40 protein-coding genes and 4 pseudogenes are annotated in these 50,467 nt (G+C 35.7%); 24 read left to right on the forward strand and 20 right to left on the reverse strand.

Going from position 1 to position 50,467, the window contains the following annotated elements; all coding sequences use genetic code 11:
- The first annotated feature begins 404 nt into the window (after positions 1-404).
- A complete protein-coding gene (locus tag ACIQ0C_RS23765; protein WP_403064580.1) occupies positions 405-1,349 on the forward strand; it encodes a DUF4747 family protein in 945 nt (314 codons plus the stop codon).
- Positions 1,350-1,358: 9 nt separating this feature from the next.
- On the forward strand, positions 1,359-2,018 hold the full coding sequence (locus ACIQ0C_RS23770; protein ID WP_403064583.1) for a hypothetical protein: 660 nt from the start codon (positions 1,359-1,361) through the stop codon (positions 2,016-2,018).
- Between the two features lie 355 nt (positions 2,019-2,373).
- Here ACIQ0C_RS23770 and ACIQ0C_RS23775 read toward each other — a convergent pair whose 3' ends face one another.
- The 5 genes and pseudogenes from ACIQ0C_RS23775 to ACIQ0C_RS23795 all read right to left on the reverse strand — a co-directional run bounded on the left by ACIQ0C_RS23775 (position 2,374) and on the right by ACIQ0C_RS23795 (position 6,584).
- Positions 2,374-2,901, reverse strand: coding sequence for a hypothetical protein (locus ACIQ0C_RS23775; protein ID WP_403064586.1), 528 nt, complete (start codon positions 2,899-2,901; stop codon positions 2,374-2,376).
- A 159-nt stretch (positions 2,902-3,060) separates the two neighbouring features.
- Positions 3,061-3,819, reverse strand: coding sequence for a putative phage abortive infection protein (locus ACIQ0C_RS23780; RefSeq protein ID WP_403064589.1), 759 nt, complete (start codon positions 3,817-3,819; stop codon positions 3,061-3,063).
- A 410-nt stretch (positions 3,820-4,229) separates the two neighbouring features.
- Positions 4,230-4,433, reverse strand: a complete 204-nt coding sequence (locus tag ACIQ0C_RS23785) for a helix-turn-helix domain-containing protein (RefSeq protein WP_403064592.1) — start codon at positions 4,431-4,433, stop codon at positions 4,230-4,232.
- An 85-nt stretch (positions 4,434-4,518) separates the two neighbouring features.
- Positions 4,519-5,848: pseudogene (locus ACIQ0C_RS23790) on the reverse strand (relaxase/mobilization nuclease domain-containing protein).
- Between the two features lie 25 nt (positions 5,849-5,873).
- On the reverse strand, positions 5,874-6,584 hold the full coding sequence (locus ACIQ0C_RS23795) for a hypothetical protein (RefSeq protein WP_403064670.1): 711 nt from the start codon (positions 6,582-6,584) through the stop codon (positions 5,874-5,876).
- Between the two features lie 356 nt (positions 6,585-6,940).
- Between ACIQ0C_RS23795 and ACIQ0C_RS23800 the strand changes: the two genes are divergently transcribed.
- The 4 genes from ACIQ0C_RS23800 (at position 6,941) to ACIQ0C_RS23815 (ending at position 10,358) form a co-directional block, all read left to right on the forward strand.
- Positions 6,941-7,495 carry a hypothetical protein gene (locus tag ACIQ0C_RS23800; RefSeq protein ID WP_403064595.1) on the forward strand — a complete coding sequence of 185 codons (555 nt, stop codon included), beginning with the start codon at positions 6,941-6,943 and terminating at the stop codon, positions 7,493-7,495.
- 365 nt (positions 7,496-7,860) lie between these two features.
- The gene (locus tag ACIQ0C_RS23805) at positions 7,861-8,625 is read left to right on the forward strand and encodes a DeoR/GlpR family DNA-binding transcription regulator (RefSeq protein ID WP_402844234.1); all 765 of its coding nucleotides are present in this window, start codon (positions 7,861-7,863) and stop codon (positions 8,623-8,625) included.
- Between the two features lie 163 nt (positions 8,626-8,788).
- Positions 8,789-9,589 carry a Cof-type HAD-IIB family hydrolase gene (locus ACIQ0C_RS23810; protein WP_403064598.1) on the forward strand — a complete coding sequence of 267 codons (801 nt, stop codon included), beginning with the start codon at positions 8,789-8,791 and terminating at the stop codon, positions 9,587-9,589.
- Between the two features lie 94 nt (positions 9,590-9,683).
- A complete protein-coding gene (locus tag ACIQ0C_RS23815) occupies positions 9,684-10,358 on the forward strand; it encodes a LysR substrate-binding domain-containing protein (RefSeq protein WP_403064601.1) in 675 nt (224 codons plus the stop codon).
- 208 nt (positions 10,359-10,566) lie between these two features.
- Here the strand turns inward: ACIQ0C_RS23815 and ACIQ0C_RS23820 are convergent, their stop codons facing one another.
- The 3 genes and pseudogenes from ACIQ0C_RS23820 to ACIQ0C_RS23830 all read right to left on the reverse strand — a co-directional run bounded on the left by ACIQ0C_RS23820 (position 10,567) and on the right by ACIQ0C_RS23830 (position 14,777).
- Positions 10,567-11,688: a type II asparaginase gene (locus ACIQ0C_RS23820; protein ID WP_402844226.1), complete on the reverse strand. Its 1,122-nt coding sequence runs from the start codon at positions 11,686-11,688 to the stop codon at positions 10,567-10,569.
- 767 nt (positions 11,689-12,455) lie between these two features.
- Positions 12,456-14,261 carry a response regulator gene (locus ACIQ0C_RS23825; RefSeq protein WP_403064604.1) on the reverse strand — a complete coding sequence of 602 codons (1,806 nt, stop codon included), beginning with the start codon at positions 14,259-14,261 and terminating at the stop codon, positions 12,456-12,458.
- Positions 14,262-14,265: 4 nt separating this feature from the next.
- Positions 14,266-14,777: pseudogene (locus ACIQ0C_RS23830) on the reverse strand (sensor domain-containing protein).
- 283 nt (positions 14,778-15,060) lie between these two features.
- Between ACIQ0C_RS23830 and ACIQ0C_RS23835 the strand changes: the two are divergent.
- On the forward strand, positions 15,061-17,091 hold the full coding sequence (locus ACIQ0C_RS23835; protein ID WP_403064607.1) for a serine hydrolase domain-containing protein: 2,031 nt from the start codon (positions 15,061-15,063) through the stop codon (positions 17,089-17,091).
- Positions 17,092-17,185: 94 nt separating this feature from the next.
- Here the strand turns inward: ACIQ0C_RS23835 and ACIQ0C_RS23840 are convergent.
- A pseudogene (locus ACIQ0C_RS23840) lies at positions 17,186-17,308 on the reverse strand (recombinase family protein); the annotation flags it as partial.
- A 465-nt stretch (positions 17,309-17,773) separates the two neighbouring features.
- On the reverse strand, positions 17,774-19,567 hold the full coding sequence (locus ACIQ0C_RS23845; protein WP_403064610.1) for a response regulator: 1,794 nt from the start codon (positions 19,565-19,567) through the stop codon (positions 17,774-17,776).
- A gap of 292 nt (positions 19,568-19,859) precedes the next feature.
- Here ACIQ0C_RS23845 and ACIQ0C_RS23850 point away from each other — a divergent pair, with 292 nt between their 5' ends.
- The 5 genes from ACIQ0C_RS23850 to ACIQ0C_RS23870 all read left to right on the forward strand — a co-directional run bounded on the left by ACIQ0C_RS23850 (position 19,860) and on the right by ACIQ0C_RS23870 (position 25,929).
- Positions 19,860-22,019, forward strand: coding sequence for a serine hydrolase domain-containing protein (locus ACIQ0C_RS23850; protein ID WP_403064613.1), 2,160 nt, complete (start codon positions 19,860-19,862; stop codon positions 22,017-22,019).
- A 309-nt stretch (positions 22,020-22,328) separates the two neighbouring features.
- Entirely contained in the window at positions 22,329-22,808 is a 480-nt protein-coding gene (locus ACIQ0C_RS23855; protein ID WP_402844216.1) for an RNA polymerase sigma factor, read from the forward strand.
- A gap of 2 nt (positions 22,809-22,810) precedes the next feature.
- Positions 22,811-23,497 (forward strand): zf-HC2 domain-containing protein, encoded by a 687-nt coding sequence (locus tag ACIQ0C_RS23860; protein WP_402844213.1) that lies wholly within the window; start codon positions 22,811-22,813, stop codon positions 23,495-23,497.
- Between the two features lie 80 nt (positions 23,498-23,577).
- Positions 23,578-24,021, forward strand: coding sequence for a hypothetical protein (locus ACIQ0C_RS23865; RefSeq protein WP_403064616.1), 444 nt, complete (start codon positions 23,578-23,580; stop codon positions 24,019-24,021).
- Positions 24,022-24,699: 678 nt separating this feature from the next.
- On the forward strand, positions 24,700-25,929 hold the full coding sequence (locus tag ACIQ0C_RS23870; RefSeq protein ID WP_403064619.1) for an NAD(P)/FAD-dependent oxidoreductase: 1,230 nt from the start codon (positions 24,700-24,702) through the stop codon (positions 25,927-25,929).
- Positions 25,930-26,624: 695 nt separating this feature from the next.
- On the opposite strand, the gene ACIQ0C_RS23875 is transcribed toward ACIQ0C_RS23870, so the two are convergent.
- Both ACIQ0C_RS23875 and ACIQ0C_RS23880 read right to left on the reverse strand, forming a co-directional pair.
- Positions 26,625-27,446, reverse strand: a complete 822-nt coding sequence (locus tag ACIQ0C_RS23875; protein ID WP_403064622.1) for an STAS domain-containing protein — start codon at positions 27,444-27,446, stop codon at positions 26,625-26,627.
- 513 nt (positions 27,447-27,959) lie between these two features.
- Complete coding sequence (locus ACIQ0C_RS23880) at positions 27,960-29,051, reverse strand: GerAB/ArcD/ProY family transporter (protein WP_403064625.1); 1,092 nt, start codon at positions 29,049-29,051, stop codon at positions 27,960-27,962.
- Positions 29,052-29,329: 278 nt separating this feature from the next.
- Here ACIQ0C_RS23880 and ACIQ0C_RS23885 point away from each other — a divergent pair, with 278 nt between their 5' ends.
- The 3 genes from ACIQ0C_RS23885 (at position 29,330) to ACIQ0C_RS23895 (ending at position 30,694) form a co-directional block, all read left to right on the forward strand.
- On the forward strand, positions 29,330-29,476 hold the full coding sequence (locus ACIQ0C_RS23885) for a hypothetical protein (RefSeq protein ID WP_403064628.1): 147 nt from the start codon (positions 29,330-29,332) through the stop codon (positions 29,474-29,476).
- A 140-nt stretch (positions 29,477-29,616) separates the two neighbouring features.
- The gene (locus tag ACIQ0C_RS23890; RefSeq protein WP_403064631.1) at positions 29,617-30,243 is read left to right on the forward strand and encodes a GyrI-like domain-containing protein; all 627 of its coding nucleotides are present in this window, start codon (positions 29,617-29,619) and stop codon (positions 30,241-30,243) included.
- Between the two features lie 238 nt (positions 30,244-30,481).
- Positions 30,482-30,694: a hypothetical protein gene (locus ACIQ0C_RS23895; RefSeq protein WP_053534479.1), complete on the forward strand. Its 213-nt coding sequence runs from the start codon at positions 30,482-30,484 to the stop codon at positions 30,692-30,694.
- Between the two features lie 246 nt (positions 30,695-30,940).
- Here ACIQ0C_RS23895 and ACIQ0C_RS23900 read toward each other — a convergent pair whose 3' ends face one another.
- Both ACIQ0C_RS23900 and ACIQ0C_RS23905 read right to left on the reverse strand, forming a co-directional pair.
- Positions 30,941-31,552, reverse strand: coding sequence for an FMN-binding negative transcriptional regulator (locus tag ACIQ0C_RS23900; protein WP_403064634.1), 612 nt, complete (start codon positions 31,550-31,552; stop codon positions 30,941-30,943).
- A 123-nt stretch (positions 31,553-31,675) separates the two neighbouring features.
- Positions 31,676-32,578 (reverse strand): DMT family transporter, encoded by a 903-nt coding sequence (locus ACIQ0C_RS23905; protein ID WP_403064637.1) that lies wholly within the window; start codon positions 32,576-32,578, stop codon positions 31,676-31,678.
- Positions 32,579-32,738: 160 nt separating this feature from the next.
- Between ACIQ0C_RS23905 and ACIQ0C_RS23910 the strand changes: the two genes are divergently transcribed.
- Positions 32,739-34,115, forward strand: coding sequence for an aminotransferase-like domain-containing protein (locus ACIQ0C_RS23910; RefSeq protein WP_403064640.1), 1,377 nt, complete (start codon positions 32,739-32,741; stop codon positions 34,113-34,115).
- A 362-nt stretch (positions 34,116-34,477) separates the two neighbouring features.
- Positions 34,478-34,792, forward strand: coding sequence for an MTH1187 family thiamine-binding protein (locus ACIQ0C_RS23915; RefSeq protein ID WP_053534483.1), 315 nt, complete (start codon positions 34,478-34,480; stop codon positions 34,790-34,792).
- Positions 34,793-35,200: 408 nt separating this feature from the next.
- On the opposite strand, the gene ACIQ0C_RS23920 is transcribed toward ACIQ0C_RS23915, so the two are convergent.
- From ACIQ0C_RS23920 to ACIQ0C_RS23930, 3 genes and pseudogenes are all read right to left on the reverse strand, one after another.
- Positions 35,201-35,653 (reverse strand): hypothetical protein, encoded by a 453-nt coding sequence (locus ACIQ0C_RS23920; RefSeq protein WP_402842195.1) that lies wholly within the window; start codon positions 35,651-35,653, stop codon positions 35,201-35,203.
- A 210-nt stretch (positions 35,654-35,863) separates the two neighbouring features.
- Positions 35,864-36,334 carry a hypothetical protein gene (locus ACIQ0C_RS23925; protein WP_402842198.1) on the reverse strand — a complete coding sequence of 157 codons (471 nt, stop codon included), beginning with the start codon at positions 36,332-36,334 and terminating at the stop codon, positions 35,864-35,866.
- Positions 36,335-36,521: 187 nt separating this feature from the next.
- Positions 36,522-36,890 (reverse strand): annotated as a pseudogene (locus ACIQ0C_RS23930) (winged helix-turn-helix transcriptional regulator); the annotation flags it as partial.
- A 484-nt stretch (positions 36,891-37,374) separates the two neighbouring features.
- Between ACIQ0C_RS23930 and ACIQ0C_RS23935 the strand changes: the two are divergent.
- The 3 genes from ACIQ0C_RS23935 (at position 37,375) to ACIQ0C_RS23945 (ending at position 41,229) form a co-directional block, all read left to right on the forward strand.
- Positions 37,375-38,439, forward strand: a complete 1,065-nt coding sequence (locus ACIQ0C_RS23935; RefSeq protein WP_403064643.1) for a sulfite oxidase — start codon at positions 37,375-37,377, stop codon at positions 38,437-38,439.
- Positions 38,440-39,182: 743 nt separating this feature from the next.
- Positions 39,183-40,592: a processed acidic surface protein gene (locus ACIQ0C_RS23940; protein WP_403064646.1), complete on the forward strand. Its 1,410-nt coding sequence runs from the start codon at positions 39,183-39,185 to the stop codon at positions 40,590-40,592.
- Between the two features lies 1 nt (position 40,593).
- Positions 40,594-41,229: a class D sortase gene (locus ACIQ0C_RS23945; RefSeq protein ID WP_402842207.1), complete on the forward strand. Its 636-nt coding sequence runs from the start codon at positions 40,594-40,596 to the stop codon at positions 41,227-41,229.
- A gap of 106 nt (positions 41,230-41,335) precedes the next feature.
- Here ACIQ0C_RS23945 and ACIQ0C_RS23950 read toward each other — a convergent pair whose 3' ends face one another.
- Together ACIQ0C_RS23950 and xylR are read right to left on the reverse strand one after the other, a co-directional pair.
- Positions 41,336-41,743: a DoxX family protein gene (locus tag ACIQ0C_RS23950; RefSeq protein WP_403064649.1), complete on the reverse strand. Its 408-nt coding sequence runs from the start codon at positions 41,741-41,743 to the stop codon at positions 41,336-41,338.
- Between the two features lie 527 nt (positions 41,744-42,270).
- Positions 42,271-43,425: a transcriptional repressor XylR gene (xylR, locus tag ACIQ0C_RS23955; protein WP_403064673.1), complete on the reverse strand. Its 1,155-nt coding sequence runs from the start codon at positions 43,423-43,425 to the stop codon at positions 42,271-42,273.
- A 240-nt stretch (positions 43,426-43,665) separates the two neighbouring features.
- Here xylR and xylA point away from each other — a divergent pair, with 240 nt between their 5' ends.
- The 4 genes from xylA (at position 43,666) to xylE (ending at position 49,270) form a co-directional block, all read left to right on the forward strand.
- Positions 43,666-45,003, forward strand: a complete 1,338-nt coding sequence (xylA, locus tag ACIQ0C_RS23960; RefSeq protein ID WP_403064655.1) for a xylose isomerase — start codon at positions 43,666-43,668, stop codon at positions 45,001-45,003.
- 58 nt (positions 45,004-45,061) lie between these two features.
- Entirely contained in the window at positions 45,062-46,564 is a 1,503-nt protein-coding gene (gene xylB, locus ACIQ0C_RS23965) for a xylulokinase (protein WP_403064658.1), read from the forward strand.
- A 48-nt stretch (positions 46,565-46,612) separates the two neighbouring features.
- Positions 46,613-47,659 (forward strand): aldose epimerase family protein, encoded by a 1,047-nt coding sequence (locus tag ACIQ0C_RS23970; protein ID WP_403064661.1) that lies wholly within the window; start codon positions 46,613-46,615, stop codon positions 47,657-47,659.
- Positions 47,660-47,848: 189 nt separating this feature from the next.
- The gene (gene xylE, locus ACIQ0C_RS23975; RefSeq protein ID WP_403064664.1) at positions 47,849-49,270 is read left to right on the forward strand and encodes a D-xylose transporter XylE; all 1,422 of its coding nucleotides are present in this window, start codon (positions 47,849-47,851) and stop codon (positions 49,268-49,270) included.
- A gap of 220 nt (positions 49,271-49,490) precedes the next feature.
- Here xylE and ACIQ0C_RS23980 read toward each other — a convergent pair whose 3' ends face one another.
- Entirely contained in the window at positions 49,491-50,069 is a 579-nt protein-coding gene (locus ACIQ0C_RS23980; RefSeq protein WP_403064667.1) for a YitT family protein, read from the reverse strand.
- Positions 50,070-50,467: the final 398 nt, after the last annotated feature.

The following is a 50,467-nucleotide window of genomic DNA, read 5'->3' on the forward strand; positions in this document are numbered from 1 at the left end:
ATGCCAAGCTTACAATGATAATGGTTAATGATATGACTATGAAATCCGGTGAATTCTAGAGCAATCGTGAGATTGTGTTTAGTTTATTGAGGGAGTTTAGTTGAAGAAATAAAAAATCTGAAAACCCTTGATACTCATAGGTATACAGCTTTTGCTGTAATGTAACATAATATCATTGTGTTACATTATACGCTCTTATTTAAATGCCGTTGTTAGAGGAGGTTTAGGGAATTTGCTGTTCTTGTTTCCATATTCTATCCTATATTTATCAAGAAGAACGTGATTGGATTCATTTTTATAGGATGATTATAGATAAATTTAAAATTTCACTTAAAAATGTTGAAATTTGTTAAAATAAATATAATGTTTGAAACAATTTTGTTGAGAGAAAGAGGTTAGGGGATATGTCGGTTACATTATATTTCTCAAAGGTAAGTCTTAATTCTCATATATACGAGGTCTATGAGCAGAAACTTGATTTAAAAAATGTACTAAAAACTTTATATCTAAACATACGAGAAGGTATAGAGTATATTAATGAAGGTTTGAGAATTAAAGAAGATGGGGAAAGCTTTTTATACGATGCTTCTTACAGCTTCAATTTTATAGAGAAAGCAGATGGGGAATTAGTAGACACGGTTATAGGAAGTGTGATAAAAACAGCAAAGATATTTATTAACGATATCGATAAGAAAACTGGGAAAATGACCAAAAGAGCCATCGATAATAAGGAAGTAATCAATTTCTATTTTGATGTATATCAGGAAATAGTAGTATTCCATACTACTAATAGATTTGGTTATAAAGAATTTAATATGGCTTTCAAAGAGTTATTAAATAAATGTATGTTTAGTCAGGATGTTACATATAATTTTGAAGTGGGTCTTATTAAACAAGGCCTTAACGTTCAAGAAATTAAACAACAATTAAGGGACATTGGGAAACTAGAATATTTAAAAATAGAGGTTATTCCTCCTAATCCAGATGATGAACTCTTAAGGGGAATTCAAGAAAATGGGGAAGAATATCTAGGAGATATGCAAGCTGGGAATGTTACTGAAAAAAGCATATTGTTTACTTCATCAGCACCGGAAGGTCTTAATATTAATTCAAAGATAATTAATAAAGAAATTGAAGGAATCGATAATATTCATTCAAAACTATCTAGTAATGAAGCTACCAAGATGGATTATGTTAGTGTGGAGGCAAGGAATCAAAACGGAAGAGTTTATTCAACCAAGGATAGTCGTCCCGTAAAATATACGTTAGATGAGAAGCCCCTAAATTTGCTCGATTTTGCCAAGGTCTGCAAACGAAGGTTAGCGACTTTATTAAGTACCTTTCTATAGGAGAAACTTATGAAAGATTATGTCCTTATTAGACTTACAAGAAATAAGAGATGGTTTGACTTTGTAAATTTTAAAAATTTGGAATGTCAAGCAGCATTACTTTTTGCAATCGTACTTTTGGTAGTAATAAACTTATTACATGTACACGAAACATTTAGTTCTTTCTTAATTGCATTTCAAAATATAACTTTAGGTATAGCGCAAGCACTTATCGGTATGCTTGGATTTGTATTAGCTGGTATTGCAATAATTACTAGTACACTAAAAAAGGATGTTGTAAAAAAAATAGAACAGGTTAATGGAAAGGGGACAATTGAACAGATACTATCGAGTTTCGAATTCCTAGCCATTAATATAAGTATTTCTATTGTGTTGTTTTATGTAGTCTATTTAATGTTATACAGTCCAAGTAAGCTCATTGGTACAGGATTCTTTAATTGTATGGTATTCCTTATTAGTTACCTCTTTATATTTACTATATTTTATTCAGCTGCTTTAGTTAGTAATTGTGCCAAGCTCTTTCTGATTAATAATACATACGAAGAAATTGTTACTAATGAGAAAAAATTGATAGAGGTAGCAAATGAAGTAAGAATTGATTTTATGCTAAACGCACTATTTCAGGAGAACCAGATCTCAAAGGAAGAGTTTCTAATGAGATTGGACTAATTTGTTGAGCAGAGTAATGTTAAGGATAAAGAGAAAGTGAAAAATTATTTTAGGCATTATTATTCCTAAAAAAGTTAGAAAAGAGTAAAAAAGCCTATGATCCTTGAACAGCAAGGAACGTAGGCTTTTTTACATTTTCTTGCTGGGGTAGCGTCAGGAAAATGCGGATTTACCCTACTTAAAGGTAATTTGACCCTGTAAGAACTTCATATTCCTTATCTGAGAAAGGACGCAGAAAAATTATCGATACCCCATCTTTTACATCAATTTTAAAAAGCGTACGCAAGACTTCTCCCTCCTTTTTTTCAGAAAACTGCCACTCTTGTTTGATACCAATTATTTCAAAATCCCTAATCTATTTTTCTGGTGTGTAAGGTAGTAATAGATTAAATGATTCTTCAAGCTGTTCTTTAAATTCTTCTTCATATAACTCTAACGAAAAGTTAATGCTGTCATCAATATTAGCTGCTACCCATTCTTCATATAAAAAAGCCACTCTTCTGGCTATTTTCAGGTCAGGGGTAGGCTCTAAGAAACCTGGTACCCTATGAGCAGAGTACTTATTTCTCCAATCAGTTATTGACTCCCAATAGGAATCATAATCATGTAAGTCTAATTTATTTAATATTATAGATTTAAACTCTCCCTTTAAACCTAGTTTTCTCCAATGGGTTTCATTTTTGTTGGTACCAAAAATCATACACCAAAGATTAATTGCCTGAAAGTAATGAGCATTAATTGTGAAAACCCAAAACTCTTGAGAACCATATTTAATCAGATTATCAAGTTTTTTATGTATACAATTAAAGCTTGCGTAATGAAAAAGGAAATCTCTAAGGATATATAATTGTTGGGTCAATACTGTTTCATTATAATTACTCAAAAATATCCCCCTTATAAACGGAAATTTGATTAAAGATTAATTTGTTCCTGCTCTTGATTGTATATCTTGATTGTTATGTAAAGTCAAATTGGTTATTTCCAAATATATAAATATCCATATCACCATCATTAAGGAATAATTTTGAGTCATGGTTAGATATTAAATTATACTTTCGCATAATGGGCAATATTTTAATTCCATACTGCTTATTCCATGATATAACAATACTGTTGATTCTATAGAAGATAACTGCGATTTAATTATTTCCATATACTTCTCTTTATTTTCCTCTGAAATTTCAGAAGTATAGACAAACGTAATTAACGTACTTAAATTTCTAAAATATTGTCCATATATTGGCTCATTATCATGATATAATCCGCCATAAACGCTTTTTAATTTATCAGCAATTCCATTAATCCCATTCTCCTGCTGATGAGAGTAAGTATTATGTTTAGATCTAATTTTTTCTAAAAATACTTTGAAGGCTTCCCTTTCAGTCTTTTTATTACCCACGTCGTCTATCGCAGAAAGTGACTTAATTATTGTATTATGCAGGTTAATCATATTAAAAAAGGTGCTTTCAAAACGCTGAAGAGTCATTGTTTCCCCTTGTTCTACCATTACCTTTCTAGTCTCTTGTATCTCCATAATAGAATTTTTTAGCTCCTCATGTTGCATTTCTAATTGTCTCTGTTGCAATCTCAAAGTTAATATTACGCCTATAGCACTAACAAAAGTGAATAAGGGAACTGTGCTACCTGCTAAGAAATCTCCAAAAGGGCCTAAATCTTCAAAATTCCATTTAAAACCCACCACTAATATTGTTCCAAGTACAATTGGCATCCAACTCCAATTCAAAGTTCTAATTAATTTGCGCAAATGCTCTTCATACTGTCGTTTTTCTTCTTCTGTCATTTAACTTCTACCCCCATAATAAAAATAGCAAATTAATTATATACTGGGGTAGCGTTAGAAATATATGCTTAACGTTGTAAATCCGCATTTACCTGACGCTACCCCTTAATAAGTAAGGTTAATAAATTCCGAATCTGGTTTCAACAGCCTTTGACCTACCGCAATTCACAGAAATGATCAAACTTTTTTATAAAAGAATGAGTCAATTGAATATATTAAGAGCGTGTTTTGATCGATCTTTTTTCAAAACACACTCTTTCCTTTTGTTCATTTATCAAGGTTATTAGTATCAATTTGATCAAACTTTATTTAAAAGCAATGAGTAATTCACTTTACAAAAAATAAACAAGCGTACCATAAGTGTGTATATGGGTACGCTTGTAAGTGTAAGTGTGTATAGGTTATTATTGTTAAATCAATTTATGTGATCCCTCGTTTGCAATTAGCTTTAAATGTTCAAAACCTTGTCTTGTAATAAGGAGTGTACTTCCTTTCATTTGGACGCTGTCTTTCAGCAGCACATCAGATCCACGTCTCCAAAGAAGGTAAACATACTTAGGGTTTTTTCCAAGTTCAACGCTTGCTTCCCGAGCAGTCATAATGCTGTCCCACACCTTAATAATACGCACCTCCTGATTTAAAATATCCCTCCCCGTAATTAAATTTATACCACAAAGTATCTTGATTTACTCTTAATTTTCATCTTTCGTCCAAGCGTTTTCTTCGCTGCAATTCCCTTCTTTCTCGTTCTTGACGCTCCAATTCTCTTGCTCTTTCATTCCGTTTTCCAAGGCTGCCATAAAGTAAATTACGCTCATTTTTCATCAAAGACAACTTATAATGAAAACTCGATTCTTCATCAATCCCATAATGCTTTTTAAGAAAATGGATATTCCTTTTAGCCATATCATATTGCTTAAATTGATAATAGTTTTCTTGCTTAAATTTTGTTTTATCATCAGACTTTTTATAGTCTGTAATTAAAGGATAACTATTTTTATAAATGGAAAAACAGTCCTTCATTTTTTCAAAATCAAATATTTCATCATCAATGGCAGTTAGCTGTTTTTCAAAGTTATCTATAAGGTTTTCCGTTTTAATTTCAACCTCATTTAATTCTTCCAGTGAAATATTTTCTTTATAAAGCTTGCTGCTTATTTCATTTAAATAATTAATATTTTGCTTTGTAGCCCACTTATGCAATCCTTTATTATTTTTAAATTTCTCCTGCGATTTATCAATCCATTGTTTATCAATAATATTTTGTTTAATTGGCACAAACTCTTTATTTTCTATTCTGTAACGAATGGATGATTCAAAGTAATTTAACCCCAATGTTTTTGTTCTCATAAATTTGTTTGACTTTGGATTTTTAAAAGATAAATATTTACCTTTTTTATGTTCATATCCCTGTTGATCCATCAGCTCTAAAAAGTTTTCAAACGAGTGCGCCTTTTTAATATTTTCGTCAATAACTCCTTCAATTTTCCCTTTGAAAGATTGTTTTTTTGCTCTCGTTACATACTCATTAAAAGCTAAATATTTATCCTTTTTTCCTTCTTTTTCGATAATCGTTAGCCCATGTTCTTTTGAAACTTTGTCATTTTCCCTTCTTAGATCATAAAGGGTATGTTGTCTTTTAGTATCAAACATTTTTGAGTCTTCAAAATTAATGGAATTAAAAATAATATGGTTATGCAAATTTTCCGTTTCTATATGAGTAATAACCGCATACTGGTGCTTGCCTTTAAAATAATTATCTGCTAATTCAACACCATATTGATGTGCCTGTTCAGGCGTTAAATTATCATCACTGTTGAAGGATTGAATGATCATTCTTGCTGCCATATCTTTGTTGCTATTATTCTGTTCATTGTAATCAAATAGAATATCATTAAAATCTCTTTCCAATTGTTTCAACATTACACCCATAAGATGTTACTAATTCTTCGTTTGTTTTGTGATCTTGAAGGCTATATTTTATTACTGCTTTTAAATCTTTAACCTTTTGTATTTTCACGATTGACATTAAAAACAGCCCCAAACCTTTTTAATTAATAAACCTCATATTCATCTAATATATCTTTCAAATCAAACCAATCATCATCATCAAAAATATTATCTAATTTTAGCAATTTCATTTTTAATCTTTGCGTATATAAAAAGATTCTATCAGCAAATTCTATTAGTCGTTTTTCATCCAATTCAAATAGTGTATCACCATATAAATATTGCCAAAAATATTCCGCAATATCTTGATCCTGTTCGGGTGAATTTTCAACAGCTTGACCAATGTATATAAAGTCATCTTTTATTTGTTCATATATTTCTTCTAACAATACCTTTTTAGGAACTTCAATTTGATTTTCCTTCAATGCTTTTATCAGATTCTCTTTATCTTTTAGATTTAAAGATTCACTGGTAAAATTCATCTTTAAATCAAGTAAACGATCATACTCTTTATTCATTAAATCAATGATAAATTTTTGATTAGTTTTTAAAAAATCTATGTCATTATCTGAATAAGTACCCAATGTATTAACCTTGCGAATTAAGCTATTAATATTTTTTCCAATGTAATTTATTTCGCTTGTTAGTTTTCTATATACGCTCATATCAATATTTAAACGAAAGTAATTCCTTGCACTTTCAACTAGGAAAGCAGAAACAGATTTGTACCCCAATTCTTCTGCCTTATTTTTTATAAATAACAATAACTTTTTTATAAATAACAATAACCCAAAGATTATGTATTGTTTAATCATCAAGATTCACCTCATATTATTTTATCTACTCCTTATTCTTCACAATTTGTTATTCTTTATTAAACTAAACTAGAAACATATGAATGTAAGTAACGGTATTCAGGAAACACTTGAATAAAGAATGGTCAACCAGAAATATTTTCTGGATGACCTTATAATATGAAAGAGTGCGTTAGCTTCAATAAGAAGGCTGCCAATTATGTTATTCACTTAATGGATATAAAGAATAAAAAGGCTCTAAGATTGAATAAGAATATAAAGGGAGGACCTTATTAAAGATTTTTAAAACTTTGTACTTTTAGGTAATTTTTAAGACTAATAGGCTTCATTTCTTAAACGAGAAGGGAGAATGCCTTTTGAGCTTAAAATATGAGAAACAAATGAGGTCAGAAATAGCTGAAAAAACTTTTTTGAATAAAGGATGGGGCTATGTTGCAGCTCTTGCACTGTTGCCGTATGCAATTTTAAAATCGCTTTGGGCATGGGGATCAACGGTAGGACTTACAACAAAACAAGCTGTACAAAATGTAGCAGGGTTTGGTGATCCTTTAAAGGAAGGATCTGCTTTTCTATATACGTTATATACCATCGGAATAGACTTTACTGCTATCTTGGCGATACTGGCATCTTTATTTGCTTTAGCTCTCGTGACTTCCTGGGGGGAGAAATTACCAAAATGGTTATTAATCATATTAGGATGGTCAGTTGGGGTGTTGACAGTTCTAGTTAGCTTCTTGACAGCTCTTCAATTTTTAGGAGCGCTTCCAAAAGGATACGCCGAAGGATTAGCCATTTGGGTGTATGTGGTAACGTACGGAGGATTGTTCTTGTGGGGAGTAACTGTATTTATTGCGACTCTGTCGTTCCAGCATCGGATTAAAAACAAACAGTCTCGGTATTTTAGGCAATAATCTACTTCGAGTGCTTATCTTGAATATCCTTTCAGTGTTGTTGTTCCGGGACAATATTCAACAATCGGGGGCGATTTTTGAATATGGTAAAGCTTGTCTTAATAAACTAATGGGTGCTTTAGCTGAAGATCAGAGCTGTCTTTAAGGCAGCTTTTTCTTATGGCACTAACGGGGCAGGTTACTTGAAGAAGGCAAATGTTAAAAGTCCAACCATTTTTACTACGATGTGCCCAGGAAACTTTACTAGCATCAATCTATATTTAAAACTTAAAACAACTTATTATAAGTGATTTTTTAGATTTTTTACTTATAATTACTTTCGTTTTCACTTAAAATGGCTTATGATTAAGATGAGGAGGTTAAAAATGAATCAAGAAGAACGATTGATACGAATCCTTAACTATTTAGAAATCCACAAAACAATGAACATCAAACAGATGTGTGAAACATTTGATGTTTCACGTGATACTGCAAGAAGAGATATCGTGGAGCTTACGAACAAAAAAATGGTAGTTAGAACTCATGGTGGAGTTGCATTACCATCATTTCATAAAAAAATTGATGATTATCGGGATCGATTACACGCCGAATCAGAAACAAAGAAATTAATTGGAAAAAAAGCTGCAAGTATGATAACAGACAATGAGATGATTTATTTAGACGTTTCAACGACAGTCAATTTTATAGCTCAATTTTTAAAAGCAAGACAAGTTACCATTGTAACTAATTCAATTGACAGCGCTTATGTATTGGCTCAATCTGAAGATACAACTATACACTTTTTGGGAGGTACTCTCAATAAATCAACGCGGCATGTTACGGGATTTTCCGCCATAGAAAAACTAAAAGATTATCATTTCAATAAGGTGTTTATTGGAGCTGCAGGTATTATGGAAGATGGCATTTATTATGGGCTTGAAGAAGATATTTACTTTAAGCGAGAATTGATAAAGCATGCTGATCAAGTCATCTTATTGACAGACCACACAAAACACAATCATCGACAGAATTACAGAGGTTTGATATTTGAATCCATTGATACCATTATTACCAATAAATCAATGCCTAATAATTTATATAGATCTATAGAAGAACATGGTGTTGAAGTGCTAATTACAGATACAGAATAAGACTCGTTGATCGGGAGAATATTATTATGCTTAAATCCATTATTTTTTATGTAGATGGTACATTCACCACGATTATGACCAATTGCTTTCCCGATAATGAATTTAAAAGTGGTTTTAACCAATATAACATTAGATATTCACCACGAGAGGAGTTAAAAAGACGATGATTAAATTATTAGTCAGTGATTTAGATGGAACGTTAATTGATAAAAAGAATCAAGTGGCTTTACATGACATAAAAGCATTGAAAAAATTACGGGAACATAACGTAGACATCTGTCTTGCAACTGGAAGAATGGACAACGAAATTATGGAAGTAGCTAAAGTGGTTGGAGACCAATTCCATCGCGTAAGCCAAAACGGATCATTTGTCAGGACCAATGACCACGTTTCTCCTCACTCACAAACATTTGAGTATGGGCTCGCAAAAAAGCTGTATGAATCGGCATATTCAGATCGTAATATTACAATCGTTTGTTCAAATGACACCAACTTTGTAGCGCAAAAAAATGATGTCATTCACCAAATCGAAGAACGTTTTTTCTTTCCGATTGAAGAGCAAGATGACATGATAAATGCAATTGGTCACTCACTTACCCCTTCTAAAATTTCGGTATTGGGCCATCATGAGGAAATATTAGAAATGCAGCAATCTATTCAAGATGTTTTTCACGAAGAGGTGGATACATTCATTTCTGAAAAAGGCTGTCTTGACATTATGCCGAAAAACATCAGTAAAGGAAATGCCTTATTAATCCTTTTAAAACACTTGCAGCTCAAGCCCGAAGAAATCGCATGCGTAGGTGATTCTTTTAATGGCATCCCTATGTTTAAACTAACACCAAATAGTTTTGTGATTTCTCATGCCCATGAAGATGTCAAAAAAGAAGCAACCTACGTCGTTGAGACAGTCAGTGAAGCAGTGAAGATGATTCTTGAAAAAATACCCGTGAACAAAATATGATTCACTCATAAGGGTTCTGGAACATGAGCTAGGGGTTTCTTTATTTCACCGAAATGGAAGAGGGGTTGTTTTAAATTCAAACGGTAAAATATTATTGGAACAAGCTCAACAAATCTTAAGTTTGGTTGAACAATCTGTCAAACTGGTACAGATTAATGAGTCTATTCCGGTTGGTACGGTTACAATTGGATCCATCAACTCAACTGATGCAGTTCGGTTGCCTCCCATTCTAAAGCAATATTATATTCTGTATCCCCAGGTAGACCTGGTAGTAGAGACACATAACAGTGCAGAGTTAATAAGACAGGTCTTAAGTCGAAAACTGGATGGAGCGTTTGTAGCAGGTGAAGTTTATCACCCAGAAATAACTTCCCTTTTATTTCAAGAGGAAGAACTGGTTATGATTAGTCATAAGGACATTTCTTCACTTGAAGATTTGGGTCAGTTTAATATGCTGGTCTTTGGTGATGGATGCCACTATCGGGATGCATTGGAAAGTTGGATGGAAGAAGAGGGAATCTACCCAAAACGAACCCTTAAATTTGGTACAATTGAGGCCATTATAGGTTGTGTTAAGGCTGGCATGGGAATAGCTGTTATGGTTCAATCCGTTTTAAAAGACCATCAGCAATCTCTACATGTAACGCCTTTGCCAGAAAAGTATGCAAAAGTTCCTACCCATTTTATTATGCGAAAAGACGTAATGCTTTCTGCTGCTTTTCGTAAATTTGTAGAGTTTCTGAATCTAAGAGCTATTAGATGCAACTAAGACACCCATACCTATTCCACTGGAATTGGTTTTGTATAAATGTTACTTTAGGTAAAAATGCGATATCTAATAACTTAAAACATAAATATAAATTAATAATCCAACCAAGGGATGGTTAAAAATAAAATAAAAGCATACGTTGGTGATTTATACCATCGTATGCTTTTATTTTCACTATTAGTTAATCAAGGAATTTTAATTTTAAATACTAATATTCGTTAAAAAATTGCTGAATTTCTTTTGGATCATCTGTTTTTGTTAATGCAAGCATCGTCAAAATGCGTGCTTTTTGAGGATTAAGTGAGTCTGCTGTAACAAAATTATTTTCATCGTCAATCTTTTCTCTCGTAACAATACCATTTCCCACACGGCTAGATCGAGTAATAATCAAGCCTTTTTTGATAGCGTCTTTAGCACCCTCAAAGGCAGTATCAGAAGTTAAACCGTTTCCTTCACCTGCTATTATGATCCCTTTAGCTCCTGCTTTCACAGATGCATCGTAAAAATATCTACTATCATTTTGATAGCTATAAATAATGTCCACTTGAGGAAGTTTATCTAGTTTTGATACATCAAAAACCGATTTGGTTGTATGTTTACGAGTGGGTTCATTGTAGAAAAATATTTTATTACCTGCGATTGCTCCTAAATAGCCTTGTTCCTCAGATTGAAATGTATCTGTCATGGTAGTATTGGTTTTTGTGATATAACGTGCAGAACCTATCCGGTCATTTAATGAGATTAAAACACCTTTGTTCTTAGCATCTTTACTAGCAGCAATTTTTACAGCATTATATAAGTTTAAAGGTCCATCTGCACTTATAGCTGTAGCCGGTCTCATTGATCCAACAATCACGACAGGTTTGTTGCTTTTTACGACCAGATTTAGAAAGTAAGCAGTTTCTTCTAAGGTATCTGTTCCATGCGTTACGACAATTCCATCAACGTCTTTAGATTTTAATAACTCATTAATTCGTTTCGCCAATTTCAATAGGGTTTTATTATCCATATTATTACTGCTAATATTGGCGATTTGTTCACCACTCACATTTGCTACTTGTTTTAGTTCAGGAACAGCTTTAATTAGTGTTTCAACACCAAGTACACCTGCTTGATAACCAGTTGTGTCAGTATTGGACGTAGCAGAACCTGCAATCGTTCCACCAGTAGCTAAAATTTTCACATTGTTTAACTTGGGATTTGTTGAAGTTGCTTCTACTTTCTCTTCTTTTGGATTACTATTTGCTGAGCTATGGATAGCAGTGATAGATCCAGAAAATAATAGTGTAACTAATAGAAACGTGATTCCAAGATATTTTTTAATGTTCATGTCTAGTTAGCTCCTTCTTTATTAAATTATGTACGACATATGAAAATACTATACTACCATATCTGGATAGTAATAGGTTGTCTATAAAGGGAAAAAGAGTAATATATACCTAAAAATACCCGTTCGTAAAAGTACACTTTTACAACTTTTTTGATTGTTACTTTTTTTAAATAGACTCTGTGCAATGTATCTAACTTTATCACAAAGTGTTCAAGCGGAAGAAAATTATAAAAAAGAAGGGAAAGTAATCAAATCCACTATGATTATAAACCAATCTATAATTTGCTAAAAGTCAATCAGAAGGAATTTGACCAATACTGGAAAGAAGGTCTTTCTATTGCTGAAATGGCAAAGAAACAGGGTATTCCAAGAAGGGATTTGGAAAGCTATTTTGTAAGTTCACTATAAAGAAATGCAAAAGTGGAGAACCAAAGGTTCCCTTTCAGAAGAGGATTATTTCGACCTGGTCTATAGGTTAAAAGTAGATGAAATCGAGGAGTATATTGACCGTAATCCAAATACTTAATTCAAATGTGTGCGATTCTTTATTAAGAAGGATCGCTTTTTCTTATGCTAATGTTCATTATAAAACCCAAAATAAGATCGATTATGTTGGGTTTTATATGATTGTCTTTATATAATTTCCATTGAAAATTAAACATGAATTACTTAAAAACTAATAACAAAAACAAAACATTATTTATAGAAGCTATAAAATCGCTTATAACACATATTTTTGACATGTGGTACCCTGAAACCTTGAACGTTCACACACCTCTAGCAGATGAAAGTAATCCTGTATCTCTTGCCTTTTGCACGGCTTCTTCTCGATTTTTGACTCCCAATTTATCATAGAGAGTGGAAGCGTAATTTCTTACTGTGCCGTTTGATAAGTAAAGTTTCGAAGCAATTGTTTTATAACGAATTCCTTGAGACAAAAGATTCAAAACCTCTAGTTCACGTTTCGTTAAGCCATACTCTTTTCCATCTAACTTCAATCCGACTGGCTCTGCCTCATCATTTCCATCCCACATTCTATGGAACAAATCTTGGTCAATCATAGTGGCTCCCCGATAGACGAGGCGAATCGATTCAGCTAGTTCACGTGACTCTATGGATTTTAGCAGATAGCCGTCAGCGCCGCTTTGTATGATTTCCTTCGCCCGTTCTGTATCCTGAAACGTTGACAGGATGAGGACACGAATGTCAGGCCATTTCCCCTTGATTATTTTGGTGGCACGAATCCCATCCTGATTGGGCATTTCCAAATCCATTAATACCAAATCTGGATTCAGGCTTCCACACAATTCCACAGCTTGCTCTCCATCTTCAGCCATGCCCACTACCTGCAAGTCCTTCTGTTCATCCAAGATTGTATAGAGACTTTCCCGAATAAACGAATGATCATCGACGATACACAAGCGGATTCGTTCGTTGGATAATTTTTCCATCCTAGGTAACGCACATGAGATGAGCGTCCCCTCGCCTTTTTCGGAGTATATAGTGACTCTACCTTGTAATTGTGCCGTACGTTCTTTCATCGCAGTTAACCCGAAGCCATCTTTCCAATCCTCCACTCCGCAGCCATTATCTTGCACATCCAATCTCGTCTGTTGCGGCTCAAAATGCAGTGACACAATGATTTCGGTGGATTGTCCGTGTCGCACAGCATTAGTCAGTGCTTCCTGCAAGCTCCGATACAGTGTCATTTTCACTTGTTTGGGGACCGTGTACTCTTCCCCTATTATTCGAGTGCGTACATTTACTTTTGCATGTTTCTGAAACTCTTCCGCTAATTGTTTCAAGGTAACAATTAGCGGAAGTGATTCTTGTTGTGAATCCATTTGATGTAAATACGTTCTCACTTCTGCCATACTGTTACGGGCCAATTTCAATAATGAGTCAAGCTTTTGTTCCCCATCTTTTGTCTTTAATTCCGCACGTAATGTTTCCATCCCCATAATGATTGAGGTATAGGAATGTCCCATCGTATCGTGCAAATCTTTTGAGAGTCTATCACGCTCCTCTAGCAAAGTAATTCGTTCAATCTGGGATAAATACTGTTCCAATACATGATTCTGGTTACGAATAATTTCATTGTTACGGTAATTAACAACGAGTAAACGAAAGGAAAATCCCATTGCAAAAGCCAGACCAATTTGTAGGATAATCACCCATACATCTATTTCACGGGAAAATATTGCAATGAGAAACGGAAACAAAACAATTGTGATAGAACCCGACCAACGGTATGATTTATGGGCACTATTTGCCGCGATCATGAAAGTCGGCATTAAAAAAGCAAGATAAGCCGTTGGAAATAATAAGATTAAGTAGAAGCAAACTCCACCAAACAAAACTATCTCAGTAAACAGATAATAGCGATAACTGAACATTAAACAAATCCAAGGTACTGAAAATGAGGCTACTTCCCAAAGAATGATGATCCAAAGTGGCACAGTCAAATGGTCTTGGTGTTGGATAGTAGTTAACATCATTGAGAGCCAGATGACAAAACGTATACAAAGTAATACCCAGTCATACCAAAACCATTGTTTCAAAATCCCAAACAAATTATCACCCCTTAATAGCTTTGAACATGGAAATCGTGTACTTTCCAATCATTTGAACTATACTGTTTCCAATACAAGTACGTATCCAAGAGAGAATACCCCCAGCGATCATGACACATATAGATTCCTTCCATGAATTCACAGTTATTCCTAATAAATATATTTCAAGATATTGAAAAAGTAACGGTGTAACGATAAATACAAGCGGAGCTACGTACAATATAAGGGTACATATGAGGCTAATTACCCCAATAAGAAATTTCTGCATGAGCCAAAAAATAGCCCTCCAATCGATATATCCGGATAAACCTTCGTCTGAATACGTTCATACTGGACAATCGTGTGTGTTGTCCGCAACACACACGCTAACAAGGGAATACCTACGAAGATAACTGTCATCACGAGTGCAAATGTAATGCTGGCCAAATAGAAGCAAAAGTAAAACAATCCAGATCCGAAGGTAAACAACAAAAAGTAGAAATCTAGCAAACTTTTTTGAGCTGCTTCTTTCGTCATTAGAATTTCTCCTCCTCTTTCTTTTCTTTACTAATACGTTATGAGCCGCTCTTCGATTCTAACTTTTCGCCTGTCACATACGGTAGTGTCAAAGTGTCATGATTTATAGGTCATGACTATAAAACTATCCGTACTACGCTCTATTTTTTATGTCATGCATGAGGATGACGAAAGGTCACTAGCTACTATGACTTTCCGCTTGCTACACTCGGTTTATACACTGACGAACTGACTACTCGTTGTGCTAACAAAAAATTTCAATCAAATAAAGGAGCGTACAAAAATGAAACAAGCAATTAACAAACTGGGGATCGTTGCAATTCTTCTTACTTCTTCAACCATGATTTCTGCATGTTCCCAACAATCGTTAGAAGCAGGAAAATCAAAACCATCGGCATCCACGACTAATATCCAAATGACGAAAGGACCTAATAATAAAAAAGAAATAGAATCTTTTGCTGATCCGTTATTTGAAGAAAAAATGAAGAAGTACAATGTGAACGGTTCTAGTTTTGTCGTCGTTCATGATGGAAAGGTCGTTGTCAATAAAGGGTATGGATATGCCGATAAAGAAAAGAAAATCCCCGTCACTAAGGACACGGTCTTTCAAATCGGTTCAGTCACGAAAACTTTTACTGCTTTGGCTGTGATGCAGCAAGTCGATAAAGGAAAGCTTAAACTAAATCAAGACGTACAAAAATATCTTGGTGGATTACAAATACCTAATCAAACTGGGAAACCTCTTACCTTGTTTGATATGCTCACTTATACCAGCGGGGTGGATTTTCCCGATCTCACAAACATAACTGGACCTGAATATATTAATAATAGTATACCGATGGATGAATTTTTCTCTAAACATATGCCAACTGTGGTACGGCCACCAGGAGAAGTTTATACGTATGACAACGTCGGATTTGCGCTCGCAGGGTTTGCAGTGGAGAATGTTACTAACACCCCTTTCTCGAAATATATGGAAAAGAATATTTTCAAACCATTAGATATGAAATCTACAAGCATGAGCTTTACGCCTGATCTTCTCGAAAAACTGGCTACACCTTATGGTCCCACTGGCGATCCGATTCCAACAAGTGGGAGCGGTTTAAGGGATACACCACAAGGAGGCATTTTATCTACTGCGGAAGACATGTCAAAATACATGATTATGCAACTACAGAAAGGAAAGTTTAAAGACAAAGAAATTGCAAGTAAAAAAAGCATGGATATGATGCATGCCTATCAAGTTTTTGATGATAAGACGATTCCTGTTGCGACAATTGGATTTGAAACGCCTTTTAATGAATTTGCTAACGGTCAACACGTTGTAATAAAAGGGGGAAGCATGCCTGGACATCAATCACTGCTGATTTTAGTGCCAGAACAAAAAACAGCATTCTTCATGTCTTACAATAATGATTCAATGATGAGTGTAGACATATATGAAACTCTCATGGATCACTATTTCCCTGCTAAGAAGAATGAAGTAAAAACAAGTTATCTCCCGTTAGAGGAAAAAGAAGCTCATAAATACTTGGGCTTATTCCAAAATACGCGTTTCGCTGCAATTCGCACTCATTTTACTTATGAAAATGGGAATTTGGTCATGGAGGGTGGAACAACTGGAAAACAAGTTCTCAAAATGATTCATCCGTTGTTATTTGAAGATTCGGAAGGCAACAAAGTTGCTTTCAAAAAGAATTCAGCTGGAGGAATCGCATATTTTCACTACAACTCTCCTAAAAGCCTTGATTTTGTAGCAGATGCCCAGAGAATTAACAACAAACCACCTTTTGATGACGTTCCACAAAAGAGTAACTATAGAAGTCACATTGATAATCTTCATGCTCTAAATATTATGGGTGCTAAAACAGGTAATCTATTCAATCCGATGGACATCATGACACAAGGAGAGTTTGCGGATACGTTGTTACTTGCTTATGGATGGAACGGTTTTCCAGACGACTCCAAGGAGGCAAGGGAAAAAATTATGAAAGGAATTCCAGGGTATGACCGTGCTACTCCGATTACCCGACAGGTCGCAGCAACCATGATTCAAAACTTAAAGCAAATTCATGACATGAAACCGATTCAACCTGACAAAGCTATTAAAGTTAAATTACTTGATGCTGCGGATGACTGGGCAATTCAATCGATTCAGGCACTTGCCTCCCAAGGAATTCTAGACCCTGATACTTCCATCAATTCTGACGGATCCTTTACCTTCCGTCCCAAGGATCTGTTACTACGTCAAGAAGCGAGTGCCTTACTCGATTTGGCTTTTGGTTATCATGCTTTGCCTATTAAGCAGAAGTAAGCATTCATCCAAACATGAATCATAGCAAGTATTTAAGGGGAGTACCAGTATTCTTACAATAGGAGGAAAAGTAGCATTTCCTATAGGAGAGATGCTACTTTTCTTCTTCGTAGTCCTTCATTTTTTTATAAAACGTGTTTTTCTTTTGTTCTAACATTTCCATAAACATAACAGCTGTTATTTCTCCATTCCTCCATTTTGAATGAGTTTCTTTTATGTTTAATCAATTCAGAAAGACTTAGTATATGATTATGGAAAAAACGCATGCTAAGCCCTCCAAATTAACTGGAGGGCTTTTTGTAGCTTTGAAATAAAGTCACGATATTCATAAAAAAGATGCGAAATCAATACTTGATTTTGGTCTTCCGTAATGAACTATCGGGGCAGGATAGCATTCCTGTAGGTAATCTATTAAACATTCTGACTTAGATACATATAAAAAGGGTCTAATAAGAAACGTGTTAAAATAAAAAAACATACAAGGCGCTTATAAATTTAACTAGTGTGTTGATCCAAGGAGGATTAATGCGCTTTTTTTTGTTGAAAAACAGTTTAAATTTCTATAATGGTTCAAACTACTATTATGTGACTTTAACTTGTTAAGGTTGATAAACGATTTGATTAATACGGGGAAGAAGCATTTGAAAAAAACAAGAGAAATATCGAAAAAGTTCTCCTGCTCCTACACGATATTCTCCGTTCGCGCCATTTTTATTGCTTCTTCACGGTTGTTGACGTCGAGCTTCGAGTAGAGCTTCGAGCAGTAATTGCGGACCGTTCCCTCCGATAAAAATAGCTTTGCGGCGATTGACTTGTAGCGCAGCCCGTTTGACAGATGCTCCAGAATCTCCATTTCGCGTTTCGTAAGCCCGTACGGGTAGTTTTCCGTACTTGAGCCGATCTTCTCCAACTGCTCGCGTTGACGCTTCATCTCTTCGAAAACTCGCGTAGCGACCGATTGGTCGATCCAGGTTCCTCCGTTATAAATAAGTTTCAAGGCTTCCTTCATCTCCCGCGGATGAATCGACTTCAGCATGTAGCCTTCCGCTCCACGCTCCAATGCAGTTGCCGCCTGCAAGGTATCCTCAAACGTTGTCATGAGCACAATCTTCATATCAGGCCACCGTTGTTTCATCTCAAGTAAAGCCTCAAGCCCGTCCATTTCCTGCATGCGAATATCCATTAGCACGATATCCGGCTGCGATCGCTCACAATGTTCTAATGCTTCGCACCCGTCCTCCGCCTTACCAACGACGGTAAAATCAGCATGCTGATCCAAAAGTTGCTTCAAACTGTCGGTAATGATCGCCTGGTCATCAACGATCAACAGGCGGATTGTATCATGTACTGGTTCTGTCTGCAACAGAATATTACATATGACTAAAGTTCCTTGCCCAGACCCGGAATGAACGGACAGCGTGCCGTGAAATAGTTCAAGCCGTTCCTTCATCCCATTGAGCCCAAATCCGAATTGGATTTTTTCCATTCCGATGCCGTTATCCTCGATCTGTAACCGGAGCTGCTGACTATCGAAATGCAGCTGAACGGATATTACGTTCGCCTGGCCGTGCCGAACCGCGTTTGTTAGAGACTCTTGAAGGCAGCGATACAGACAAAAGTTTATTTTTTGCATAACGAGAGTCTCACTGCCGATCACACGAAATTTGACCGTTATACCTGTCGATATCATAAACTTTTCGGTTAATTGCCGCAGCGATTCACTTAACGAATGGCTTAACGGAGTATGAGAAAGCTGGTGCAGATGCTTTCGGATATCATCCAGACTGTGCTGGGCAATGCCGACAAGCGAATCGACCCTCTCGATCTGCGAAGCAGGTACGGAAGATCGCAGCGATTCGACACCGAAGATGAGCGAGGTAAGTGCATGGCCAATCGTGTCATGCAGCTCATGTGAAAGCCGGCTGCGCTCCTCTATTAGTGTAAGCTCCTCAATCCGCTTAATATGCTGCTCCAGCAACAGCTTCTGCTCTTGAATAATTTGGGCTTGCTTATGGGACTGAATTAATATATTAAACGCGATGCCGATGGCAAAACCAAGGGTGCAGCTAACGATAAACTCATACGGGAGACGATCAGCGATCCAACCGTTAAATGCCGGGAATACGATTCCACAGAGGACACCTGTCCACATATAGGTTTTTCGACTGCTCGCCAAGCCGATAATCATCACGAGTAAAACGAAAGACCAAAGCAAACCTGGCGCTGCGTAGGCCAAATAAAGATGAAAAATGCCCGCTGCCGTGACATCGACTGCAAGATACCGGTCTTCTTTCTTATAGCGGACGATTAATGGAACGAGGTAAACGACAAAAGCAAGAGAAAGAACAATCCAAAGCGACGCATCGATTAATGAAGGGTTGATAAAATCAGCGCTTGCGATTATGACCAGCCAAAGCGTTCGTATGGCCAAAAATATCCAATCATACCAAAACCATTTTTTCATTATGGAGAACACGGATTATGTACACCTACTTGTATTTTTTTTGCAAACCAATTTCCGAATGATTCAGAGCTATCATGTACCATATCTTCCGATACGTCAAGCAAGGAGGGGGTAATGGTTTAGAAATTGGCTGTCAACACGTCACATGAGACAGTTGACAGTTTGTCATGCGATATATGTGAAGGGTTCGAGCACGATGTCATCAAAAGTTTGGCGGTTTCATCACTGTCCGATTTAACAACTTCGGGGGTAAGGTTAGGGAGTGAAGCAACACAACATTCCAAAATAATAGGAGCGATGCGTTATGAAATCATTCATCATTCAAAAAGGAGCAGCACTTACCTTAACAGCTATATTGGCGGGTACAATGGTATACCCTGCTTATGGAACTGTACAAGCGGCGTGTAAGACGCCAACCCAACATGCTATCGATAAAGCTGCCAATACCGACAATATTCCAGGCGTTATCAATACCGTGAAGAATGGAGATTCGAGCTGGTCATATGCTTCCGGTGAAGCGAATATTGAAAGAAACCATAAGCTGGACGCCGACTCCGCTTTCCGGATCGGAAGTACAACGAAGTCGTTTGTCGCTACGGTTGCCTTGCAGCTTGCTGGCGAGAAGAAGCTAAGTCTCGATGATACGGTGGAGAAATGGCTGCCGGGGCTTGTGCAGGGCAAGGGTTACGACGGCAATACCATTAAGATTCGTCAATTGTTAAATCATACAAGCGGAATTCCAGACTACTTGACTCCAGAGCTCAAGACTAAATTACTCGAAAATCCAGGGGGAAATTATACACCCGAACAGTTAATTGCCCAGGCCATGGAGCTAGAGCCGGTAACGGGGTGGGCATACTCGAACACGAATGCGGCTATTATGGGACTCATTATCCAGAAGGTCACCGGGGAAACATATGCCGAACAGATTAAGAAGCGAATTATTGAACCGCTTCAACTTAAAGAAACGTTCCTCCCTGGCAGCTCGGTAGATATTCCGAAAAAAAATGCACGAGGCTACTTGAACATTGGAGGTAAATTAGTAGATATTACTGTGCTTAACCCATCATTTGCTAACGCCGGCGGGGAAATGATCTCGACAGGGGAAGACTTGACGACGTTTTTCCGCGCTTTATTAGGCGGAAAGCTATTGAAACCAGAGATACAGAAGGAAATGATGACCAGCACAGCCGACTCCCCATATGGAAAGTATGGACTTGGCATACACGGAACAAAGCTGCCGGACGGCACCATCGTATGGGGACATGGCGGGGGTATTCCCGGATTTACCAACTTTGCAGGCGGAACGGAAGACGGTCAACATGTCATCTCTATAAATATCAATGTACTAGGAAATGCGGATAAACATATCAACGATATTTTAGCGTCGGAATTCGCAAGAGAAGCCAAAAAAGAACTCAAGGAGGAGGAAAAGAAAAGCAAGCATCGGGAAGAAGTCAAATGCCTCATGGATGAGGTTATAACCAACAAAAGAGTCCCGAGTATCGTGGCTGGTGGGCTACAGGACGGGAAACGCTGGTCCTACGCTACAGGTACAGCCAGCTACGAAGTACCACGCCCGGTGGAGCCGAACTTTTCATTCCGTATTGGAAGCATCACGAAGACGTTCACCGCTTCAGTTGTATTGCAGTTGGCTGAGGAGAAACAATTGAACCTGGATGATTCGGTCGAAAAATGGCTGCCGGGGGTCATAAAGGGTAACGGGTATGACGGCAGAAAGATTACGATTCGTCAGTTATTAAACCATACAAGCGGGCTTGCGAGCTATACAGATTCGAATATGCGAGATATTACCTTGCCTCAAAATCCATTCCGTTATTATACCGTCGACGAGCTTATCAGTTTGGCCCTTGCAAAGCCACCTGTATTTGCACCAGGGGAGGGGTGGAATTATTCCAACATCAATACTGTACTAGCCGGTCAAATTATTCAGAAGGTAACAGGAGATACGTATGCGGAGCAGATCAGGAAAAGGTTCATCGAACCGCTCGGGCTGACAGGGACATTCGTGATGGGGAATAGTTCCTATATTCCAGGTGAGCATGCCACAGGATATAATATGGACAGATCGGGTCATTTGTATGATTTGACAGAAGTGAATCAATCATGGGCAAATGCAGCCGGAGATATGGTTTCAACAGCCAATGATTTGACCACCTTCTTCAGTGCGCTGTTGGGTGGAAAGCTTCTAAATCAAGAGATGATGGACCAGATGCTCACAGCAGTTGATTCACCTATGGGTAAAGTCGGACTAGGGATTTATGAAGGAAAAACACCGGACGGGCAATCCTATTGGGGGCATGCCGGCGGTACTTTCGGATTTGAAACGAGAGTTGGCGGACCTATAGGCGGGAAGCATATTTTGGTAACGGCCATCAACTCGGTGGCCCCGGAAGTCTCGGCGGCTCGCGATAAAATATTCAATAAGGAGTTTGGCCGTTAAGTTTAAAGACGACATCGTGCCCTTTATTGGAGGGCGGTGTCGGTTTTCTTGTTGCGATTGCCGTCTCTTCATGTAAGGGGTACATCGGCTGTACCCCTAAATAAGAGTTGCTTTAGTTCTTATGGAACTATCGGGGCAGGTTAGTTAAACAAGTATTATAAATTTTTATGATAGTAAAGCAGGTAACTTTGGTATTGTATTTTGCTAATATATGGTTGATTTAAAAGTAGACTAACGAACTGATATTTTTTTGATTTTTTGTAACGAAATCTTTCTATCATAGTCTTACATATGAAAGGAGGTAGAAGATTGACAGAATTTGAGAGTATATACAATCAATATTTTCGGGAGGTTTATTTATTTGTTCTGAAATTAAGCCGTAATGAAAAGATTGCAGAAGAAATAACACAAGAAACGTTTTTTAAGGCTTTAAAAGGTATAGATAAATTTCAAGGGTATTGCAAAATAAATGTATGGCTTTGCCAAATTGCAAAAAATACATATTTCACCTATCTTAATAAACAAAAACGATACGATACAGAAGAGATAGAAGATATAGCCGGCGAAAATATAATCGAAACGTTGATTTTTAAAAAGGAAGAAACTTTCCGTATTCATAAAGTTTTGCATTCCTTAGACGAACCTTATAAAGAGGTATTTACACTTAGAATATTTGGTGAACTTTCCTTTAAACAAATAAGTGAACTATTTGAGAGGACGGAGAGTTGGGCGAGAGTCACATTTTACCGAGGTAAACAAAAAATACAAGAAATGTTAAGGGAGGAATGAAATTGAGAAAAGTATCATGTGAAATAATTAAAGATATGCTTCCGTTGTATTACGACAGTGTATGTAGTGATGATAGCAAAAGAATGGTAGAGGAACATCTATCAGAGTGTAATAACTGCAAAGTGGAATTTAAAAAAATTCAAGATGAAATTCATATTCCAGAAAAAAGTATTATTGAAAATAGAACGGATAGTAATGTCATAAAAAATATCTCTACTTCGTGGAAAAGATTACGGTTAAAGTCTTTTATTAAAGGTGGAATAATAACTGCATTATTAATAGGCATAATCATTTTAGGATATGTTGGCTTATTTAAATGGGAAATCAACAGTGTTTCTACAGATGTAGTGGAAATTAGGGATATAAGTCAAATGGAGGATGGTAAAATCGTATATTATGCGGATATAAACGATGGGTATAGTTTAAATACAATAAAATACGATATGGATAGCGAAGGGAATTTTTATATGACTCCACTACGCCCCTTAATAAAGAAAGAAGCACAGCCTCCGTACGGATTAGAAAAAGGGTATGATTTTATAGATATTAAAGTACAAGAAGAATTTCGTGGTAAGGAAATAAAAAGAATTTATTATGGTACGCCAAAGGATAAAATTTTAATTTGGGAAAAGGGAATGGTATTGCCAAAGGCAAGTGAAGAAGTAGAGAAATACTTTGGATTTGAATAGAATAGAATTTGTCTTTTGTTATTCAACTAAAGGGTCCGTTAGCTGAAGGTCAGAGCTGTCTTTAAGGCTGCTCTTTCTTTATGGAACTATCGGGGCAGGTTAGTGCTAACCCAAAAAGTTCCATTTATCCATTGAGCAAAGAAAATAATTACGGTAATGTTAAATTCAAGGGTAATATGCCAAATAAAAGAGGAGGAAAAATCATTAATAAGAAATTAATTTTGGTAAGTCTAGTATTTATGTTTTTAACTGCTTGTTCTAATACTCCTAAAGATCCAGAAATATTTTCAACAAATAAGAAAGAAAAGGAAATTGAATCATTGATTTTTAAGGAACTAGACAAGCAGAAGGTTGACGTTGTTGTAGCTTATGGAATATCCACAGAAACCAACTCAGTTAATTTGGGGATTAGAACTTCAAAAGAAGATTTCGATAGTACAAAACAAAATCTGGAAACAATAGTGAATAAAACTCTTACTAAAAATGGTATAGAAGGTTTAGCAGTAAATATAAAAAAGAAGTAAATTAAATTTGTTGAAAACTGGCCGATAAAAAACGATTTAATGAATTTGTGAAGAAATCTACTTAAAACTCCCATGAAAATTAAAAAAGCTCAAAATTTAGTAAAAACCACAATAGACCCAGTAAAAACGCTTTATAAAAAAAGGCTGAGTCTTATGAGTAATCTGATTGAGTTTGGTCAATCGCTAAACAAAAACTTCCAATCATAGCATATTAAGTAGAGGCTAGCGCGACGACCAAAAAAGGATTAATCTCCCATGAGTGCTACCCATAAAGGGCGCGACAGTCGGTGGTACACCGTGGTCGCCGGAGTCAGACTAACGGATGGCTCAAAGGTACCATAGTTCAACGACCTTCTTCGCCAGCCATTAAAACATTATCGACATGGAGACCAATTTTCATTCTCTTTGGTGAAGCGCTGATTTTTGCGATTCATGGATGGCTAACAGGTGCGTTAGTTCTATAAGAAGAAGTAAAAAAAGGTCAATTCCTTAACGTAGAGGAGATTGACTTTTCAAGTTGGAATTCTCTGTACTTATTTCGTTTTAACTTCCATACTTTATTTATGTAGTATATTCTTATCAATTTTCCCCATTACTTTAACTCGTAGGAGCATTAACTTTAGAACTCCGCTAATGGATAAGCAAGTTAATAATTGTACTTAAAAATGGAGTGATACGATGAACAAGACGTATGATGTCATCATTACCGGTGCTAGATGTGCCGGCTCTACCCTGGCAATTTATCTTGCTAAGGCAGGTTTCCATGTGTTGTTAGTGGACCGATCGACTTTTCCAAGGGACACATTATCAACCCATACCTTTTTCAATAATACTGTCGCTCTTCTTCGAGAAATAGGTGTCTTGGACAAGTTATTGGAAACAAAAGCACCACCGGTACGGGATATTAGATTTCAATTTGAGGATACCGTGATAGAAGGTCTCATCCCTAAGGTTTACGGAGAGGACAGTTGTTATTGTATTAGAAGAACTTATCTCGATCATATCCTACTTGAACAAGCCAAATCTCAAATGAATGTAACCGTTTTAGAAGGATTTCGTGTGACGGATGTCATCCGTGATGACGAAACAGTAATAGGCGTGAAAGGTTTAGGCTGCAACAACGAGAAACAAGAATTTTTGGCTCGCCTGGTAGTCGGAGCAGACGGCCGATCCTCTATTATTCGCAAGCTGGTAAAAAGTGAACTCAAAATAAGTGTTCCGGCAACGGTCGGCATCTATTTCGGGTATTTCTCTGGATTTCGCCACGATAATGTCCCTAAATTTGAAGTATACAAGATAAAAGATAACACAGCCATTCTCTTTCCGACGAATGATGATTTATATGTTATTGTCGGCATTTTCCCATTAGAAAATAAGGAATTGATAGAACGGTTGAAATTAAATCCGGAGAGCTGTCTACGCAATTTCTTAACAGATAACTTTCTGAATACAACAATTGGGGCGCGCCTGAAAAATGCAGACCTAGTAGAACCGGTCAAAGGCATTCTAGGATATGATAATTACTGGTATAAAGGAATGGGAAAAGGATGGGCGTTGGTTGGAGATGCAGTTTGTTTTAAAGATCCTGGCATGGCGCAGGGTATCCATGATGCTATATGTGGAGCACGTTTATTATCCAATATTCTATTAAAGTATAAGGGACTATCCGATCAATCAAATCAAATGTCTGAAGAATATCAAAAGGCAATAGAAGATGAGTTTATGGTTCGGTTTCACATGGGATGCCAAATTTCGAAGAATGAACGCATATCTGAACAACAGGATGCTGTCAACAAGCTAATCAGTTCCCATCCAGAGGCTATAGAGAAATTTTTAGGGATTTACAATTACGCAAACGAGCCCGTTGTTTTAGAAAAAGAACTCGCACGAATTATGCAGTCGATCTAGCAATAATTTTTAGAAATTAAGTGATTCAAGTACAAAAATAATATTACAAATAGGTGCATTGCAATCAAAAGGGTACCTATTTTACTAACGAGTGCTTAATTGAAGATCCGGCTGCCATCGGGCAGCTTCTTTTGTTTATGAAACTAACGGGGCAGGTCAGCATTCCTGTAGTTCGTTATTTTTCAGCTTTGAAAAAAATAGGGCTCCTCAGTAAGATGTGAGTAAGACACCACTCTAACTCAAAACCTTAGGAGGAACTGAAGTTTAAAATGCAAGATAAAAAAATCTGACGAAGGAATGATAGGGCAATTGACCCGTTGAGACATGGGAGGGAAAGCCTCCAGGGGCGGCGTGGAGAATGTGCATTGTATGGTAAAATGTGGAGTGATGTAAAACTCCTTTATTTCACTATGCCTTCACGAAATCCTCATGTCCTGAAATCACTCCATTTAACTTTGACCTCACAATCAAGGGTGATGAAATCCTGCGAATAAGTGAGCATTCGAGAGATATTTGCATCAAACTGAGGGAGTTGAAGAAGAAAACGAATTGATTGGTGTTGAATTAAATACCTAACTATAGTTTTTATACCAAGATGTAACTGCTGGGCAGGAACAAATATTTAGACAGTTGGTCAGAATATATTGAATTAGAAAAAGAGTCGGCAAAGCGACCCTCTCTAAGATTCTTCGTGTTTAACTTAATAAGTATTTATTCAATGCTTGTTGTAAAGTTCCAAATGTTAGTGCTTTTTCATTTAATCTCATTCCTACGTTTATCATTTTTCTAACCACTTCAGCTCTTAACCCGGTAATCACAGTGTTACATCCCATTAATGAAGTGCCGTCAATAATCTTCATTAAATGATCAATTACTTCAGTCTCCATTTCCATAATTCCAGATAAGTCCATAATCAATGTTTGAATACGTAATTTTCCAATCTCTATTAAAACTTTTTCCTCGAGAATATTCGTTCGGTAAAGATCGACAGCACCAATTAAAGGCAAAATACATATAGTGGGTGTTATTGGTATTATAGGCACCGAAAGATTTTCAACCAATTCTTTTTGAGCCATTATCAACGAATCTTTGTATTGAGAATATGTGATAAAAAATACATTTAAAAACCTGTCCACTTGATTATTTACTTGTTTTTCTACCGAAAAAAACTCTTCAGTTAAAACCTTATTCGTTACCTTGTTATATTCTTGTAGGAACTTCCACAAGGTTCTTCGAATAGCTTGCACCCACTCTAATTTGAAAGATAATGGAATTGCGTGTGTCGCCCAAGCTATACCTTCTTGTTTAGCAAATGATTGAAGTTCTTGTTCTTTACCCTCAATAATGTATTGAATCAGAATATGGGCATTATTTATCAGGTCAATATTACCGACCGTTAATATTTCTTCAATTTTTTCTTTCACATTAGATGCTTCGTTTAATAATGAATCTTCAAAATCCTCTTTATTTTCTTGGATGAATTCCAGTAATTTATATGCATCTAGTGAACCCTTCATAATTTAATCCCCCTATTTTTTATATGCAAAACTATAATTACCCTGTTATTATAATAACTAAACCCGTTTACATAAAAAAATCTCAAAAAGCTTAAAGCCATTCTAGGATAAGAAAAAATCAAAAGGAAAACCTGCAAAAGAATCGATGCCTGTATTAATAATTGCTTCATTGGATTTACGCTCTATTAAAGAGAAAAAAACGTTACTGGATTTAGCCTAATTAATGGTTTTGAAACTGAGAAAAATCCTTCCAAAAGGTTTTTGGAGGGTTATTTGGCATATCCAAAAATATCATAAGGGAAATGAATTTTTTTGAGAAAGATATTGACATTCTATTAGCTGGTTTAGTTCCATAGGGCATAAAGGAAGACCACAATAAGTGGTCTTCCTTTTGTTTCTCTAGCCCGAACCTATTTACGGAAGGAATTGGGATTTATCTGATGGGGACAATTCGTGATAGAGGGCTCATTATAAGAACAGCAGCTACAGTATCACTGGGAATTTCTAACTTTGTCATAACCGGTTCCTCAATTTTTTAATGCTTATGAAAACAAAAAGAAGAGGTAAGTATATAACAATGAAGCATACGCTGTAGGGATTGATTATTTTATTTAATATATATAAGGAATCGATATCATAAAAAAATATATTCACAAGTAGTATGATTATGGACATTACCCATAAAGGATACTTTTGCTGGACATTGAATAAGCGCTTGACACCCCTGCTGGCAGCCCACAAAGGAATGACCATATTGGGTATGATAACGATGGTCCACCAAGAAACAGTTATGTATTCGAACCGTTGAATAAAGGGCAACTCAATAATACTGGTCAATGTTAGTGTTGGCCATAGAGTAAGGGTCAAATGTTTCTGTGAATAAAAGACTATCGATACAAAATAAAGTAATAAGCTCAATAACGTAGTGAGCACAACTCCTCCGTGAGCATACTTTTGCGATGTTTCAGCATTTTTGATGAACGGATAATACATCAGTATCATTTCAAAACCAAGCATGGATAATGAAATGCTTTTAGTTCCTTTCATTATTTCTAATAAATTATGATGGAAAATAGGAAGAAAACCGGTGAAATCAGAGTATTTAAAACCATAAAAAGGTACAAATAACAGCCAGTATGAAACAATTACAGTTATGAAGGCAATACCCGTAATGGTTCGGAATCCTCCTGTATTTATATAAAAAATCAAGATAAGGAAAACCAAAGCAAATGCCCAAGAAGGTACCTCGTCAAACATCCAAACATGTATGACATTTATATAGCCGATTATGATCGTCATTCCAAGGATAAAAAAGTAAAGAATAAATAAAATACTGAAGAAATTACCAATCCATTTACCGAATGCATGATTATTAGTGTAGATAATATCACCAGGAACAACACTGAATATCTTATATATTAGCCAAATTAATATATGAACAATCAGTCCAGCTAGGAGTATGGATAACCAGCCATCGGTTCCCGTTGCTTTAGCCAAATCTCTTTGAAAACTCAAGACGCCTAATCCAGTTTGCATGGAATGAATTAAAAAAAACACATAAAATGGCGATACCTTATATTTTTCATTAACACCAGCTTGATTCATGTAGGACCCTCATTTGTATCACTCATATATTTTAATAATCTGGCTTATATAAGTGAAATCTATTCAAAAAAGATTGATTAAATTGTGGATGGAATTTTGGTATTGATCCTTGTCGGTAAGTTGAGAGCTTCAGTGACATTCAATGGGAACTAATTGCGTGAGGCATTAGACGCGAAACAGAAACGCGTGGACACCCAAGACCTTTGAGGATGGCAATGGATGCCCTTTCCGAAAGATATTTGGAAAGTCTTATCCTGCAACACGAGGGGGGATAATAGATGAGTGATAAAAAGAAATATCAAGCAATAGTGAATTTTAAAGACCTGAAGGACAAAGGGAAGATTTACCGTAATGGTGATACTTTTCCGAACACGACTAATAAAAAGGTTGAGGATGGAACGTTTAGAGGAACTATTGTCCTATGATAAGAAGATGGCAAACTGGTATTAAAAGAAATCTGAAAAAAAAGGGGCTTTTGCCTTGGCTTTTTCATTCAAGGGGCCTGTCAGGGGGGTTGTTAATTTCTTGATGAACGGAAAAAATATATAGAAGGGAACAAAAACTAATGAAATACGAATGGAGAAAACAAGAGAAGAATTTATATATCCCAAAACAAAAACCTGAACTTGTAACAATTCCAGAACAGAAATTTTTTTTGATAAAGGGAATAGGAAATCCAAATGAGAACGAATTCGCTGAAAAGATAGGTGTTCTTTATTCATTGGCTTATGCGGTCAGGATGATGCCGAAGCAAGGATACACTCCAGCTGGATATTTTGAGTATACTGTATTTCCATTAGAAGGAATTTGGGATTTAACGGAAGAGGGAAGGAAACTAGATACATTAAATAAAGATGAATTATTATATACGATCATGATTAGACAACCGGATTTTGTAACAAAAGAAATAGTGGACAGAGCATTTGAAAATGTAGAAAAAAAGAAACCACATCCATTTCTATATGATGTAAAGTTCGGTACATTTCAAGATGGTTTATCTGTCCAAATGCTTCATGTGGGTCCATATGATGATGAACCTCAAAGTTTTAAAGTAATGAATGAATTCATAAAAAATAATAATCTTGAAAGAACTTCACTACAACATAAAGAAATATATCTTTCAGATTTTAGAAAAGTTGAACCTTCAAAATTAAAAACAGTTTTGAGATATAAGGTTAAGCCAATAGAATAGCATAATCTCATAGCTGTTAACATGAGTGTACATAAGTAAAAGGTGCATTATTTCCATAGGATGCAATAAAGTAGTCCTAAAAAAAATGAAGTGAACCTAAAAGGTTAGGAAGTAACAGCCCGCCCTTATTTTATATATTTTACCTATTGAAAAACATTAGCATCTATTATTTTGGGTCCTTTTTTATGCAGGGAATTAGTCCCTTTTGTCAAATTAGTTAAACAAAGGGGATGAAAAAATGAATGATGATGAGAAAATCGGTATTTTATTGTCCAATATGACAAACGAATTAGTGTCGAGTAGAGTAAGGGTTAGAGCTATAGTAGAATTACTGGAAGAAAAAGGTCTAATAACCCGCGAAGAGTACGAAAACAGGTTTAAAAAAGTTTTTGAACGAGATGCAATTTCGTATAGAAATGATCTATTGAAAGAAGTCAAAATCGATGAATGAAAGGAGGAGGCATCCATTAATTTGGGTGCTTTTTTTTTTGGGTGAGAACGATGAATCATTATAAGAAAAGCAAACGGTTAAGAAGCCAGTGAAGCCAAGTCGCAGAGATCTGGAAGACCTAATGAATATGAAAGCTTTTACAACTTAGTATTTTACAAATTCAAGCCAGAAGATTCCTAATGTGAAAAAAGAAAGAGCGTTAACCTTTATTTGATCAACACTCCTGTTAGTGCAGTAACATTCAAGTTATTTTTTTAGATTTGATTTCATTAATAATGAAATCTGTTGCTCAGTCGTAATTGAAAATTGTTCCAGTTGGTCAACAATTAACTTTTGTCTTTGCAATGGATGATTTTGACTTAACTTAGCTTTCCCTTCTATTTTGTTGATTTTTATTTTGAACCCTTGAACTCCTTTGTTCATACCAGCGAGAAACTCAGCATCTACATTTTGCAAACTGTATGAGCTGTCAGGAGCTTCGTACTTTGATACCATATCATGTAGGGTGCCCATTAATTCATGTTCATCCTCTTGAAGTTCCACTTCTCCGTATACATGGACGGTCACATAATTCCATGTTGGTACTGCATTTTTCGTCTCATACCAAGATGGAGAGATATAACAATGCGGACCATGAAAAATAGCCAAGACGGTTTGATTGTTGATGTCTTTCCAATGAGGATTAGGACGAGCAAAATGTCCATATAAGCAAGAATTATCCTTGTTCAATATTAACGGCAAATGAGTCGCGTAGGGCATTCCATCATGTTGAGAAAAAAGAGTCGCAAAACTATGTTCCTTCATAACGTTGAAGGAAAGTGTTTCATCTTTAATGTTAAAATGTGCAGGAATATACATTTTTTCTCCTCTCAAAATCTTTTCTTAGCATTAAATTAATAATTTCTCTATAAGATAAGTCTATATTCATGACGGCCTCTTTATCTATTGGAATTCGGTTGTTTTAAAAGTATATTCATGCAATTAGCTTTTCCTTGATATAGCTCCGTTTTTTGATACTGGAGCATTTTTGCCTAGTATAACAGAAAAGACAACAATCACTGCTATTACAATGGTGAAAAATGTGATGGATTCATCTAGAAATACTGTTGCAAATACAATCATCAAAAATGGTTGTAAGTATTGAATCTGACTGACTCTTGCTATCCCGCCCATTGCCATTCCGCTATACCAAGCAACATATGCTAGAAATTGACTAACCACTGCAAGATAAATGAAGCTAATCCATGCTTGTATAGGGGCATGAAGCATTTCAGTTGTAACGTTTAGCCCAACTGGAATTATAAAAAATGGAGCACCAATCATAATTGCCCATGCAATCACTTGCCAGCTGCCTAACTCTTTTGCTAATTCCCCTCCTTCTGCGTAACTAAGTCCCAGTATGATCACAGCTGCCAGTAAAGTTAAATCGGCTAATTGCAATTGGCCGAATCCAAGGTGAAGTGCATACATAATTACCGCTAAAGAGCTGATTATACTTGAAATCCAGAATTTGAGAGATGGTATTTCACCTGCCCTAAATATGGCAAATCCGGCTGTTGCTAACGGTAACAGAGCCAATTCCACAGCTCCATGAGAAACCGGCAAGGATTCCATTGCCCAAGAAGTGAGGAGAGGAAATCCCAAAACTGCACCAAAAGCAACAATAAGTAGACGCTTGAATTGGCGAAGAGAAGGTAGCCTTTCTTTTCGAACAATCAATACCACTGCTACTAAAAAAGCGGCCACCACTGTTCTTCCTAAACCAACGATCGTAGTCCCGAAATATTCCACTGCAATACTTGTAGAAGGGAGTGTTAAGCTAAAACAAATGACACCCACTAATCCCAAAAATAATCCGAATTTTTCTCTTGTTTCTCCCCGCATCTTTTCCAGCCCCAATCTTTATACTTTGTACCACATCTGTGCCATTTTTTACTTATTTTAAAAACAGTTTTGATATAATTAACATACTATGAGTACATTCAATAAAAATAAACCATTTTTTCACTTAACTGTCCTGGTACAGTTGAAGGGGGATCAATATATGAACTCAAAATATATGAAGATAATGCAAGACATTAAACTTCGACTAGAAGATGGTTCGCTAATTGCAGGCAGTAAACTTCCTTCTGTTCGACAGTTATCTGAGTATTTTTCATGCAGCAAAAATACGGTAATAAAAGCATATGTAGAACTTGAAAAAGAGCATTTAATTTATTCCGTTCCTAAAAGCGGCTACTATGTTGTGAATGATTATCAAAAAGCGCCGGAAGAAAATGAGGTGATTGATTTTTTGTCTGCCGGTCCAGATAAAAATGTTATGCCATATGTTGAATTTCAACATTGTATGAATCAAGCAATTGACCATTATAAAGAAGAGCTTTTTACATACTCTGATCAACAAGGGCTTTACTCACTCCGAGTACAGTTGGTGAAATATTTGCAAAATTTACAGGTCTTCACTCACCCAGAAAGATTAGTCGTTGTCTCTGGCTCACAGCAAGCCCTTAATTTATTAGTGTCTATGCCATTTCCAAATGGAAAAAACAATATTCTAATTGAACAGCCTACTTATTTCGGATTCATTGAGTCGATCAATCTGCATCAAACTACTACTTTTGGAATTGAATTATCAATGGAAGGGATTGATCTTGATCGTCTGGAATACATTTTTCGAAATAATGATATAAAATTTTTCTATATTATCCCGAGATTCCACAATCCACTTGGGCATAGTTACACGAATGGCGAAAAGAAAAAAATCGTTGAGTTAGCTGAAAAATACGATGTATATATAGTGGAGGATGATATTTTAGGAGACCTTGATCCAAATCCAAAATCCGATCCTTTATTTTCTTTTGATCCTTCTGGGAGAGTGATTTATATTAAAAGCCTTTCGAAAATTTTTCTCCCAGGGTTAAGGATTGGGACTGTCGTTCTTCCTGAATTAATGATGAACAACTTTTTACGCTATAAATTCAGTTCGGATTTTAATAGTTCAGCACTTTCTCAAGGTGCGCTGGAAATCTATTTAAAAAGCGGTATGTTTAATAGTCATCTCAAAAAAGTAAAAGAGGTATACCGTACTAAAATGCAAATCCTTCAAGAAGCATGTGAATTATTGCTGCCGGCTAATACTTCTTTTTCTAAACCGAATTCCGGATTCTATCTTTCCATCAGTTTGCCCGAGAATGTGAAAGCAAAACAGGTGGTTCATATGCTAAACGAGCAGCATATATATGTTGATGATGCCTCCAGAATGTTTTTAGCAGAATATAAAAAGGAAAATCTCGTTCGTTTATGCATCTCTCAAGTGAACGAGAGTCAAATTAAACTAGGGGTAGAGCGATTGGCTCACTGTATTGCTTTAATTGACAGTAGAAAAAAACATATTACTCCAAATAACTTTTTACTCATTTAGTATGGGTAAGTTTATATAGAGGACAGCATCAGAGGATTATACGGATTGCCAAGCATATATCAAAACGGTTGATTACGTATCTTAGAATCTGAGCAATCATTTGAGACAGATTTATTTACTCCCACAACATCTCATGTGTTGCCACATACACACAGCAAATGTAGAGTGTTTTTCACTTCTTGTAAGGAAAAAATTTAATAACGAAAGATGTAAGAATGAAGAAATTATAAAGAGGTAACTAGCTTCAAAGCTTATATCAAATTTCCCAGGTGCGAAGTTTGCGTTATAATAGTAAAAAACATCCGTCTATATAGGATGGATGCTTCTTGATTGAAATACATAAAAAGGATTGGTGAATAAGAATGGCAATAGTTGATGTAACGGTAATTCCTGTCGGGACACAAACTCCAAGTGTTAGCAGCTATGTAGCGGATATTCAAAGAGTATTAAAGCAATATGAAGATAAGGGAGAAATTCGTTTTCAATTGACACCCATGAATACAATCATTGAAGGCGACCTGCCTAAATTGTTTGAAGTGATCCAAGCGATGCATGAAGTACCTTTTGAAAAAGGTCTTGCTAGAGTTTGTACGAATATCCGAATCGATGACCGTCGTGATAAAGAACGCAGGATGGAAGACAAAGTAAAGCGAGTGAAGGGCATGCTTGAGGAATAACAGGTTTTTTAAGTGACAGTGAAATGTATAAAAGCGCATTAGGTTAGATAATAGTTCATTGCTGTTTGGAACTGTCGTGAGCAATTATACAAATATCCCGAATTTCGTCGATATATTGCATTTTTCGGAGATATATCCCGAATTTCGAAGATATATTGTGTTTTTCGGAGATAAACCTGAATTTCGTTGATATATTACTGTTCTTCTGAGATATATCGATATATCACGAGTTACGTTAATTTTCAATTAATGTCAATGTATTAATAGCTTTAAAGCCTTGGTATTACTGATTCTCAGTTTCCAAGGCTTTTTTTATTTTTATTTCATACATTTCAATATTATATCTTGCATGGGAGATTAGGTAGTAATATAAATTTAGGCTCTAAAAAAGATATAACTGTTGTCTATTTATAAACGTTCGCCATAAAGTTTTTTTTCTTCATTTGGATGAAAAAGAGTGAAACCTTTTGAACAAAACACAAACCTTCTATCTATCTCGAATCCAGCTTTATTCAAAATTTCAACTGTCCCATGTGAACCAGTGCCAGCATACCCGCAACTACAACCAGAAAGGTGTAGCTCATTTCCTTTTTTGTCTATAAGGATGAGATCGCTATCGAGCAAAATATTATCTTTATTAATCTCTTTAGTAATTTTAGCAATTTTAAAACGATCAAACTGATCTTTGACTGCTTCGAATAATGCAATACTTTTATTGGTAATACCGCGGTCTTCACCGTAATCTTTTATGACGAATACTTCCCGCTCATATGATTTCTTATATAGATGGTACTTTTGGTAAGTGACGTCATTAATTTTACAAATAATTGGACTAATATTATCCAGTTTTTGATTAAACATTGCACGCCTCCTAAATAGTTAGTTTATTAAGTTTATTAGGAGAAAAAGAGATTAGTACTAAGAACCTGATAAGAGGCAAAATTTTTTGTTTCTGTTTCTCTTTTAAGGATTGAATAGGAATGGCTCATGATGCTTATAAGGTATGAATGAAGCTGTTAGGAAGAAGTGAAATTGTGAAGCCAAATTAAAAAGCACCAAAATAGGTGCTTCCTAGTTATATATCTTCTTAAAGTAATGGACAAACATAATATTCATGACAATTTCGACTATAGCATTAATACATACATCGATAATATTAGTTTCCTCAAGTGAATGATAAGGAGCAAATAAGACAATATAAATAGAGCCAATGATAGTTAAAAGTATGGTCCATAAGCTGTTACGTAAAAACAGTGGAATCATTAAGCCAAAAAAGGGCAAAAAGAAATCTAATTCTTTCCTACTTCTCTTTTTATAAATACCGACTAAAAGATAGATTGCAATCACATTGATAATAATAAATAAAATTAGATCAATAACATCATATCCATTCATAGATGAAGAATTATAAACTCCAGACAGTGAAAACACTGTAAGAGCAACTAGTACCCAAAAAGTTATCCGGTACCTTTTCTTTTGTTTGCCAGTTATTGTTCCTGCCTGTAACGCCATGACGAGTTTGTTAATATTCCAAATATACATTTTTGTCTCCTTATGTACGATATCAGACTAATTATAGCGTAGAATTCACTAAAATCCCCTGTCCAATTACAACTAATGAAACAAAAAATCCGGATAAAGGGCACTTTTTTATGTGTTTCGTTAGGTTATCCGGGGTGTAAATCAAGTTTATACTATAGATCTTCTTCATTAACTTGGGTAGAGTAGTTTTGTTCACATTGTTTTTTCCCCACTCTCCCATAATGTCCCGTACTGGGATAAAGCTTTTCCCTTGCGGTGTTAGTGAGTATTCTACTTTAGGAGGAACTTCTTTATACACTTCTCTGTGAACCATTCCGTCCTCTTCCAATTATCTCAGTTGTTTTGTCAATATTCCTTTTGAAATGCCCGGTAACAACCTTTGAAGTTCATTAAATCTTCTTGTTTGCCTACTTAGGTACCATAAATCAATAATTTTCCATCTTCCAGCAATTACATTTTGAGTAAGTGTCAAAGAGCATATTTCTTCTTGTTCTTCAGGAGGCGGTTCTCCTGTAAAGACAAGAGGCAGAAGAATATGACAACCCCTCTTTGTCATAACATATAGAAAAAGATAAGGGTGTGACAATGCTGAATAGGAAGCAAAACGACCAAATCGTTATTTGTATCATAAAAGGTTCAACAATAAAAAGGTTTTTAATCCTAGATCTAATTATTGGATCAGGAATTTTTTATGTGGTCAAATTCATTTCTTCAAGCATAATTATAGCGAGTGCGAGCAGTTTTATTGGAACGGAAGGAATTAAAAAGGCACCGAAAGTTCTGAAAACTGCGATTGGATTAATATCCTAAGGTTTGGAAATTAAATAAATCCTGACCTTACTTGTTGCTTTAATGAGGTTCAGAACTAAGGAAGAATTATTCGAAGCTGCCAAGAAAATTCACAGCGGATAGCCATTCAAATATGAATCAATGGGATCAGCCGTAAGACCAAACTGGATTTCAAAGAGATTGTGTGTAGGATGGAATGGGAGTAACGAACGTATACATCTATAATGATTCATATTAAATAGGAGGGAATCATGACAAAACCTCAAAAAGTGAAACCCTATTTAACTACACGTAGTTTGCTGCCGGAAAATCAGGAGACACCCATTCAATTCATCAATAATGATAGTATGGAACCCCAACTATTTTTTAGAAGGAACCACTTTTCTTATCCGACACTTTCATATTCAAACTATTGGCTTCCTATAAATGGCTTAGTATCAGCTCCATTACTGCTGTCCATGCAGGACATTCTTCAATATCCATCAAAAACGCTGGAAGTTGTCCTTGAATGCTCGGGTGACAAGCGTAATCTCTTCGAACCTAAAATATTTGGAGAACAATGGGGAAAAGGGGCTATTAGCCAAGGTAGGTGGAAAGGTGTACCATTACGGACCTTACTTGAATTGTCAGGAATAGGGGAAGGGGCAAAAGAAGTTGTCGTGGAGGGTTATGATTATGGAGATAGGACCGATCTAGATGCGGTATACACCTATACTAGGAGTTTGCCTATCGAGAAAGCACTGCATCCGGATACCATTATTGCATATGAGTATAATAACCAGCCAATTCCTTTTAAACATGGTTACCCACTGAGGTTAATCGTTCCGCAGTGGTATGCAATGGCATCTGTTAAGTGGATAAAGCAGATAAGTGTTATTAATACTACTTTCACGGGACCTTTTCAAACTATTGATTATGTGTATTATCCAAATAAAGAAAATGATCAAAATGCATTTCCAGTCACTGCAATAAATATCAATTCGACTATCCAAAGACCGCTGGATATGGAAAAAATTAATACGGGTAAGCATTTAATAAAAGGGATTGCATGGACAGGAAAAGGAGTAATTACAAAGGTGGAAATCAGTATTGATGATGGCTATACATGGAGTAATACCGTTATATTACCTAGTAAGAATGTTGGTTATGGATGGGTTAATTGGACATTCGAATGGAATATCCTAGAAAAAGGTGAGTACACGATTAAATCCAGAGCAACAGATTCATTTGGTCAAATTCAACCTAATTTACCTTTTTGGAATAAAAAAGGTTATGGATATAATGCGATTGATAAAATTAAGGTTAAGGTGGAATAAATCGAAATTAGTTTAAAGAATGAAGGCGGTTAAAGTAAATTTTTAGTTTCAGTAAATGTAATCGAAGATGATAACCTAAAAGGTTTTTCGGGGGTATAAGTAACATGAGGTTGAAGGGGGATTACCACTCATGTTAAATTAAAATGTTTTAGTGTAATTCTAATCCTTAAGCCAACAATCGGGCATATGTGGTTGGAACAAAACAGATCATTTCTTTAAGGATAATGTTTTTATAAAAACCATAAAAGAAAGGGGAATGCATATTAAACATATCTAATATGTATTCCCCTTTTATTTAATAAAGTGTCCGGCTGTTGAGCATAATAAAAAAGAAACATCTTTGTTGTTCTCTACGAATTTTTCCATACAGTTGCATACTTCTTTTGATATTTTGGATCTTCTTCTTTTTCAACTAAATCCAGTACAATTTGCTTTATTTCCTTATCTTTTATTTCATTGAACAAATTCCTAAGCCCTTGAATAATATCAAAACGAACTAAGGTGTAGTTTTTTGATTAACAGTGGGGGAGTGTCTTGATCCCTCTTTTTGAAATCAATATATTAATAGGAAGAAACACGTCTAGAATACACCGAATAGAGGTAAATGCTTTTAAAAAGTTTACTAGCACTGTAAGTAAAATAGCAATTTTCCCTTATTGGAAAAAATAACCTCATTGTTAAATTATTGTTATTACCTTATAATTTTCTAGAAACATATGAAATGTTATGAATAGGAGAAAAGTATGAAAAAACTGTGGACCATTTTAGTTTCATTTACGTTGTTAATTAGCTTATTCCCCCAATTAGCATCGGCAGCATCAAGCAAAAATTTTGAGCAAGAACTTTCAAAGTATTTAAAAGAGGTAAGCCTTGTCAGGGGGTTTGAAGTGACGAAGGATGATATTGAAACATCACTTTCTTTTTACGATGAAAGTATTGAGAACTTTGAATCTATTGGTGATCTAAAAGAAGCCTTGGGCGAAGTTATTAAAGCTGATTTAAGTAATTTAGATGCCATTTATGATGATTATAATCTAACTAATGAGAGCCTAATTAATCTATTACACGAAAATGGCGAAGATCTAGACGATTATATCTTTATCTGGGACCTCGATGAAGCTGTTTATTTCTATACAGAAGAGGGTGATTTTGAACGCGATCCAAACTTTGACAAAGAATTAGTCAATTATTTAGCCAAGGTTAGCAAGGAAAGGGGCTTCCAAGTAACAAAAGAAGATATCGAAGCGTCATTGGAACTCTATGATTTAAGTACGGAGGAATTTGAATCTGTCGAAGAGCTTAGCGAATTTCTAGGTGACGTCATAAAGGCAGATCTAAGCAACTTAGATTATTTTAATGAGAATTATGGATTGGATAAACAAGCATTGCTTCAAATGTTAGAAGAAAATGGTGAAAATATTAATGATTATATATACATAGATAATCTTGAAGAAACTGTTTGGAACCTTACTGGTGGCGGCATGGATGGCGAAGTTGCCGAAGATCTTCTTCCTATTTTCGAGCAAGAACTCGGTCTAACGGAAGAGGAACTACAGCGGCTTGAAGACCACTTGATGTCTTTGGAAGACCATCTTTCCAGCCCGGAAACAGTCAAGCAACTTGAAGAATTGGGCAATCGCATGATGGCTTTCGAGGAATTTGATGTAGCAACCGAGCTTACAGCTGAACAGATAGCTGAAATGGCCTCAATCTATGAAGAATTACTTTCCATCTTTAAGCTCAATGTTTCCTATTCCCTTGTGAAAAGTGGCTCGGAATCACCTGTATCCCTTTTGGATTTAATGCAATTGGAAGAATTGAAGGGAGCTAACCTGAAAATAGCCATATTTAATACTGATGGGAAGTTCTTGGCTGATCTTTTAATAACAGGTGATATGGTCGATTCTGATACTCTTACTAATGCAGGCGGACAAATAAAGGAATCTGCTAAAGAGGTTCAAAAGAAGATTGAAAAGGCACCAGTTGCTAAACCAGTAAAACAAAAGATCAGTACTCAGACTAATTCAGAACATCAAACTGTAAAAGGGGCTAAACTACCAAATACCGCTTCCGATTATTTGCCCAGTGCCCTTTTAGGACTACTTCTTGTCTTGTTCGGAAGCTTGATGTATCGAAAAATCAGGAAAGCTTAATATGAAACAATTAAAGAAAAAGCGGTTGCTGTTGCTTTCTTGTACAATTGCCATCATTTTATTTGGGGTTTGGTTTTCAACATCCAATATGTATAAGTTTGCAAAAGGCTATTTTCTTTACAAGACACATTCTCCAAGCAGCCAAGTGAATGAAACTGTAAAGAAACCACCAAGTGATGAGCCACCAAGTAATAAAACAACAAAGAAAGAACTATATCCTGTCCGCCCAAAAACGGGTGAAGAAATCGGGGAGCTTTATATACCCAAACTAAAAACAAAACTCCCTATTTTCCATGGCACAAACGAGGATGAATTGGAAAAAGGCGTTGGTCACTTTGCGGGAAGTGTGCTACCTGGTGAAAATGACAATTCCGTTCTTTCCGGTCATAGAGATACGGTATTCCGTAAACTCGGGCAAGTTGGAGAAGGAGATTTGTTGATAGTAAGAACATCGGCAGGAGAGTTCACATACAAAGTCAACAAAGTTCGAATAGTGGATGAGGATGATCGAACAGTAATCGTACCAAAGCCACGGGCAACGCTAACCGTCAGTACCTGTTACCCTTTTGATTATATTGGGTCAGCACCTGAACGCTATATACTTGTCGCGTATTTGACTTCAAAAACAGTAAGTTAATCCAATGTACTTAGACAAGAGTCCCAATAAGGAAACCCTATTGGGACTCTTATAATTTTATTTCTTTTTAGAAAGGAAAGGCAAACTAGAAAAAACACCGATTTATTTATATTGTTAAACTATTCTTATTGCTCGAAGTGCCCGAGGCAGCGGATTTTAATATTTTATGATGGTAAATATATGAGCCAGCTATCAATATATACCCGATAATGAAAATCAGCCATCCACTGACAGGGTCGCCCACTGAAATGCTTGAATACATAGCCCCCGTCAAATCAAATACAAAACCGGCATAAGCCCATTCCTTGATTCTCGGAAAGCCTGGAATAAGTATTGCCACGACACCTAATAATTTGGCTATTCCAATAAAGGGTAGGAGGTAAGTAGGATAACCTAAATGATTAAATAAAGCGACAGCATCGGGAACAGACATTATATCCGGAATAGAACCCAAAACCATTAGTGCCACCAAAAGTCCTGTGAAAATCCAATATATAATTTTTATTTTTTTCATTTATTCTCATTCCCTCCCTTAGATTGACATTTTAATCATATTCCACTTTCCTTTTTTTAATGCATTCTAAAAAAAACTTGAACTTCAACAGTTGTGGGGCTTAAGAATAGCTTGACTGTAGGATAATATAAAGAAAAGTTGTTTTTTGGAAAATATCCAGTTGATTTCAGAAATCCGTTCCCTTTCCAATACCAATAGCAGTGAAGTACTGCTTATTCGTCTGTTGAAGAATGGAAGAAATTATATCCCTTCTTAGGTTTTAGACGGATATATAGAACGGAGGAACTGTGTATGGAACCAACCCAAAAGAAAAATCTTTCATCATTAGATATGAAAGAGAACTATTTCTAAATGATGGATGTACAATAAATTGTTTTATCTTAGAACCTAACTCATTTAATCCAATTATCCTTTCATAGATGTGGGGACGAAAATAAACAAGAGAGGTCTTACTCTAGGTAGAGAAAGACCTCTCTTGTTTGTTTAGGAAAGCTATTAAGACATCTACAATTATACTTTGAAATAGATTAGCTTGTAGTAACATTTAAAAAGTGTTCGATCACAATTGAAACAGCTCCTAATGCAGGTGCATTTCTTCCTAATGAAGAGGGCAATAGTTCACACATACTTTCCAAATGAGAATATACCCTGGAAGAAACCTCATTCTTAATGGTATTTAACACAATCGGGTGAGATTCGATAATGTTATTTCTCAGAATAATAGCCTGTGCGTCAAATGTATTGAGAATATTAGTTAAACCAATACTGACGTAGAAGCCAAAGTTCTGGAGTGCATTTAAGACGGCTACATCATTTTTATTTGCACGTTCCACAATTTCTTTTCGTAGCATATTCTTTTCGTCTATAGAAAAAGAATCCAATAATGCTTTTTCTGAAGCATATAATTCCCAGCATCCTCGGTTTCCGCAGCTGCATTTGGGACCGTTAAAATCTATCGTCATATGACCCATTTCTCCAGAAAAGCCATTTACTCCTTTATATAATTCATTATTAATAATAATCCCGACTCCAATTCCTACGTTAATACTGATGTAAATAATGTTTTCATAGTTTTTAGTAACCCCAAACACTTTTTCACCACATGCGCCTGCATTAGCCTCATTTTCAACAAAAACAGGTACATTGAACTCGCTTTCAATTAAGAATTGCAAATCTTCAATATACCATTCCAAGTTGGGCATAAAAATAATTTTTTGATTGTTATCCACAAGACCTGGTACACAAATACCTATTCCCACCAAACCGTAAGGCGAGTCGGGCATATGAATGATAAAATCATGTATAAGTGCAAACAGAATTTCTTTCACTTCACTAGCTGAAGGGCTAGACAAGTCAGAAGCCTTCTCAAGGATAATGTTGCCCTCTAAATCGGTAAGAATTCCATTAAGGTAATCAACACCTATATCGATACCTATTGAATAGCCTGCATTTTTATTGAAAACAAGCATCACAGGTCTTCTGCCGCCTCTAGATTGTCCTGCTCCAATTTCAAAAATAACATCTTTTTCAATTAATTCATTTACTTGGGAAGAAACAGTGGATTTATTTAACCCTGTAATCTCAGAGAGGGTTGCCCTTGAGATTGGAGAGTTTTTTAAAATTTCATTTAATATCAACTTTTGATTCATTTTCTTTACTAATGCTTGATCTGCTATCGGAATGATAATCGCTCCTTTGTTTTACCATTGAACTAAGTGTTTTTTTGTTTGAACTAAAATCCAGTATGGAAATAGTATATTTCATATTATAACTTTAAATTTCTTAAAAAAACATTGATATAAATATTTATTTTGTATATCATGAAATAAAGTTAGTTTGTTGGTGCAACAAACTACAACGATTAATATTTTTAAAAATATCAAACGAGGATTTTTCACTTTAATTAAAGGGGGAAGTAACACATGATTCAAACTGATACTAATAAAATTAATTATTTTGAAAGCGTAAACAAAGTCTCATATGAGGGAAAAGATTCTAAAAATCCTTTAGCTTTTAAATACTATAACCCAGAAGAAGTAGTAGGCGGTAAAACAATGAAGGAACAACTACGTTTCTCAGTTGCTTACTGGCATACATTTACAGCTGATGGGACAGATCCTTTTGGTGCAGCTACGATGCAAAGATCATGGAATAAATTTGATGGAATGGACTTAGCAAAAGCTAGAGTAGAGGCAGCTTTTCAACTTTTTGAAAAATTAGGGGTTCCTTTCTTTGCGTTTCATGACCGAGACATCGCACCTGAAGGAAACACATTGAAAGAAACAAATGAAAATCTTGATGTAATCGTTAGCATGATTCAAGAATATATGAAAACAAGTAACGTAAAGTTATTGTGGAACACAGCTAATATGTTTACAAATCCTCGCTTCGTTCACGGTGCAGCAACTTCTTGTAATGCAGATGTATTTGCTTATGCAGCAGCCCAAGTAAAGAAAGGACTCGAAACGGCAAAAGAGTTAGGAGCAGAAAACTATGTGTTCTGGGGCGGCCGTGAAGGCTATGAAACACTGCTCAATACAAATTTAAAGTTAGAGTTAGATAACTTGGCCAGATTTATGCATATGGCTGTAGATTATGCTAAGGAAATTGGATTTAAAGGTCAATTCTTAATTGAGCCAAAACCAAAGGAACCAACAACGCATCAGTATGACACCGATGCAGCTACGACCATTTCGTTCCTAAGACAATACGGATTAGATAACCATTTTAAACTAAACCTTGAAGCTAACCATGCTACTTTAGCTGGGCATACGTTTGAACATGAATTACGCGTAGCCAGAATTCAAGGCTTCTTGGGATCAGTGGATGCAAACCAAGGCGATCCTCTTTTAGGATGGGATACCGATGAGTTCCCAACAGATCTATATTCTACAACTTTAGCAATGTATGAGATCCTACAAAATGGAGGATTAGGTAGTGGAGGGTTAAATTTTGATGCTAAGGTGCGCAGAGGTTCCTTTGAACAAGAAGATTTAGTATATGCCCATGTGGCTGGGATGGATGCGTTCGCTAGAGGTTTAAAAGTGGCTCATAAATTATTGGAAGATCGTGTTTTTGAAAACATCATTGATGAACGCTACAGCAGTTTCAAAAAAGGAATTGGTCTTGAGATTGTTGAAGGAAGGGCCAACTTCCAAACACTAGAGCAGTATGCATTACAAAATCCAAACATTACGAATAATTCAGGAAGACAGGAACGATTAAAAGCCACCTTAAATCAATATATTTTAGAAGTTTAACGGATAAAAGAGAGTAGAAACAAATTCTGCTCTCTTTTATAAAAGTGGAGGAATCAAGATGAAATATATTATAGGAATTGATCTAGGAACGAGCGCTGTCAAAACTGTTTTAGTTAATACAAAAGGTGAGATCTATGCAGAAGCTTCTAAAAATTACCCTCTTCTGCATGAAAAAACAGGATATAGTGAACAAAATCCAGAGGAATGGATTCAGCAGACTGCTCGTGCTTTAAATGAGCTAATCTCCAAATCCGATGTAAGACCAGAAGATATAGAAGGAATAAGTTATTCTGGACAAATGCACGGTCTAGTACTGTTGGATAAGAATCATAATCTCTTACGTCATGCTATTTTATGGAACGATACAAGGACGACAGCACAGTGTCATCAGCTATATGAAATGATTGGAGAGAAACGCCTTTTAGAAATAACAAAAAATCAAGCTTTGGAAGGGTTTACACTACCTAAGCTGCTATGGGTTAAAGAGCATGAACCGGAGATATTTGATCAAGCAGCTGTATTTATGCTGCCTAAAGACTATTTACGCTTCAAAATGACTGGCTTAATTCATAGTGAATATTCAGATGCTGCCGGTACATTATTGTTGAACGTGAGCGAGAAAAAATGGAGCGAAGAGCTTTGTCAATTAGTGGGCATTGATATCGGCATTTGCCCATCGCTAGTGGAATCCAGTGAATGTGTCGGAACAATTAATGAAGAATTCTCTCAAAAAACAGGGCTACCATTATCGACTAAGGTATTTGCGGGTGGAGCTGATAATGCTTGTGGAGCAATTGGAGCTGGTATTCTATCATCAGGAGAAACGTTATGCAGCATCGGGACATCTGGTGTCGTACTTTCTTATGAGGAGCGAAAGGATAGGGACTTTGCTGGGAAAGTGCATTATTTCAATCATGGAAAAGAAAATGCTTTTTATACGATGGGAGTTACATTATCTGCTGGCCACAGTTTAAGTTGGTTTAGAGATAATTTTGCTGAAAATGAGTCATTTGAAGAACTACTGGCTGATATAAACAATGTTCCAATTGGTTCAAATGGGGTTTTATTTACTCCATACTTAGTTGGGGAACGAACACCTCATGCCGATGCTACTATACGTGGAAGCTTTATAGGAATGGATGCTTCCCATAAAAAGAGGGATTTTACAAGGGCAGTCATTGAAGGAATTACCTTCTCATTAAATGAATCAATTGAAATTATTCGAGAAAATGGAAAAGAAATTACGTCTATTGTATCAATTGGCGGGGGAGCAAAAAATGATAGTTGGCTTCAGATTCAAGCAGACGTTTTCAACACAAAAATTATAAAACTATCTACTGAGCAAGGACCGGCGCTAGGGGCAGCCATGTTAGCCGCTTATGGTTGTGGGTGGTACAACACATTAGAAGAATGCGCGGATTCATTCATATCTTCTTCAAAAACATATCGACCTAAATTAGAAAATGTTCCAGTGTATAAACAACTTTATGCTTTATATAAAGAGGTATATTACCAAACAAAAGACTTAAGCAAAAAGCTGAATCAATTTAGCAGAAAGTAACTGGTTGCATTTGAATCATGCATCCCTTTCTTCGAAAAGGAGATTAATATGAAAATAGAAGAGGGAATTTTCGGTGAAATAAATAGAGAATTGGTAAAGTCTTATACAATCATGAACAATCAAAACATAAAAGTAACCTGTATTGATTATGGATGTACGATTACTAGAATCGATGTACCAGACAAAGAAGGGAATATAGAAAATATCGTGTTAGGATTTGATTCTGCAGAAGATTATTTACATTACTCCCCTTATTTTGGTGCAGTAATCGGTCGAGTGGCAGGGAGAGTTAATCCACCAAGCGTTGATATGGAAGGGTTTACATACCTCCTCGCTGAGAATGAAGGGAGAACTCATTTACACGGTGGACCTGAGGGATTCCATAACGTAATCTGGAAATCCTCTACTAGTGAGAGTGTAGATGAGGCTAGTGTGACATTTACTTATATGAGTCCTGATGGAGAAGCTGGTTATCCTGGAAATCTTGAGGTAAGCGTCGTTTACACTCTCACTGATAATAATGATCTTATAATAACCTATCATGGTACTTCAGATAAAAATACGTTATTAAATTTAAGCAATCATACTTACTTTAATCTGAGTGGCAATTTAAAAGAAGATATCTTACAGCATGAATTAACTATGAAAAGTGATAAGTTTTTAGAGCTTGATCAATCCTTACTGCCTACAGGCAATTTAATAGACGTTGAACATACACCTTTTGATTTTAGAGCGGGAAAGCGAATTATTGAAGGAGTAAAATCCAAACATCAACAAAATGAAATAGTTGGAAATGGGTATGACCATCCATTCTTATTAAGTGAAAATCATCAAAAAGAAATTTGTTTGGTTAATCCTTCTAACGGACGGAAAATGATAGTGGAAACAGATGAGCCATATGTTGTTTTATATACGGGAAATATGTTAGAAGATACTTTTCTAATTAGAGGAATTCCTTGTCAAAAACACCTTGGCTTATGTCTCGAAACTCAACATCCGCCAAATGCCATTCATAATCAGCAATTACCTTCTATTTTATTAGAAAAAAATAAAGAGTATCATTCTAAAACTCGTTTTACGTTTACCGTTGAGTAAAAACTTTGGTATTCAATGGTCTAATGTTGTTTTAGTGAAATGAAAATCTACAATGGAAGGGAGGATAAAAGCAGTTAGTAGAATGGGTGAGGGAAGAGAGGTCCTTCTTGTTATTAATTTTGAAAGCGCGACCAAAAGTATGCGCTTTAATATTAAATAGACTTCATTCATAACTGTTTTTAGTAAAACATGAAGCAAAAACGAAACTCATTATATATCTTTTCGATTACATTAGTCGCCGCAATTGGAGGATTACTGTTTGGATACGATACAGCTGTAATTTCTGGAGCTGAAGAATCTTTAAAGGTTTATTTAATCGATAGCTTAGGCTTAGGCCCTTTGGCACATGGCGTCACCGTATCAAGTGCTTTAATAGGATGTATTATCGGAGGATTAATTTCCGGCTATTTTGGATCAAGACTAGGACGTAAAAAATCACTTATACTTGCAGCGATACTTTTTATAGTATCAGCATTAGGTGCTTCTTATCCTGAATTTTTATTTTTTACAAAAGGTGAACCAACACTTTCTTTATTACTAGCTTTTAACTTTTATCGAATTATAGGGGGGATTGGTGTTGGAATAGCGTCTGCCATTTGTCCAATCTATATAGGAGAAATTGCTCCGGCTGATATTCGCGGCAGATTGGTATCATTTAATCAGTTTATGATTATTTTTGGTATGTTAGTTGTTTACTTTGTAAACTGGGGTATTGCAAATGGTGAAACGTTAGAATGGATAAATGATGTAGGGTGGAGATACATGTTTGCTTCAGGAGCGATACCAGCTTTAATCTTTGCTGTACTTTTGTTATTAGTTCCAGAAACACCTCGCTATTTGGCAATACAGAATCAAGATCAAAAAGCTTTAGCTATACTTACAAAAATCAATGGATCTTCAGAAGCGAAAGCGATTCTAAGTGATATTAAACAAACGACCACTATCAATATTTCATCTGAAAAATTATTCGCTTATGGAAAATTAGTTATTATTGTAGGTGTACTGCTTTCTGTATTTCAACAATTTGTAGGTATAAATGTAGCCTTATACTACGCACCGCGTATCTTTGAAAGCATGGGAGCAGCTAAAGATTCTTCTATGCTGCAAACCATTATTATGGGATTAGTAAATGTTATCTTTACAGTTATCGCGATTTTAACAGTTGATCGATTGGGAAGAAAGCCATTATTAATAGTAGGTTCTATTGGAATGGCAATTGGTATGTTTGGTGTAGCAAGCATGGCCTTTTCTAATATAATTGGAATAGGGACGCTTGTATTTATCATTATTTATACAGCTTCATTTATGATGTCGTGGGGTCCAATCTGCTGGGTGCTAATTTCAGAGATTTTCCCTAATAAAATTCGAGGTCGGGCTGTAGCAATTGCTGTAGCTGCCCAATGGGCGGCTAACTATTTTATTTCTTCTACATATCCGATGATGATGGAATATAGTGGGGGACTAACATACGTTTTCTATGGTTCAATGAGCGTGCTTTCTGCCTTATTTGTTTGGAAAATGGTTCCTGAAACCAAAGGCAAGACTCTTGAAAAGATGGAGAATATATGGAGAAGAAATGTTAAAAGTTCAAAAGATAGTCAAATTATTTAACTAGTAAAATTCACTTGAACTGGACACAAAAGTGGATAGGTTATAAAAGGATTCTTATTGTTGGGATGGTAAGTATTGTTATTTCAGGTGTTTTTAACGGAGCATGGACATGTGGACAACAAGAGCAAATTTCTTCAATCCAGTGAGGATTTCATCCCTATAAACAAATAAAAAAACAATCCAGTTGATTGACCCTGTTCCAGCACTTGTAGGTATAACTTTATCTTAAAATGTTAATGGACTTAAAAGAATTGATTAAAATGACGCATAACCCGGCACAGGAAATCGTGATGAGGGAATACATTAACTTTAAGTCTTTCAATATAATAATTCCAGCAATTACTATGAGTGAATCAATAATAAAAATATTAATTCCAGGATTAGTTGCTGTGGTTTTAGAGATTAATAGTGCTAATAAATCCACTCCACCGGGGCTAATATGTTGTCTCAGCATAAAACCAACACCGATCCCAATCGTCATTCCACCGATAATGGCACTCATTATGATCGGCAGATGAACTAAACCGTTTAGTGGTGTTAGCCAATCAATGATGGTTGAAGTGAAAGCTAACCCAAGGATGGCATTAAAGAAATAAGACTTATCGTATAGAAGAGATAAAAGGTATATGGGAATATTGATCATGATCATGGTATGTCCAACCTGGATTCCCCACACATATTTGATTAATAAACTTATGCCAAATATCCCGCCATTTATTAGATGAATGGGGATAATAAATAAGTTAGGACCTACTCCAATGCAAAAACTTGAAAAAAGCAGAGTAACAAACTTTTTCATAAAAACATTCCCCTTGTCCAAATCATTATTTTAAAATATATGAGAGGAATGCAAATATATACTTAGCTGATTGAAAATTACGCTATTGTTTATTGTCGATTTTGTTCTTCGGAAGGTCTTCCTAAATTTACGCTGGATCAAAATAAAGGCCGTCCCCTTGAGGCAGTAATGTAATTAGTGCAAAAAAAAGAGACTCTAAAAGAGTCTCTCAGTTTGTAGACAAAAGGGGTTCGGAATTTAAAAAATTCCGAACCCCTTTTAAAATTCCCTTGAAATTTTGACCAAAGGATAAGAGATTTGGGATCTTCGAGCCACTATGTTAAGCCATTTTAGGACCTTTCCATGTCCAAGTGGCCATCTTCTTTAAATTAATGGCAGCTAAAGTAAGCATCGCTTGC

It is taken from the genome of Peribacillus sp. NPDC096448, assembly GCF_044762675.1.
GTDB classification, from domain to species: domain Bacteria; phylum Bacillota; class Bacilli; order Bacillales; family DSM-1321; genus Peribacillus; species Peribacillus frigoritolerans_B.

Excerpts from the sequence above, each read along its gene's own strand:
- ACIQ0C_RS23865 (WP_403064616.1), top strand. The coding sequence starts at position 23,578 with ATGGAACTATCGGGGCAGGTTAGTGCTAACCCAAAAAGTTCCATTTAT.
- xylA (WP_403064655.1), top strand. The coding sequence starts at position 43,666 with ATGATTCAAACTGATACTAATAAAATTAATTATTTTGAAAGCGTAAAC.
- ACIQ0C_RS23885 (WP_403064628.1), top strand. The coding sequence starts at position 29,330 with ATGAGTGATAAAAAGAAATATCAAGCAATAGTGAATTTTAAAGACCTG.
- ACIQ0C_RS23870 (WP_403064619.1), top strand. The coding sequence starts at position 24,700 with ATGAACAAGACGTATGATGTCATCATTACCGGTGCTAGATGTGCCGGC.
- ACIQ0C_RS23910 (WP_403064640.1), top strand. The coding sequence starts at position 32,739 with ATGAACTCAAAATATATGAAGATAATGCAAGACATTAAACTTCGACTA.
- ACIQ0C_RS23810 (WP_403064598.1), top strand. The coding sequence starts at position 8,789 with ATGATTAAATTATTAGTCAGTGATTTAGATGGAACGTTAATTGATAAA.
- ACIQ0C_RS23875 (WP_403064622.1), bottom strand. The coding sequence starts at position 27,446 with ATGAAGGGTTCACTAGATGCATATAAATTACTGGAATTCATCCAAGAA.
- ACIQ0C_RS23915 (WP_053534483.1), top strand. The coding sequence starts at position 34,478 with ATGGCAATAGTTGATGTAACGGTAATTCCTGTCGGGACACAAACTCCA.
- ACIQ0C_RS23820 (WP_402844226.1), bottom strand. The coding sequence starts at position 11,688 with ATGAACATTAAAAAATATCTTGGAATCACGTTTCTATTAGTTACACTA.
- ACIQ0C_RS23900 (WP_403064634.1), bottom strand. The coding sequence starts at position 31,552 with ATGTATATTCCTGCACATTTTAACATTAAAGATGAAACACTTTCCTTC.
- xylB (WP_403064658.1), top strand. The coding sequence starts at position 45,062 with ATGAAATATATTATAGGAATTGATCTAGGAACGAGCGCTGTCAAAACT.
- xylE (WP_403064664.1), top strand. The coding sequence starts at position 47,849 with ATGAAGCAAAAACGAAACTCATTATATATCTTTTCGATTACATTAGTC.
- ACIQ0C_RS23950 (WP_403064649.1), bottom strand. The coding sequence starts at position 41,743 with ATGAAAAAAATAAAAATTATATATTGGATTTTCACAGGACTTTTGGTG.
- ACIQ0C_RS23805 (WP_402844234.1), top strand. The coding sequence starts at position 7,861 with ATGAATCAAGAAGAACGATTGATACGAATCCTTAACTATTTAGAAATC.
- ACIQ0C_RS23780 (WP_403064589.1), bottom strand. The coding sequence starts at position 3,819 with ATGACAGAAGAAGAAAAACGACAGTATGAAGAGCATTTGCGCAAATTA.
- ACIQ0C_RS23935 (WP_403064643.1), top strand. The coding sequence starts at position 37,375 with ATGACAAAACCTCAAAAAGTGAAACCCTATTTAACTACACGTAGTTTG.
- ACIQ0C_RS23925 (WP_402842198.1), bottom strand. The coding sequence starts at position 36,334 with ATGTATATTTGGAATATTAACAAACTCGTCATGGCGTTACAGGCAGGA.
- ACIQ0C_RS23890 (WP_403064631.1), top strand. The coding sequence starts at position 29,617 with ATGAAATACGAATGGAGAAAACAAGAGAAGAATTTATATATCCCAAAA.
- ACIQ0C_RS23945 (WP_402842207.1), top strand. The coding sequence starts at position 40,594 with ATGAAACAATTAAAGAAAAAGCGGTTGCTGTTGCTTTCTTGTACAATT.
- ACIQ0C_RS23835 (WP_403064607.1), top strand. The coding sequence starts at position 15,061 with ATGAAACAAGCAATTAACAAACTGGGGATCGTTGCAATTCTTCTTACT.
- ACIQ0C_RS23920 (WP_402842195.1), bottom strand. The coding sequence starts at position 35,653 with ATGTTTAATCAAAAACTGGATAATATTAGTCCAATTATTTGTAAAATT.
- ACIQ0C_RS23940 (WP_403064646.1), top strand. The coding sequence starts at position 39,183 with ATGAAAAAACTGTGGACCATTTTAGTTTCATTTACGTTGTTAATTAGC.
- ACIQ0C_RS23765 (WP_403064580.1), top strand. The coding sequence starts at position 405 with ATGTCGGTTACATTATATTTCTCAAAGGTAAGTCTTAATTCTCATATA.
- ACIQ0C_RS23795 (WP_403064670.1), bottom strand. The coding sequence starts at position 6,584 with ATGATTAAACAATACATAATCTTTGGGTTATTGTTATTTATAAAAAAG.
- ACIQ0C_RS23850 (WP_403064613.1), top strand. The coding sequence starts at position 19,860 with ATGAAATCATTCATCATTCAAAAAGGAGCAGCACTTACCTTAACAGCT.
- ACIQ0C_RS23895 (WP_053534479.1), top strand. The coding sequence starts at position 30,482 with ATGAATGATGATGAGAAAATCGGTATTTTATTGTCCAATATGACAAAC.
- ACIQ0C_RS23980 (WP_403064667.1), bottom strand. The coding sequence starts at position 50,069 with ATGAAAAAGTTTGTTACTCTGCTTTTTTCAAGTTTTTGCATTGGAGTA.
- ACIQ0C_RS23880 (WP_403064625.1), bottom strand. The coding sequence starts at position 29,051 with ATGAATCAAGCTGGTGTTAATGAAAAATATAAGGTATCGCCATTTTAT.
- ACIQ0C_RS23770 (WP_403064583.1), top strand. The coding sequence starts at position 1,359 with ATGAAAGATTATGTCCTTATTAGACTTACAAGAAATAAGAGATGGTTT.
- ACIQ0C_RS23905 (WP_403064637.1), bottom strand. The coding sequence starts at position 32,578 with ATGCGGGGAGAAACAAGAGAAAAATTCGGATTATTTTTGGGATTAGTG.
- ACIQ0C_RS23970 (WP_403064661.1), top strand. The coding sequence starts at position 46,613 with ATGAAAATAGAAGAGGGAATTTTCGGTGAAATAAATAGAGAATTGGTA.